The organism is Hominibacterium faecale (assembly GCF_020734085.1).
In the GTDB taxonomy this organism is placed as follows: domain Bacteria; phylum Bacillota; class Clostridia; order Peptostreptococcales; family Anaerovoracaceae; genus Hominibacterium; species Hominibacterium faecale.
Map to the genome: position 1 here is coordinate 1 of NZ_JAJAGH010000013.1, position 57,671 is coordinate 57,671.

Sequence of the window (57,671 nt, forward strand, 5' to 3'; positions counted from 1 at the left end):
CACGAAACCGTTTATTCAATCTGTTTTGATTTCTACCTTTAAGGTTCTTTCTTTTACACAAAACTTTCCGGGGTCTCTGTTCCCTCACTGATGCAAAACCCCTTTCCCGGATTTGAATTATTATTTCCAGGAAAGGGGCTTTTATTTTCAGGCGCAGGACTATTTACACAGCTGTCTTAAAGCATGCTCTCCAATTGGCCCATTGCCTCAGTTTCGCTATTTACATACTTTTGCAGCTCTTTCTTGAGAATGTCCATATATCCCTTATATTCATCCACAAATTTTCTGTATTCCGCGGCATCGGTGACGCCCTTGTTCCACTGGGCGTACATATTCTTTGTGGTTTTCCATGAATCTTTTATTGCGAGGGTCATTTTACCGCTTCCCCAATTGCTTTTGACCTTATCATTCATCAGCAAGCTATTGGACAAAGCGCATACTTCATCGCTGAACAGATAAGCATAATTCTCATAGTAACCGTTGATTGCGGCGGCCAGCCATACATCCTCTTCCGTAATCTTACCGTCGCTCAAGGCTTCCACCACATCGCCGTACAGATCGAGATTATTCTGCAAGCCTTTATGGTGCAGCTCCACATCACCGTAATCGGCCAGCCCCATAAATTCATCCTGCACATACTTAAAGGCCGTGAGGGACTTCTTATTATGCTCAACACCCTGGGCTCTTGCGGCTTTCATAGCATCTTCGTCCTCCGCCTTGTACGCGGCTTCGTAGTCAGCGTTGATGCTCTTGGCCTTTTCAAGGTTCTTTGCGGCCGCTTCACGTAAATCCGTCAGCGCCTTTTTATAAGTTTCTACCGATTCTTTTGTCGCGTATTTTTCAGTGTCCTTTACGGCAGCTTCAAAATCATCGCACCGACTGTTGAAATCCAGCTCCAACGCAGGGCTGCCGTCGATATACATGGCCAGCGCTGAATACAGTGAAAGCTGATATTCTAACAATTCCTTGCTATGTACGCCGTCTTTTTTCGTATCTTCCACATTATTGTCGTCTTTTGGCGTATGGTAGCGGTTCTGGGTCCATTCGGTCCGGTCCTCCTGCCTTGGCATGAATACAGGTACGCCCTGGAACTGATAGGAGATGCCGTCTGTTCTCGGAATTTCCTGATCGTCATTTTTCACAACAACCCCGTCTTCATAGAAGGACTTCACGCCGGACAATAAATCCGAGGACAGCAAATTCTTTCCGATTTCCCCTGCTTCATAAGTGGTGCGCATAACGCCGTTCTTGTTAAAGCTGTCTACGCTGGGCATTTCAAAGTTGATCAGAGCCAGCGTACTTCCCTGCCACTCGGGATGAGCGGTGGTGATCATTTCCCACGATCCGATGGCCCAGTCGGTGGAAGTATCGAATCTTCCCCATTCCTCCGCGGCATGGGCGATAAATACAATGTCATTGGCTGGTTTATATGCGGAGTCGATGATGGCTTTTGCAATGCCGGCCGTAAGTCCGACGGCAGTGCAGTCATCCTCAAATCCGTTGAAATATTTGTCATAATGGCCGGCGACGATGATTCTCTGTCCCGTGTTCTCCGTACCCTTGATCGTGCCGACTACATTGTAGCTAGTGCCATTTTGACTTCCCACTTCATTGTCCACATAGAGCTTTGCGGCAATATTTTTTCCTGACTTTATGATCTCCTGAACTTTTTTCGCATCGTTCTTGGTGATCGATGTACAAGGGAGCTTCATGTCCGGAGCGCAGATATCCTGCATATTCAGGGTATCGTCATTGTACTTGGCATATCCGTCTATGGGATAGCTGATAATGGCTGCGGCCTTTTGTACGGCAGCCTCCATGTACGGTCCGTCGATCCAGACTTCATTCCATTGGTCCACGCCTACAAGAACAATTTTTCCTTCCATGTTCTCGCAATTATTTGCTTTATAATATTTTCGATAATCGGCTTCCGTACCCATGCCCATATCTACGATATCCAGGTTGGTGTAATCGCCGCCCAACTGCTTTGTACCCTGCGCCGCGTAGGATACCATATTGTCCAGCTTGAATGTTTTCTTTTGCCCGTCCTGACCCGTGTAATTGACGGTCATGTAGGCTTCATTGAACTGCCATTTGTCAACGGTAACCGCTTCTTTTTCCACATCCGAAAGCCCGATTTTTTCAAACTCTTTCGCCAGATAATCAGCGGCCCTGTGCTCCGCGTCGGATCCGGCGGTTCGGAAACCAGTGGAATCATCGGCCAGTTTCTCGTCGTAGGCCAGCTTATAGGCGACAGCCTCGGCTTTGTCCGTTGCCTCGCTTGTGAATTCGAGCATTTTGTCGACGTCCTTGGACATGGACAAGTCTCCCGACGAGGAACAGGATGTTCCAAACATCAGGACCAGCGCGATGAGAAGCGCAAGTGATATGCAGGTTAATCGTTTCTTCATTTTCTCCCTCCTTATAAAATAACAAAAAAGATCAATGCAAATAAATGCATTGATCCATAAAAAGCAATGTAATGATACTTTCTTTTTAGTCTCTCAATTTTCTTCTTTAAAATCTTAAGATATCGTCTCCTGCGCCCGCAGTCTACTCTATCCCATGGCAAGATTATAGAATATATCATCCACTTTGTCAACGGCGTCTTGACAATTGATCTGTTGTGCACTATACTCCCTTACATTCCGATCAATCCTTTATTCCGCATAATTGTGAATGGTGTACGCTTATGAAAAAAATATTCAAACGTGTGGTTATTTTAATTATCTGGGAGCCCTCTTAATCGCTCTTCCCATTGAAATCATAGGGCTGATTCGCAATCAAAACGCCTTTGAGAAAGAAGCAAAAGACAAGATCGAATACGCTACAAAAAGCGCGGGCACGGATCTTGATGTGGTGATCAACAGCATGTCCAGTCTGGTAAATATGATGCAGTCCATTGTGCAGGTGACCTTTTCCCATGAAAATTATATCGATGATTACGATACGTTTCTGCGCCTCAAACATCAGGCCGGCGATATTCTCAAACAGTCCCTTTCCAACACCGAACATCTTTCGGGACTATATGTTACCTTTTCACCCCAGCTTCACTCCAGCATGGAAGAGGTGTGGTACGCCTACAAAGACGGCAGGGTCGTCCCCATTGACGCGCGGATGTATGCTCCCAGCTGGCTTGTAGAGGGGAATCCCAGAGTGAATTATTATTTTGACGCAATCAAAAACGGTGACTATTGGGGCGCGCCTGATTATGAATCCTCCCTCGACGAATATATGCTGACCCACACCAAATCCGTATATGATTCCGACGGAAATCTGATCGGCATCGTCGGCTCCGATATGCTGATGTCCGAGGTGGATGATATTCTCAAAGCGATTAAACTGTACAGCGACAGCCAGATCATCCTTTTCGATGCCAAGCTGAATTTCTGTGCATCCAGCGACAATGTAAAAAATCCCGCAAAGTTTTATGCTCCCCTCGTTTCCCAGATCGCTTCTTTGGGCGCCGATCAAGAGCCGGTCTGGTATACTTCTTCGGATGGAAAAAAGCATATTGCCGCATATACGACTTTGAACAACGGGTGGATTTTGGCCACAACGCAGACTGTGACCACGGTCATGACTCCGGCTACGGAAACCAGGACAACCTTGATGATCACCATGTTCGTGACGGTTTCCATTATCGTCGTAATCGCCATATTACTGATCAAACGATTCTACGGCCCTGTCGTAAAATCGGCGCAGCAAAACGAAATTCTTCTGATCAATCAGTCCAGACAGGCGAAGCTGGGTGAAATGATCGGAAACATCTCCCACCAATGCAAACAGCCCCTGAATAATATCAACATCGACATTTCAAATATGAAGGACGATTACGATGCGGGCGAATTGACGTGGGAGCGTTTTAAGGAATACGAAACAAAAATGCGCGAAAACGTATCCATCATGTCGAGCACCATAACTGATTTTGCTGATTTCTTGAAACCTGACAGGAGGAAAGAACGCTTCTTCATAAAAGACAGCGTGGAGAAAGCCCTTTCGATCATGCGGGAAAAGCTGGTGATCAACGAAATAAACATCATGAATGAGGTGGATCCGGAGCTCACAATTATCAACTACAGAAATGAGTTTATACAATGCATTTTTAACATTCTCGAAAACGCGCGGGATGGAGCCATTTTATCGGAAATAAAACCGAGGATCATAAAAATAGATTCGGATCAAAGGGATACGGCCCAATGGAAAATCATTTCTCTGCGTATTTTCAACAGCGGCGGAGCGATACCAAAAGAAAGCTCTGATAAAATTTTTCTCCCGTACTATTCAACGAAAGAAAAGGACGGGGGCAGCGGAATCGGACTATATCTGGCGAAACAAATCATAGAATCCCATTTCGGCGGCGAGATCGGTTTTCGCAACGAAAAAGCGGGTGTGACCTTTATAATAACGATGAAAGAGAGGAAACAATGATCGTTGGGATTTCAATGGTCATATAAGAAACATCATGGATATTTTAAAAGAGCTGAAAGTGATATACATCGAAGACAACGACAATACGCGGTCCAGCATTGAACGATTTTTAAAAAGACGTTTCGGCAAAGTTTTTCTTGCGGAAAACGCGGAAAAAGGCATTCGCCTGTTTGATCAGTTTGATCCGGACATCGCGATTGTGGATATCCTTCTGCCCGGCATGGGCGGTCTTGAAATGATCAAGAAAATCAGAGAAACCAATTCTTCCTGCAAGTTTCTCATTACGTCCACAGTGTCAGACGCTGAGACCATACTGGAAGCTGTTGATCTTGATATTGAAAATTACATTGTAAAACCCATTGATATGGATGCTTTTGAGGAAAAGCTCAGACGAATCGGCAAATCGATCCTCGAGCAAAAGGCCAGGGCGTCTGCTGCGCAGATTTTTGATTTTGAGAACAAAAAGGAAATCGAAGAGACGATACGAAAGCTGTTCATAAAACTGTTGAAAGAGAAGTCAGGAAAGGGCCCAAGGGACGCGGTCGTCTTTCTGTCAGGCGGCATCATCGAAATTTCCGCCTACGGGATATTCGGCACAATGGAAAAGACGCTGTTAGCGGATATCAAAAACACAGGTCATGTGGAAGAAGGGCGCAGGCTGTTCTACCATGCGATCGAAAGCGACTTGTCCGATATGATCAAAGAGGCGACCGGGGCCCTTATGGAATTGCAGAGCATCAAGGTGGATGCCAGACGGGATCAGGAGATTTCAAGGTTCCGCTGAATTAGGCTCCGCTGATTTCCAAATAAGTCTGCGTCAGCCCTTGCCCATGGACACTCAAAAAAGAAAAAATAGTGTTCGCCAGTAATGAAGGCAAACTCCGGTCATAAAAACACCTCCATAAACTTAAATGAAGGTGTTTTTCCGGCTATTTCTCTAAAACAGATACTCTTCCCAAAGGCCAATTCATTTTCAGGGCTGCCAGGCGTACGGCCAGCGTCTTTTCAATGGCAGCCAGCGCACCGGAAACGGCAAAGGCAACGGTTCCAATGATCTCCATAAGAGAAATAAACTCCATTTAGCAGCCCTCTCCTTTACATCTTTTCCAAAAAAGTTTTGCATCCAAAATAGGTTTCGTAAACATCGGCCTTTGAAACCACTTCCCACGGAGCATGCATGTTCATTACGGCTACGCCGGCATCGATCACGTCCAGATTATAGCTGCTCATTATATAAGCGATGGTTTGGAACATGCCGGTATCCACCTTTCCCTGTTCAGCAGTCTGATAATTGACGCCCGCGGATTCAAAAATCCTGCGCAGCGAGGCAATATATTCCGGGTTGGCATCATTGCTGTAGATCTTTCCGCCGCTGCCGGTATACTTGCTCAGCACCATGCCATGGCCAAGGATCGCGGTGTTCTTTTTTTCATAAACTTCCGGGTAAAGCGGGTCAAAGGCCGCGCTTACGTCACAGGAGAACATTTTTGAGCGGGCCATGGCTTGCCTTGCTGCAAGGGGTGAAGTATTTCCCATGTACCAGATCAGCTCGGCCACCAGATTTTCCAAATATAAGGAGTGGGCTCCCGTGGCTCCCACATCGCCGATTTCTTCTTTATCAAACAGGACGCAGCAGACGGTGTGTCGGCTGTGCTCCAGATCGAGGACCGCGGCCAGGGATGTATAGGCGCCGACCCGGTCGTCCTGGCCGTATGCCATGACCATGCTCCGGTCCAGACCGTAGTCCTTTGCCGCGCCGGCGGGAACGATTTCAAGCTCCGCGCTGAAAAAATCCTCTTCCTCTATGTCGTAGGTTTCTTTGAGCAGTTTCAGGATGTTTGATTTGACGGCCTCTTTTTCCGTATCCTTGAGCGGCATGTGTCCGAAGGTGACATCCAGATTTTCCCCTTCCACAACCGTTTCCCCGCTTTTTTTCAACTGTTCTTCCGAAAAATGATACAAAAGATCGCTGATTCCTACGACCGGTTCTCCATCCTCTTCACCGATACGTATTTCCGCTTTGCTGCCGTCTCTGCGTACCACTACCCCGTGGATCGCCAGGGGAAGAGCGGTCCATTGATATTTTTTGATTCCTCCATAATAATGGGTATCCGCCAGTACCAAGCCTCCCTCTTCATACAGGGGATTTGGTTTCAGATCGAGCCGGGGCGAATCAATGTGCGCGCCCAGAATCCGCATCCCCTCTTCCAAAGGTTTTTCTCCTAAGACAAACAGCACAACATTTTTATGGCGATTGATTCCATAAAGCTTATCTCCCGCTTTTAACGGCCGTCCGCTTTTGAACACATCCTGCAAATTCACAAAGCCCTTTTCTTCCGCCAGGCGCACGGCCTCTTTCACACATTCCCGTTCTGTCTTGGCGGAGGAAAGAAACCGCTTGTAACCTTCGTTAAAATCCATGACCTTTCTTAAATCTTCTTCCCTATATTTCTCCCAGGCATTCCTTCGATACATTGTTCATTCTCCTCTATACTTTTTTAAAATACGCACCACTTCATCATGGGGCATGGCGTAAAACTTATTGTGATTGGCGCCTTCCATGGTCTCTGCCGCGCAAAGGGCATTCAAAATCGCTTCCTCCACCGAATCCGCCACAGCTCTGTAGATCGCGTCCATCATATGATCCCCAAGGACTTCCGCGGTGGAAACGTTGTTGGTGTAAGCGTTTTCGTTGGCTGTGGAAAAGGCGACGAAGATATCGCCCGAGCCGTTTTCATATCCGCTGCCCAGCTTGCCGATCCCAATGGGTACGCGTTTGCACATCTTGGAAAGCTGCGTCGGATTCACCGGCGCGTCTGTGGCAAGAACGACGATGATGGAGCCGGTTCCCGGTTTGGGCGCAAAGGTATTGCACACGGGATCGGCCCCCTCGATTTCCTGTCCCATGGGGATTCCATTGACCTCAAACCACATGCGGATGCCGTGGTTCGCCTGCACCAGCGCGCCCACCGTATATCCGCCAAATTCCTTTGGCAGCACTCTTGAGGCGGTCCCTGTCCCGCCTTTGAATTGATGGCATACCATGCCGGTCCCGCCGCCTACGTTCCCTTCCGCGACCGGCCCCGCCTTTGCGTTGTTTAGAGCTTCATATACGTGCTCTTCTTTCACGTGGAACCCATTGATATCATTGAGCAGACCGTCCCAGGTTTCCCCGACGACCGGATAAAAATATCCGCATTCGTCAATTTCTTCCCCCATGAAAACCAGGTGCTGGTAGTAATCGTTTTCCACCATCCACTTGGTGACCGTATCCCGGACGATGCCCACGCTGTTGGTGTTCGTGATCATGATGGGCCCATGGATAAAGCCTGAATCGTCCATCCAGTGGGTGCCGGTTAGTTCTCCATTGCCGTTCAGGTCATGCCGGCCCGCATACACAACGCTCTTTTGCTTCCCCCGGGGCAGGATCGCAGTAACGCCTGTTCTGGCAAAGTTTGAGCCTCTCCCTTTAAAATCATCCGGCTCTCCCATGATGATGGTGCTGTAGCCCACCTCGACCCCTTCTACGTCCGTTATGGCATTGTTTTTTCCCGGGTCTCCAAAAAAGTTGATTCCTAAATCGCGCGCTCTTTTTTTCATTTTCAATTCCTTTCGTCTCTATGATAATTTCTTAGCGGCCCATTGGCCCTTCTTTCCTTACTTCTACAGCAATTCCTTAAATCCATCGGTGCTGTATTCTTTTCCCGCCCTTTTCAGCTTCAATGCCTTTAGCAAAGCGTAGAACCGTTTCTTGGTCATCGGGTATTTGAGGATCGCGAGAATCCCTATGACGATTCCAATGAGCGGTACCAAATTGAATATATTGAAGATCATATGCTTTGCTTCTATGGTCTGTACAGCTAAGGCCGCGTCGTAGCCGCCTTTGGCCAGCAGCATGCCGGTCAGCCATGAAGCGCTGGCCGCGCCAAGTTTTTGGAAAAAGGAGGTCAATGCGCTCAGAGTCCCCTCTTTTCTTGTCCCATTTACAAATTCATCCACTTCGCAAAGATCGTACATCATGGCAAAATACAAGGTCCAGAAAGCGCATGTCCCAAAGGATGATATGGTGAGAAATACGATGTATATCGCGTAATTGCTGACCAAGCGGGTATACATGTCATAGCCCATGATCACTACGATGAGGGCGGTTGCCGCGCTCACGCCCAATGCGATTGCATACGCGTACTTCTTATCAACTTTTTGCGAGAGGATATTAACAACAGGGATCCACCCTAAATTGACAATCGTATAGATGATAAAGGAAAGGGACTGCTTTTCAGCGGAAAAGCCCAATACGTGGTTCATCATGTACATGCTGGAATTACTTACGACCGCCGCTATAAGGGCTACGGAAAAAACGGATAAGAGAAGCCACTTGACCGGCTTGAGTTTAAAGGCTGAGATATAGTTGGTGAAAAAATTCATTTTTGCTTTGTCTTTCACTTCCGACCAGTCGATTTTGTCTTCTTTCCCCCGGGTGAAATTCCAACATACCAGTCCGGCAAGGATGGTGATGGCCATAAACAGCACACCGATAAAATTCCATGCGAAATCGGATGAATAGCCGCTGCCTTGCAGTTTGCTCAAAAGGATCGGCGGCAGGGCCGTGGCCAGCATGGAGGCCAGATACATGAATACGCTGGACCACGCCCGCAGGGAAGTTCTCTCATTGAAGTCCTCGCTCAGCTCGGCGCCAAGGGAGAAGAACGGTATGTCATAGGTGGTAAAGGACGTCCAGAACAGCAGTGCCACAGCAAGGAAATAGAAGAACTGCGCGTTTCCGCCCAGGTCGATGTTGTTGAACAGCAAAAATACAGATATGCCGTATGGTATGGCCCCCGCCAGGATCATGGGCCTCCTTCTTCCGTATTTTGATTTGAGATTGTCCGATATATAGCCAATGATCGGGTCGGTAACGGCATCCCACAGGATCGCGATCAGCGAAATCATCCCCGCAAGCGCCGGGTTCATCCCCGCGAAATCCGTTAGGAAGTACAGGAAAAAGCAATAATAAAGGTTAAAAGATGCTGAGTCCGCCATTTGCCCGACCGCATAGCTCAATTTGGTTTTGACGCCAATTTTTGAAGTTGTTTGGTTCATCATTTGAATATCCTCCTTATAACAACTCAATTGGGCATTAACATCTTTTCGATATCGAAATACGTCTACTGTTTAAACGCTAATATATAAAGCAAGTATTATGCCAATTCAAAGATACTTACTTTTCAATATATTCACACATACAAAAAGACTATGTGTCAAAATATGATACACATAGTCTTAGAAACTCGTTAAAATAAAACCGTTTTCATGCTGTATTATATTTTGACGGTGACAAAATATAATACAATTATTCGATATGGTTCTTTTTCATCTTGTGATACAAATTGCTTCTGGTTACTCCCAGCGCCTGCGCGGCCTTGGATTTGTTCCCGCCATAAAGCTCCAGCGCCCGTTTGATCGCCTGCTTTTCCGCCTCATCTCGAACAGCCTCCAGCGACTTGATCTCGCGGCTGCCATATTCTTTTCTTTTCTCTTGGGGCAGCATTTCCATAATGTCGTCTTCTTCGATCCGATCGCCGCTGCAAAAATATGCGCTCCGGTCGATGACATTGAACAACTCGCGAATATTTCCCGGCCAGCTGTAATTGTAAAGAATTTTCATAGCGCCTTTGGTGATGCCCTTTATATCCTTATCAATGGTCTTGATCTTATGCTCAGTCAGCAGTCTGATATCCTCTTTTCTCTCCCGCAGCGGAGGTATCCGCAGTTCGATAACGTTTAAGCGATAAAACAAATCCTCACGAAAACGGCCGTCCTTTACCAGCTCCGGCAAATTCTTGTTGGTAGCCGCTATGACCTTCACATCGACCCCGATCTTTTTTCCGCCGATCCGGTCAATTTCTTTTTCCTGCAGCACCCTCAGCAGCTTGGGCTGGATGTGCATGGGCAGCTGGTCTACCTCGTCTAAGAAAATCGTACCTTTGTCAGCCAGCTCAAATTTTCCCGGCCTGCCGCCTTTTTGCGCCCCTGTAAAACTGCCTTCTTCATATCCGAAGAGTTCGGATTCAACGAGATTTTCCGGAATGGCAGCGCAGTTGATTTCGATCATCGGTCCATTCGCTCGTTTGGAAATATGGTGGATTGCATTTGCTGCCAGTTCCTTTCCGGTTCCCGTTTCTCCATTGATCAGAACCGTTGTATCCGCATCCGCGCATATGTAGATCCTCTGTTTCAGCTTTTTAATCGCCTCGCTTTCGCCCAGGATGTCCTATATCCGATATTTCACATTTCCGCCGCTGTTTACTTTATTAAAAAGCTCTTCGATATCGATTTCAAAGTCCAGATCATGATTTAGGGAGCGTTCCGCGACCATATCCAGGAAGATGCGAATGTACGCGTCATTGGGCAAAACGTCGTAATCGACCGCGCCAAGAAGTTCCCCCTTTTCAACGATGGGATAGATCACCGCCGCTCCCGTGATCCCTACCGTTTGGTAAAAGACAATCTGCGGCTTTGCATCCTTGTCTAAAGCATTGCCGATCTTTGATACGGGATTGATTTTTTGAATGTCTTTGCCGTAGTAATTATCGGCCTCACTCTTGGATACGCCCAGCTGCTGGACTCTTTCTACCATATCTTTTGAAAGAAATCTTACCTTGCCCTGTGCGTCAATCACCACCAGGCCTGAAATATGATCCAGGATCTGCCTGCATTCTGCAAGCGTCAACTTGAAATTACTCATGATACCTCCTGACACAAAGTGTAGATAGGTTTAGTATACCATACTATTCCGACAAGTACACGAAATGATCCGGCATGTTTTGTTTTGTGCAGTGTATTGACTTCAACAGTTGAAATCCGGTAAATGCTCAAATATATTTGTAATTTTTACGCAAAGTTGTGGGTTTGCGTGGCCTCATTTCGAAAAAAGGCAGCCTGGCAGCTGGTCTAGCTGCTTTGAGGCGATGCAATCGTTGAAAAAAGCGTAAATTTTGAATAAAATTTACGCTTTTTTCCGGACATAAACATCTGTCGCAATAATCGTGATCGTCGTGACCTCTGAATCCTTGAGGGGGGGCGGGGTCCAGGTTCCGGGGCCGGGGCGCGAATCCGAAAGTCGAGGGCAGGAGTAAATCATCGCAAACTTAGACCAAAACAAGCTCGATCGATCATTTTACTTTTTACCTCTTATTAATCCGGGCCCGAAGGGCCCGCTTCCTTCGGATCCAGAATAGCAGAGCAGCGCCTGCCAGTTCATTCTCTGCTCACAGACAGGCTGCTTGTAATACAGCGTTTCTCGCCCTCGAAATAGGTACATTCAGCTGTTACCGCAGACATTTGCTCTGCGGAAGTTGTAAAGATATCTCGATTCAGGACCATAAAGTTGGCCAGTTTTCCGGGCTCCAGGGAACCCATTTTATCATCCAGCCTCAGGCGGGCGGCATTATTGATGGTGTAGCCTTTAATCAGTTCCTCCAGCGTGTATTTTGCTCCCTCGGGCGGGCGGGCGCTGCCGGGATATTTTTTCGGGTCCAGGGGAAACACAGGATCAACTCTCGTCATGGCTGCCTGAATGCCGAAGAATGGGTTCGCCCGCACCGCTTCCTGATAGCTGAATACGTCGCTGGAGAATCCCAGATTCCCCCCTGCTGCTGTGAATTCCCGAAAATCATACATGGTATTCCAGCGGTCGATTCCGTGGAATTCCTGCGCCGCTTCGCCAAAGTACCCGCCGGACCAATGGGTGGACCAGTCGATGTAAAGACCCAGCTCTGCGGCCCTTTCGCGGTCATGAGGATGGGTCAGCTCACAGTGGGCGCCTGTCACGCGGATCTTCCAGCCATGGCCGCAGATTTTGCGGGCTTCTTCCAAAGCGTCCACCACATTGCGGAACGCCCCGTCGCAGATGATATGCAGATGGAGATCGATGGCCTCTTCATTGAGCCGCACCATGGCCTTGACCAGGTCCGCTTTATATAAATTGGCATGGCCGCAGTTCTTTCCTTCCGGGTCGTTCTTGAAAGGCTCCAGCGCCAGGCAATCGCCCAATTCATTGGTGCCGTCCACAAACATTTTTACCGTGTTGATATGGACCCGCTCAGTACCGTATTTCGCCTGCCACTGCCGCACGTTTTCAATTGCTTCTTCCAGATCATGGATGGTTCCCGCATGGGAAGCCCCCTCGTAATACATGCCTAACTTCCCTGCTTGATCCAGCTCCGAAAACAGCTTCATCGCCTCGCCGCCTTCTGTGAATCCATCCAGCATGCACATGACGCCGTTTGCCTTGAAGAAATCCAGCAGCGGCTTGATCATTTCTTCGTCCGGAGTATCCGGCGGATACCATCCGATGGCGTCGTAGATTCCCAGATCGCCCTCCGGCCCTCCTTCCAGGCACCAGCCGGTGTATTCTCCATTTTCATCTTTCACGAACTGCGCCTCGCCGACAGGTGATTTGCTGTGGGGGATGCCGTTTTCGTCTTTCAGCATTTCCAGGGCCATGGAGTTGAACCAGCATGCATGGTCTGTAAAATCCTGTATTCTTGCCGGCCGGTCGGAAACGATTCGGTCCAGCTCCTCTTTTCTCGGCCCTTTCGGCCCGAAGGTTTCCGCAAAATAATTTTCGCAGAAAAGGAACGGCCTTTCCTCTTTCGGATACTGTTTCGCGTATTTTTGAATATTTGCCAGCAGCTCATCCTTGTCGTGGGTCAGCGGCATCCGCACCCGATAAAAGGTCTTGGCCACTGTGGTAGGATGGGTATGTCCGTCCAGGAAACCCGGCAAAATGGTCTTACCTTCCAAATCGATCATTTCCGTGTCTGCATCTGCCACCGCCCTCGCCTCTTCATTGCTGCCCGCGAAAGCAATCTTCCTTCCGGAAATCGCCAGAGCCTCGGCCCAAGGCGTCTCTTGGTCGGAGGTGTAAATCTTTCCGTTAAATAGTACTTTATCAATTTTCATAATTGGAGTCACCTCACTCTTTCTTTATTCAAGTTCCATTTCCGGCGGAAGTTTTCTGAATCCTTTTGTCTGGATCGCCAAAACAAGGACTCCGATCGCCAGCCATATGAGACCTACTGTTTTTGCCGTATTGGACATGTTAATCCATAAGACGGCACATATAATGGTAGCAACGATTGGCATTATGCCATGCATGAAAATCGACTTTCCTCTCCGTTCCTTCTTTCTGATAAGGAAGTACACTGGTACGGAAACGTTAACGAGAAGAAATCCAGTTACCGCGCCAAAGCTGATCAGTTCCGCTCCGGCCATAATGTTGTCTGCAAATACGATTCCCAGCAAACCAATGATGGCAACGATGATGAGGTTATAAACCGGAACGCCATATTTATTGAGCCTGCCGAATAATTTCTTTGGCAGAATATTATCCCGGCCCATGTTGTACATAATTCGTGTGACTGCCGCCTGACCTGATAAGGCGCACGCGATGCTGCCGATGTTATCGATGATCAGGAAGGCGATATCCATATGGGGGATGAGCGTAATCTTTGCCAGCAGTTGAAAGATCCCGGCGTCCGGATCGGACATCTGCTGCCAGCCTACCGGCCACATAACCTGTGCAATGTATGCGATAAGGGTAAAAATAATTCCAGCCCCCAGACAAACGAGAACAATGGCCTTGGGAATATCTTTTTTGGGATTTTTCGCTTCTTCGGATAATGTGGAAACTGCGTCAAATCCCAGGAAAGATACACAGAGAATCGCAGCCGGGTATAAGACCAGTCTGAACTGGAAAACCTCCGGGTTGTAAAACGCGGTGCCATCGATGAGTCCGTTGGAAGTACCGTCGATACCGCCTTTTGCAATGGTTATGATACCCACAACCACAAACAGCGCCATCATTAGCAGAGCTGCTCCTACAATAATATTGTCCGCCTTTGCCGTATTGCTGATGCCAAACACGTTGACAAGAAAGCAGAGTGTGACCAGCACGATAATCCAAACCGCCACGGGCACGGCAGGGATATACGTATTCATATAAACCCCGACTAGCAGAAAGCACACCATCGGCAGCAGCAGATAATCAAGCAGCATCACCCATCCAGCTACAAATCCCATATGAGGGTTCAGGGATTGCTGTACATATACATACGCTGACCCGGATTTTTGGAATACTTTGGACATGCTTGCATAGCTGAATGCCGTGAAAAACATTGCGATTGCAGTACACAGCATTACTGTGGTATACATCCCATTTGAAGCCACTGACATGGGTCCATAATAATTGAATACAACGGTGGGCGCCAAATAGGCCAAGCCGAAACAGATCAAAGAGCCTAATCCTAATACCTTTTTAAATTCACCATTTGTTTGTGCTTTCTCAGCCATAACGTACCTCCTGTAAAAGTTTCATATAAAAATTATACGGAATCCGTTTTGATAAATTCAGTATAATGATTATTTTCTGACATTTATATGGACTTTTTGTTGAACTTAACATATAATTATCAACAAATATGTCTATATTCGGAGGGTTCTATGCATACCGCAAATACTGTTCCAGATTTCATAAAAGATACACCTGTCGCGATTTCCATTTATTCAATCACTCAGGAAGCTTGTCACTACCACGAAGGATTTTTGGAGATCATCTACTGTTTTAAGGGAAATGCGGTTATCCATATCGCATATGAAGATATTCCCCTGACCGACGGCGATATTATTTCCTGCGATCCTCATGACATCCACTCTTTACAGTCCTCGGAAAATAATTTATTCGTTTCCTTCTATTTTGACCTGCGCCATCCGATTTTCAACAATCCTGATCTGCCCTATATGTTCTTTGTATGCGAACGGTATGTTCTTAGAAAGGAGAAGCAGGATGAGATGCAGAATTTGAAGCATCTTCTGCTGACAATGCTTTATTTTTACTGTTTTCCCCACGAAAAAGTCTCCCAGAGGGAGACCTTTTGCAATTTGGCTCTGAAAATCATGGATATTATGCTGGAGCATTTTCATTTTTTCAATTATGTGGCAAACACGTTGGACTATTCCCAGGAGGCAAAGCAAAGATATGAGAAAGTGATGGTTCTTACAAACCAGCGTTATTCAGAAAAGCTTACGATTACAAAGATCGGGGCCCAGCTCCATCTGAATTCCAATTATCTGTCCCACTTTTTTAAAAAGACCTCGTTCGTCGGTTACTCCTCTTATCTGAACTTCGTGCGAATCTATCATTCAGAAGTGCTTTTGCTCGACTCCATCCGCAACATTTCTGACATCTCCTACACGGTCGGTTATTCGGATCCGAAGTTTTATTACCGCAGCTTCAAAAAATGGTATGGCTGTACCCCGCTGCAGCATCGGACATTTTTTAAAAAAATAGAGGAGCGGTCACAAGAAAATCAATTTTATGACCCCAAGGAAATATCGGCACAGCTGGAGCATTATATTTCCTACTACTTTGCGACGCTGCATATCCCCGAATTTTGGAACGTTCCGTTCGTTCTCTTCAGAAATGTGCCGCTGGTTTGACTTCTCCGACCAATGCGCTGCTGTTATAAAATGTACACGTCCCCTCTGTACATCGATAAAATGAAGTGATAAGTGGAGAATCGAAGAATTCTTCCATATTATGAAGTCTCAATTGGATGCCAGACCAGTCTCTCTGCAGAAAAAGTTAAAAAAGCATAGAATCTCTTTAAGTCAAAGCTTCCTTATCATGCACTTAAATCAATCCACCTGTTTCTGTTTTTTTAAAGAAAAAACCCCTTAAAACTTTCATAATTATCAGTTTCAAGGGGCTCGCTATCGAGAAGAGGAATAATATCCCCCTATTCCTGTTAAACGATTGGAGGAGTACCTTCCGCGTTTCCTGCGATCGCGTCGATCTGGATCAACGCGTCCTTTGGCAACGCGGATACTCCGACGACTCTCCGTGCAGGAACACCGTCTGGGAAGAATGTTTTATAAACTTCATCTACTGCCTCAATATCCGCGATATTTTTCAGGAAGATATTTACTTTCACGATATCCTCCATAACATGGTCAACGCTTTCAATGATCTCCTTAATATTTTTTAAGCACTGGGAGGCCTGCTCTTTCACACCGCCCGCTACTAGTTCACCGGTTTTTGCGTCGATCGGCAACTGCGCTGAAATATTATTGTAATGAGAGAAGGCTACCGTCTGCGTAGACAGAGGATCGACTGACACCTTGTCCGTATTGTTAGCTTCAACGATCAGGCCATGTCTGTCTTCAATTGCCTGTGGAGGCGTCCCATCTCCGTGTGACACCACTGCTTCAATCTGTACGAAGGCATCCATCGGTAAGGCTGCAGCTGCAATGACTGTCCGCGCAGGAACATAGGCTGCGGCCCTAGCGATCGCTGAATCTGGAAAAAAGGTTTTATAAACTTGGTTTACAGCTTCAAGATCTGAGAGATCCTTAAGGAAGATATTCACTTTCACAATATCATCAAAAGGAACCTCGATACTTTCCAAAATCGCCTTTATATTCTTTAAGCACTGACAAGCCTGTCCTTTTACATCACTTGCTGTCACCCTTCCCGTTTTTGGGTCGATCGGTAATTGCGCTGATAGGTTATTGTAATGGGAAAAAGCTACTGTCTGCGAAGAGAGAGGACAAATTGGCGCATTTGCCGTGGTATTGGTAAGCTTGATCAGGTCGCCTGCCTGCGGTGCGTTTGGAATGGTACCCTCGCCATTTGAAACAAGTGCTTCAACCTGTACCAAAGCATCCATAGGCAAGTCAGAAACTGCAGCCATTGTTAATGAAGGAAGGTAACTCGTAAAGTAAGTTTTATAAACTTCGGTCACTGCGTCAATATCCTTGATTTCCTTAATAAATATGGTAATTCTAACAATATCGCTCATTACATGGTCAATGCTTTCTACAATAGCCTTGATGTTTTTAAAACATTGCCGGGCCTGCTCTTTTATACCACCTGCTACCAAATTCCCAGATTTGGGATCGATCGGTAATTGCGCTGATAGGTTGTTATAATGAGAAAAGGCTACAGTTTGCGAATACAGGGGACTTTTGGGCGCGTTTTCTGTATTTCTTGCTAACACAACATTATTGCCGCTCATAATTGTATACTCCTTTTGAATAAATGAATTAAAATATAAATGATTACTTTTAGAATGCCTCATTTACTCAAAAATTATTAATGATCCAAAGGTCGGATTCTTTCGGCGCATTTATTATTTCTTTGAACATAAAAAACTGGACTAATCTCTAATAAAACTGGTCTCTATGTACTCCTCCTCTGATGGCATTTTTATATTCGATCCATGCATTGTCTTAATGAGCCACGCCATATTCCTGCCTAGTATCCGCATCGTCTGCATCCCCTCAGCATCCTGCATGACTTCATCCGGCGTTATTCCATGAACTCCATTCCAGCAGTTTTGAGAAGTTACGATTGGCATATTGTTATATGCGAAGAATTTATTGAGTCTGTCAAAAGCAGCAGTTGAACCGGATCGACGACAGCTTACAACCGCGGCTGCCGGTTTTCCTTTTAAAACATCGCTGTTTGCAAAAAACATTCGTTCTAACAAAGAACATATTGCTCCTGTAGGGCCGGCAAAATAAACCGGCGATCCAACAATAATGCCGACGGATTGTTCTGCGAGTGCCAGCATATTATTACAAATATCATCATGGACGCACCTTCCTGTCTCCTCACATCCAAAACACGCGGAGCAGCTGTAAACCGGCTCACGACCTATGTGGACAATGTTCGCATCGACGCCCATCTCCTCCAAACCTTTTTTACATTGAAGCAAAGCGGTATATGTACAACCCTTTTCATTCGGGCTGCCGTTAATCATCATTACTTTCATATTCTCTCTCTCATTCCTGACGTTTATCTGCTTAAAAATTACCGATCATGGGAAGCGGCATCAGCCGAATTTCATTTCAATCGATGCTCCGCCATCAACGACAATTGCTTGTCCCGTAATGTAGGATGCTTTTTCTGACGCAAGGAACACAGCGAGTCCTGCGACTTCATCCGGGTGGCCATTTCGGTTCATAGGCGTTTTCAGTCCTGCTTCATATGCATCTTCTTCCTGGGACGCCGACGAGATATAGCCGGGCAATATGTTATTGATCGTAATATTGTCTTTTGCCGCTTCTATGGCGATGGAACGGCTCATGCCGACAATTCCCGCTTTGCTGGCCGCATACGCGGAATCACCTTCCGCACCTAACACAGGCCCAATTACAGAGGAAATGTTAATAATCCTCCCCGCCTTCTGTTTTTTCATATTTGGAAGTATTGTTTTCGTCATATTAAAGGTCGTCATGAAATTCCGGTTGAATTTAAGAAACCATTCCTCTTTTTTCGCGTCGACAAAGTCAGGGTATTCTTCCGGACAGCCTTCGATATGCCACCCTGCATTATTTATCAAAACGTCAATCTTCCTATACTTGTCGTATAGTTCCTCCAGCATATTTTGTACCTTTTCTGCATTACATAGGTCACAGGTATATGCAGCGCTCTTCATTCCCAGGCGATTTAAATCATCTGCCCGATCGTATACTTTTTCAACAATATCTGTCAAAATTACGATAGCTCCCAATGCACCAAATTCTTTTGCAATTGCAAATCCGATCCCTCTTTCAGATGCAGCGCCCGAAATAAGGCAAACTTTATTTTTAAAATCCATCATCGTTCATCTCCCCTTTCTACGCATATTGCTCTGCGGCATCTATGCATCTCAAAAATTCAACATTTTCATGCTTCTTTAGAAATTGGATCAAACGCTCATACATCCTGATTCTGGCCGGGCGGCCTATAATCTGCGGATGGCAGGTCAAAGTAAACACATTATCAACGCTTTCCTGATATAAGAATTCAAATTCTTCCGTCCATATTTCATATACTGCGCTGGGAGGCAGCATGGGAGCGCCCCAATCTTGTGAACTCAAAAGCCAAAACGGAGCATCATCGAGCGTCCAGTTGATCGGAATTTCTACAAGATCCGATTTTTCACCGAACACTTCCAATTTTCCCATTGAATCAGCTCCCATCATTGTACTGTCATAGGTAAACCCCATTTTTTTTACAATATCAAATGTATTTCGACTGTATTCCCATGATGGAGCACGAAAGCCCTTTGGAGCTGATCCGGTTATTTCCTTTAACACGCAATTTGTCTCTTCATATTCTTTCCGTTCCTCCTCGTAGTCATCAAAGAGATCAGGACATGTATGTGAATATCCATGGTTGCCGATTTCATGCCCTTTCCTATGTATCTTTTCAACCATCTCCGGATGGAGCTCTGCAACTTCTCCGGGGATAAAAAATGAGCCTTTGATATCGTATTCTTCCAATAAATTGAGGATCCTTGGAACTGCGACATTTGCGCCGTAGCTGCCTTGTGACAACATGGACGGCCGAATTGTATTTTTGCCGTCCACATTAGCATCCCGCGCTGTCCATAAGGTTTCCGCGTCCACGTCAAAGGTCAGCATAATTTTAAATTTTTTTGCCATAAAACTCACACCCTTCATGAAATTATTTCTTGCAGGAATATACTTCTCTGCCATCGAAAAACGTTTTTAATACTTTTGTATTCTCAATATCCAGATGATCTATGGCAAAGATATCCCTATCTATTACGATAACATCCGCTTTTTTTCCACATTCTATGCTGCCTATCTCATCTTCCATATGCATCGCGTATGCCGCATCGATCGTATAGCCCTTTACCAGCTCCAGTACGCCGGCTCTTTCTTCAGGATTCAGCCGCCACTTGGGGTCGTTCTCGTCTGTAATCTTTTCAGCGCCAAAATAATCAGCGTCATAGAGATTTCTCGTAACTCCCGCCTGAATAGCGAAAAACGGATTCGGGTACGGGGAAGACGGATAATCCGCGGAGCAGGTGATGATAACACCGTGGTCGATGAAACTTTTGAGAGGATATTCTGTTTCCGCCCGTTCCTTGCCCAGAAAGACTTCTTCACCGTCGAAATATACGGATGGCTCCTTAAAATGCCAATAGGGATTTACACAGGCGATGATATTCAGCTCTGCCATTTTTGAAAAGTCGTCCGCGTGTACAAGCTGCAAATGCGTGATACAATTGCGATGATCTCCTTTGACTTTCTCCTGAGCTATCTCCAACGCTTCAACAGCCTTTGAGACCGCTTCATCGCCGATAGCGTGGATATGGATATTAAAGCCCCTGCTTAAAACTTCTATAAAGGTAGCTTTCAAACGTCCTTCATCCCAGAAGAGTTCGCCGCAGTAATTCTCACCTTTGCCGGCTTCAAGGCTATAAGGCTCGCTTAAAAATGCGTTCAGGCCTTCTACCGTTCCATCTAAAAAGAATTTTGCCGTTGTTACTTTTATTTTTCCGCCTTCCTGATGATACTTTTTTTTCAGCTCCGCTAGATCGTTTATTTGTATGTATTCATCTTCCAGAACTTTTATTTCTCGCGCGCTCGCCACTCGCAAATTCAGCTGATCCTGTTCATCAAAATATGCAATCGTTTCTAAAATAGGCGTAGGATCCGATGACGCGGATTGCCGCATAGCCAGGATACTCGTATATCCATAGGATGTAAACAAATCCTGAAACCATTGGTAAGCTTCCCTTTTTTCTTCCGGAGAAAACTGCTGCTCCGGAAAAAGCTTTTTCGCTTCGTCCTTTAAGATTCCCCAGAGCTCCCCTGTTTTTTCATCCTTTTCAATGATTCCGCCATCAATCTCCTCAATCGTTTCCGTAATGCCGGCAAGCTCTAACGCTTTGCTGTTCAGCCAGCATATATGGCCGCCTTCATCAATAATCCCGATCGGTTTATCGCTGCATATTCGATCCAGCCGTTCCTTTTTGGGGCCTTTCGTGCTCTCTGTCCCAGGAAAAACAGAAGTCTTAAATCCTTTGCCATAATACCTGTTTTTTTCCGGATGTTCTTTTATAAATCTTTCAATCACCGTTTCCGTCTCTTCTGCGGTTTTCGCATCGTATAAATCGATATTATGCAGAACATTATACGCGTTACCCGGGACGTGGACATGCGTCTCGATCAGTCCCGGCAGGACAGTGTTTCCCTTCACATCCACAACCTTTGTATGGCTGGAGATGTAGCTTTTGACCTCACTATCGGAACCCGTGAATATAATTTTGTTCGCTTTGATAGCAATGGATTCTACAACTGTGTTATCTTTGTCCATCGTATAGATTTTTCCATTAGTAAGAACTGTGTCTGCAATCATAGATGAGCTCCTTTCCGTTAAAACCCTGCCGTCAATCCAAAGTCCATAGCCAGACAAACACCCGTAATAGCCGCTGCCTTTGGCGAGCCCAGAAATACAATTGCTTTTGCCACTTCTTCCGGTTGGATGTATCTTCCCTGTACGCCGCCCTGGGAAAACGCTTCCCAATTGTAACGGTCATATTCTTCTCTGCTCTTAAAGCCTGAGGACTCGAAATCCTTTTGCAGCATTCGCGTATCAACCATATCCGGGCAGATCGCATTGACTCTCACACCATGCTCCGCAAATTCTACGGCTAAAGATTTTGTCAGAAGGTTGATTCCGCCTTTGGACGCGCAGTACGCGGCCGCTCCCCTGAACCCGACGAGGCCCGCATCCGAGCTTACATTTACGATCGCGCCTTTGGTTTTTATCAGGTGCGGCATGACCTGTCTGCACATCAAAAATGTTCCTTTCAGGTTGATATCGATCACTTGGTCCCATTCTTCGACGCTGCATGTTAAAGTTGGTTTTTCTATATAGACTCCGGCGCTGTTGACAAGGAGATCGATGCTCTTTTCTCTCTCAGCCACATGATTTATGATCCGTTGACAATCAAGCTCTTTTGATACGTCCCCTTGCAGAGCAAAGACGTTGTCGCTTATTTTACTAAGTTCTTCTCTTGCGTCTTTCAGTTTGTCAGCCGTACGTCCGATCAAGTACACTTTTGCGCCTTTTTCGAGATATTCCACGGCCGCAGCCTTTCCAATTCCTCCCGCACCGCCGCTAATGATAGCGACGCATCCATTATAACCATTCATTTTAAGCCCTCCTGCTTTGTATCAATTCTGTTTGTGGCATCATCTTTTTTCTTGTGTATCCCATAGAAAACAATTGCCAATATAAAGCTTACGGCAGCTGTACCGACCACACCGCCCATAAAAAGATTGAAAATATGCTCGTTCCCATAGGTTTCGATATAATAGGCCGGGTCTTCGTACCAGTTCAAAAAGAAGTATCCAATTGCCACCAGAACGCCTAACATGAAGTAAAAAAACGCGATTCTCTTCATATCGCCGTATGGCATTTTTGTCTTAGGATTTTCAGGATTATGTTCAGGATCTTTTTTCGTCATTCCGCCTAAAGACTTTCTTGCAATCATATATAGAATTGGCCCAATGATGAACATGGCACATCCAGCAACAAAATAATCTAACCCGTTCAAATATAAGGCTACAAATGCGGTAAGAGGTACCAGCATACAGAGTGCCCCGAACCAGAAATTGTTCAGCTTTACCTTAAATGGCCTTGGTAAGTCCGGTTCGCTTATTCTGAGTTTCAATGCGGCAAACATCATCAATGAGGTCGGAAACAAGATTGCCGTTACAGTTAGGATCGCAATCACATCAAAAGAAAACGACGCGAATAGAACGCTTAGCGCTACCATCAAAGCCCATCCCACAATTGGCACACTATTTTTGTTTGTTTTCGTCAAAATTTTAGGCGCCAGGTTATCTTCCGCAAGTACCAAAAAGGCTCTTGATGAAGTGGCCATCCAACTATTGTAAGTGGATATCTGCCCCAGGAAAGCGACTACCACAAAGAACACGGCCCATCCAGAACCTGCGAGCGCCGCTACATCGCCATAGGATACACCATCTGTACCCCAGCTTTTCCATTGACCAACACTGCAAAGCCCTGCTATCGTTGTTGGTACATACGTTAAGATGATTAAGGGGACTACAATCATCAGCGCTTTTGGAATAACTTGTGGATTTTCCAGTTCCCCAGCCACATTGGCCATAGATTCATATCCGGTATACATCCACATACCAATCGCCAGTGCTCCCCCAACAGATGCGATTACGCTTTGATCCTCGCGGGCAAACGGCTCTACCGGATTATACTGGGCGTGTGAGAATCCTATAATGATGACGCAAGCAAATGCGGCCACGATCAATATACCCAAAACCGTTCCTACCGCAGCCACATCTTTTACACCCTTATAATTGATAAATGCAAATATCGCAATAAGAATCAACTTGAAGATATATGTATAGGTGTCATTCCAATTTAATAAAGATCCCATATAGTCCCCCGCAAGGACAACATAAATTGGAACTCCTACATAGTAAGAAACCAGTCTTCCAAAGCAACTCTGAAATCCCCAAAATTCACCGAAAGCCCTCTTTACCCATACATAGCTGCCCCCTTCATAGGGAAGCGCCGACCCCAGTTCTGCGGATATCAACGCATTGGGCACAGCCCAGAAGAAAGGGATAACAATTAGCATTACCACGGTCAATCCGGGGCCGGCAAACGGAATCATATCTTCAATTCCAAATGCGCCCGCACAAGCCATGGCATAAATCATAAATACTACGCCGATCACACCGACTTTTTGTTTTGGCTTTGAATTTTCACTATCATTCATTTCCTCATCTCCTTTACAAAATTCCAATTTTTATAATATTTAAAATTTACTGATTTTATGGTAAGCTATAAAGGAACTTTACAGTCAAGGAGTATTTTATGTTAAATGATTACGAAATAAATGAGCTAAACGAGCATGGGCTCTATACGACCGGGCAGTTCGCGAAAATGTTTGACATCGAAAAATCCACACTTCATTATTATGATAAGATTGGATTGATTTCCCCCCAGATAAAAGGCGACAATAACTATCGATATTATTCTTGGCAGCAGTTTGACGATATTACACTGATTTTAACGCTGCGTGAATTGGATATGCCAATATTGGAGATCAAAAAATACGTTGAAAATCGAACGCCAGAGAAATTTGCCAAGCTATTGAACAAAACAGCGGCGCAGCTCGAAGAAAGGCTTGCACAGATTTTACGGCTCCAGAAATTTATAAACGGCAGACGGAGCATTACAGAGGAAGCGTTGAACGCTGAATTAAATAAAATTAAAATTCAACATCTTCCTGAAGAATTTTTCTATGTCACTGCCTTCGATGGAAACCCTTACGTTATTGAAGAAGTTTATCATTACGAAGGCTATCATAACAAAACCCTAAAGCTGCTTGATATCTATTCGCCTTATTCTGTAGGTGAAATTACCCATATTGATTCCATATATGAAAATAAAATTATTCATCATAAATATTTTCAGACAAAGCTTACAAACAAAAACGACTATTCCGATCCCTGGATACATCCAGAAGGGGATTATCTTACCATTTATCATAAAGATGGATATTGGAAGACTCCCAAATACCATAAGCAGCTTTTAGCGTTTGCAAAAGATAGCGGACTGGAAACAGATAACTATTTTTATGATGAATATCTTTTAGATGAAATGACCACCAACACGATGGACTCATATTTCATCCGCATCTCACTGTTGACGAGATAAATTATTTCCCCCGCCCTCTGTCCATTAATAAAATGTAGTGATATAATAAAATGTGACAGCTACGATTGCTCCCAGAGAGACGCCACGGCGGTCAATTCCTATTTTGGCGAATATATGGCCTAGTACAGCTATGTGCCACACACAACCAGTACGCGAATTTGAGATTGGGAGGAAATCCAATGCTTGAACACTGCAAACGTGTTTTCATATATTTCTTCATATTTTTTCTATTTGGATCTGTGATCACCGTTTCGGCTGCGTCAAACGACAAAGCGGCGGCATATTATACGGACATCCCCGGGGTAACCGAGGAAGAGATCGCCCAAATAGAATCGCTGAAACAGCAGCACCCGGAGGGCCTGGTTTACGGAATGATTTATTCGGAAGAGGCGTTTGTTTCCTTAGATGGCCAGATCGGAGGCTACGCCAATCTTGTATGCCAGCGGCTCAGCAGCTTGCTGGGTTTGAAGATCACGCCCCAGATCCTGGAGTGGGATAAACTGAAAGCCTCCCTGAACGATGGCTCTGTAGATTTGAGCGGCGAATTTACTGCTACGCCAGACAGGCGCAAAACCTATTTTATGACCAGCTCTATTGCGGAACGTTCCTTTGCTGTTTTTCGCAATGCCAACCGAGAACCTCTGGATCTTCTGAGCAGCAAGGAGACGCTGCGCTACGGTTTTCTGAAAGATGCCACAACCTATGAGCGGGTACGGGAAACTTCCGCAGTACCCTTTGAGGCGGTCTTTGTCCGGGACTACAAAGAGGCGGCGGAAGGACTGCGTGACGGCACCCTCGACGGCTTTGTTCACGAGGCCACCACCGATTCGCTACTGGAATATTACTCGGATATCGCCTATCAGGAGTATTACCCGGTAGCTTTTACTTCTGTTTCGCTGGCTACTGCCAATCCGGATCTGAGCTCGCTGATTAATGTGGTGGAGAAATATTTAAAACATGGCGGCAAGCAGGAGCTGTCGGATTTATATGAACAGGGAAAAAAAGAGTATTTGCGCCAACAGCTGTACAAATCGCTCACCGCGGAAGAAAAGGCGTATCTGAAGGATCATATCGATAACAAGCAGCCAATCCCTGTGGCCGCAGAGTTCGACAACTATCCCATCAGCTTTTACAACGAGCAGGAGCACAAGTGGCAGGGTATTGCCCATGATATTCTCGATGAAGTGCAAAGTCTGACCGATCTTTCTTTTGAAGTAACCACAGGAACAGAGGAACCCTGGAATTCGATCCTTGAAAAATTAGACAACGGCGACGTAGTGCTCATTACCAACCTGATTAAGTCCAAGGACCGCAGCGGACGTTATTTGTGGCCGGACGCGCCATATTCCACGGACAGCTATGCTCTTTTGTCCCGCATGGACCAAGACGATATGACCATCAGTCAGGTCACCCTGTCAAAGGTGGGACTTCTTGAGGGCACGGCCTACGAGGAAACCTTCAACCGGATATTCCCAGACCACAAAAATATTAAACTGTATTCGGACGCAAAGCTGTGCTTTGAAGCTCTGGGAGCCGGAGATGTGGATCTGATTATGATGCCCCGCCATTTGCTTTTATTTATTACCAACTATATGGAACGACCTGGCTTTAAGGTAAACGTTCCTTTGAATATTCCCTGCGAGGCTTACTTTGGTCTCAACAAGGATCAAAAGGTGCTCAGTTCCATCATAAGCAAGGCGCAGAAGCTGGTGGACTGCGAAGAAATTACGGATCACTGGGAAAGACGGGTTTTCGACTACAGCAAGAAGCTGGCTGAGCAGAGGGTCCCCTATCTGGCGGGAATATCAGCCCTGCTCTTGGTCATTCTTGCTCTGGTTGTGGTACTCTATCGGAAGCGAGAGCGTTCTTCTCACCGGATGGTGATGACCGATCCGCTCACATCCTTGTATAACCGGCGCTTTTTCGAAAAACAGCTGGAACATGAGTGGGCTGAGTCCATAAAATACAGGATTCCCATCAGCCTTTTGACCGTTGATTTGGACCGGTTTAAGGAATACAACGATACTTACGGCCATCCCCAGGGGGATTTGCTGCTTCAGTCCATATCTGCCTTATTCAGAGAATCCCTTTCGCGTCCGGGGGATGTGGCCGCGCGTACCGGCGGGGATGAATTCGTGATCCTGCTGCCCAATACGGATCTGTTCGGCGCTTCGTTTATGGCGGAAAAAATCCGCAGGAAGGTGGAAGAACTTTCCGTGGAAACTTGCGGCGGCGAGCCGACAAAGGCGACGGTCAGCATTGGAGCGGCTTGTATGACGCCGCGGTCCGGTGACAAAATTTCAAGCTTGATCGCAGCATCGGACAAGGCGCTTTACCGGGCAAAAGAAGGCGGCAGCAACTGTGTTTGCACGGCGTCGAGCTAGTGGGCTATTGCGAAGCTTTTAAGAAATAGTATTGTATAATGGTAGAATAATAATTTAATTAAGGCATGATGGGGTATGGTTAGAGAAAGTACACAATTTTTTAGTAGGACACGATGAAGAAATGTTTACAATGTGGAACTGAGGCAGACACGAACTTTTGCCCAAATTGCGGCTCTGAAATGAAAGAAGTTCCGCATCTATTTCCCGAACGATCCAAAACTACTAGTGATATTGAACCTACAATACCTTCCACGCCAAGACCAGGTCAGGGCATGAAAGCAAAGAAGCCGATTTATAAACGGGTATGGTTCATTATCCTTGTAATTATTGTTGTTTTAGGTATAGTTGGATGCTTTGCAAGCGGAGATGAGAATACTGAAACGGCTTCCACACCTACAGAGGCGACACCTTCTACGACAATGGCTACCACTGAAGCCCCGGCAACGACGGCAGCAACTGAAAGTACTACGCTGGGTGAAAAAAATGCCCTGCAAAAAGCTAAAGACTACTTAATGCTTGACGCTGGCTTTTCCAAAAAAGGTCTAAAAGAACAATTAGAATTTGAAGGCTTTACAGACAAACAAGCTGCACATGGTGCGAAATCTGTCGGCTATTAATGAAAAGATTATTTTAAGTTGTACTCTATGGATGCATAATAGCTAATTGCTGCGAGCGGGTGGGAAATTGGGACAGTTATTATCCGAACATCAGATAAACTGACAGCATCACAACCTGTACCTTAGCAAAGTTAACGGCCTTGCGGAGCTTTGCGCCCTTGATGAGCTTGGCAGCTTTTATCTGGTCTCCGGTCTCCTGTGCATGCCGGAGCAAATATATGAGAATCTCGGTCTGGTCTCTTTTGCACTTCCTGAGTCCGAGCTCAGCAATCTCGACGGCTTTATCAGGTCTTCGCAGATGTCCCAAATCAACGTTATCTCAAGCTGATCATCAATATAATCATAGAAGTTTACTTTCTTTATGTTTCGCTGAATATCATGCCATGCCTCTTCCAACTTGGTTTTCTTTGGTTCTTTGCGTTCCAAATCTGTAGGCTTCCGGAGCTCTTTAAGAAGCTCTTCCTTCTCGGGCAGCGTTAACATATCAAACAATTTCATGATTTTATACATCATAAGATGACTGTAATGCGTCCAACTCAATTAGTCACGCAGTGCGTGGCGATTTGGAAAAGTTAAATTTAAACGCTGTCAGCTTCTTCCAAGGCTCTGTATTCTGCTTTCAATTCTTGGCGCAGTTCTTCTTCTGTCGGCAGGTATAATTTGTATTTTGAAGCAAATATCTGAAGATTATCTTCCGGTAATGTGTATTTGACAACTGCATCGCTTTTATCTGCACATAACACAATTCCAATAGGTGGATTATCCCCTTCATTCATAAGTTCTCTGGTATAATAATTGACGTACATTTGCATCTGGCCTAAATCCTGATGTGTCAAATCACCAAGTTTCAAATCAATCAATACAAAGCATTTCAAAATATAATTATAAAATACCAGGTCGATGCAAAAATGTCGACCGTCAAAGGTAATACGTTTTTGACGCGAAACAAAGGAAAAGCCTCTCCCAAGTTCTAGCAAAATTTTTTGAAGGTGGTTGATAAGCGCTTGCTCTAAATCGGATTCATAAAAATCATCATTTGATGACAAACCCAAAAACTCCAGAACATATGGATCCCTTATAATATCTTCCGGCGTTTTCCCCGATTCCAAAGTCTGAATTTCTGAAGCCACATTTTCTTTGTTCTGACTTGAAAGCAGCCGTTCGTAAAAGAAAGAATTGATCTGGCGCTCTAGCTGTCTGGTTCTCCAGCCTGATCGAACCGCTTCATCTGCGTAGAACTGCCTGGCCTTTTCATTTTCAACTCGCATAAGATGTCTGTAATGGGTCCAGCTCAAATCGCTACTCAGTGCGTAGCGATTTGGAAAAGTTAAATAAAATTGCCTCATATTTTTCAAATTGGCAACTGTAAAACCTTTCCCAAAGTCTTGCGTCATTTGTTTTGAAAGCGCCTTTAACAACCCACTGCCATACTCTGATTTTTGACTGCCGCCTTGTTTCTCTACTATGGCTTTTCCGATTTGCCAATAGGCTTCAACCATTGCAAAATTAGCTGTTGAATAAACCTTATGCCGTGCTGAGTTCAGAACTTCTTTAATTTAATTGTAAAATTGCAAGTCAAGTAATTCGCTTTTCATAATTCCTGTTCCTCTATCTCTAAATTCAGTTTTTTCACTTGGCTTTCCATAGTATGATTCCTTCCTGATTTATGTTTCTATAAAACGGTAACACCTGCTGCCATTCTTGAAATTGCTCATAATCTATGTCTAGTACAGAAAAAACTCTGTTGTATTTTAAATTCATATCTACAATAAAATCTGATAATATGTCTTTTGTCTTCCGGTCTATTTTCTCGATCATTAATAAAGCAACATCCACATCTGATTCCTCAGTATCAGTTCCCCTGTCCACAGAACCATATAAGATAATTTTAACAATTTTTTCGCCTAAAATTTCTTGGATTCCCTCTGCTAATTCAACTATAGCTGCTCGATCCATCTTACAGCACCACCTTATTTATGTTGTGATCGAACCGATCTGATAATTATGCTATATTTTATCATTGTCTTACTAATATAACAACGGGCTGTTAATTAACTATATAGACATTTTGTATCTTAGAGTATTATATCCAATTGATGTTAGGTATTATTTTCATTCAGACCCGCTTTTACTCTTTATAATCATTTCTTTGAAGTATAAGGCATACCGCCTAGATGTTCAGAAGGCGACATCCCTTATACTATAAAAAAGTTTCCTCTGGAAACGTTATTCGCGCTTCGCGCTCACTTTCACAAGGTAAACTTTTTTGAAATACAGGAAATGTTACGCAATCGATATTTCCTGTATTATAAAGAAAAAGAACGCTACTTTCGTAACGTTCTTGCTGGCGGAGGACACGGGACTTACGCTGCTTGCTCCGCAACCTGCCGTCCTGCGCCTTCACTCCCGTTTCGGCTTGGACCCGTCGCTACTCGGCTGTCCGCCGGACAGCCTCGCTTCACGCTCCGGCCCTTTCGGGTTCGAGTCCCGACTGTATCTCAATTCCACCAAAGAAAAACACGCCCGAATTCGGACGTGTTTTTTTGGCGGAGGACACGGGACTCGAACCCGCGGGGCTGTTACACCTTACTCGCTTTCCAGGCGAGCTCCTTAGCCACTCGGTCAATCCTCCATAGCTGCCCCAGCGTGTCCCAAATCGGACCGCTTGGCGCACTTAATAATTTACCATATAACGCAGGTCTTTGCAAGTAAAAACGATAGTTTTACTCAAATTCTTTTTTCATAGTCTCCGCCCGCTTTTCCGTCAGCGCCTGAAAATCCTGAAGCACATGCTCATATTGAGAATTCATGTACTGGGATGTAATGAGAAAGTCAGCCGTTGCACTATTGGTAGCCACCGGAATATCGTAAACCACCGCAATGCGCAGCAGCGCCTTTATATCCGGATCATGAGGCTGTGCTTCCAACGGATCCCAGAAAAAAATCATCATATCGATCTCACCGTCGGCGATCCTGGAACCAACCTGCAGATCGCCTCCCAGGGGACCGCTTTTATACGCCTTTACCGGCAGGCCCGTGGCCTCTGCGATCAACCGGGACGTGGTACCCGTTCCGCATAAAAAATGCTTCTTCAACTCATCTTTGTTTTTCACACACCAAAGCACCAGCTCATCCTTGAGATGATCATGGGCTATCAGCGCGATTCGTTTTTGTTTTTCCATTATTACATTCATATTTTATCCTCCTTTCCTTCATTATATCAAAGTATGCCCAATCTTCTACCCCAATGGACAAAGTTTAACCTAGATTTAACGTAGCTGTCAGATCATTCGCTTATATGGATACTGCTTTGCCGAAAAATTGAATGCAGCAAAGTGGGGAACAGGTTTATGGAAAAAATCAGAAAAACCCCAATTTTCATGCGCTGGCATTCTGCCGCCAAAAAAATCCTGCACCAAATCGACCATACCAATTTAACCTGCAAGCCGCATCGAGCAAGCTATACCACCGCTGGCATAAAAACCCGGCAGAATGCCCACCAATCATTCAGCAAACAACTCGTTAAACAACATACTAGTCATCAACACCAACCATGACAGAAGTTGCCTTGATGATTACAAATGCAACTCATCAACAGAGCGAACGAAAAAGTAAATAATTTCCATTTATATTCGAGTCTGACCTTTTTCCAGCCGAAGTCCATATAGCATTCACCTTTTATCACAAAAAACGGCTATCCCAGGCAGAGTTAGCGCAACCTTAAGCAGTTGTTCTTATATTCATATAGCAAGATAATTTCGGCGCCTCAAAAATTTAGTACAAATATCGTATTTTTATATGGACATACCCCCGGATTTTGCCCATTTCGAATAGAAATCGGCAAAAAATTGAAAATTGCACTAACTTAGGTAAAAGCCAGTGCAATCCCAGATGACGGTCAGCTGCATGAAGCCAATGGCTTTTTTTCATGCAGGCAGCCTTCTCCATCATATTTAGTATTTATTTCAGGCAGTCATATACTGCGTCCGGCATTTCTTCGATGTCCAGAACTCCCGTATGTCGGATTTCTTTGTTCTCCAGATCCTTCAGCCCGGCAGGCACGCGTACCTTTGTCTTTTCATATAAATTCTTGACCGATTCAAATCCGCTTTCACCCTTTTCCAGGCCGATGGATTCTGTAACGCTGTCGGCAAACTTATAAGCGCTGGCCGTGGACGCGATCAGAGTCGGCGTCTTGTCACCGGTATAAGCAACATAATCCTCATAAACCCGGTATGCGACCGCGGTGTGGGTATCCATCAAGTAGCCGTACTTGTTATACATATGGCCGATGGTTTCATTGGTTCTTTTCACATCCGCATAGCCGCCGTAAAAACGATCCAGCGCATAATTGATCTTGGGGCTTACGGTATATTTCTTGTTCTTTTCCAAGCTTTCCATCAGGTCCTTGATCTCTTCGCCGTCCTGTCCGCTCAGGTGATAGAGCAGCCGTTCCAGATTGCTGGAAATCAGGATGTCCATGGACGGAGAATTGGTGAGGAAGAATTCTCGGTTGGTGTTGTAGGTTCCAGTGTTGATGAAATCTGTGAGCACCTTGTTTTCGTTGGAAGCGCAGATGAACTTTTTAACCGGAATGCCCATCTGTCCCGCATAGTAAGCAGCCAGAATATTACCAAAGTTACCCGTGGGAACGACGATGTTCACCTTATCGCCGTTTTCAATCACGCCTCTTTCGACCAGCTTGATGTAACCGTAAACGTAATACGCCACCTGGGGCACCAATCTGCCGATGTTGATTGAGTTGGCCGACGACAGTTTGCAATCGATTTCCGCCAGCTTTTCGGCAAAACTGCTGTCATTGAAGATTTTTTTCACGCCGGTCTGCGCATCGTCAAAGTTGCCGTTGATGGCAAATACGTGGGTGTTTTCCCCCGCCTGCGTCACCATCTGGCGCTCCTGAACCTGGCTGACGCCCTTATTGGGATAAAAGACGATGATCTCTGTGCCCGGAACGTCCGCAAATCCTTCCAGGGCCGCCTTGCCCGTATCACCGGAGGTTGCGGTCAAAATGCAGATCTTTTTATCTTCCTTTTCCTTTTTCATTGCGGTTGTCAGAAGGTACGGCAGGATGGACAGGGCCATATCTTTAAACGCCGCCGTTTTCCCATGATACAGTTCCAGAAAATAAGCGTCGCCGCCTTTTACAATGGGCACGATCTCCTCTTCTTCAAATTTTGAATCATAAGCTCCCCTAACGCAGGCTTCCATCTCTTCATCCGTGTAATCTTCAAAGAATGCCCGGATAATGCGGAAGGCGATCTCCTGATAGGACTTTCCGATCATGTCCTCAATGGCAAATGGTAGAGCCGGGATTTCATTGGGAACATAGAGCCCCTTGTCCTCTGCGATGCCCTGAATAATGGCCTGAGCCGACGTCTTTATATATTTACTTCCTCTGGTACTCTGGTAATGTATCATATCTTCACTCCTTTACACGCTCAATATTCCTAGATTCTAACAAAAAATGCCGGAAAGTTCAATGAAAAATTAATCTACGAGGATATCCCGGTATTCTTCATGTTTTTCAAACCATTTCACCGCGTAAGAGCAGGTAATCCTGGCTTTCTTTCCATCAGATGCAATTTGCTTTGCCGCCGCTTCCACCAACTGTCCGGCCGCTCCCTGTCCCCGCAGCGAGTCATCGACAAAGGTATGATCGATGTCTACAAGGCCGTTTCCCGCATCGGGAAAGGTGATTTCCGCCACTAGTTTTCCGCTGTTATCCACTGCAAAAATTCGATTTTTTTCTTTTTGTAATTCCATATTCGTTTCCCCCTACTGTTCGCACTCCAGTGCTTTTAAAATCACATCAACGATTTCATCCACATCAGCGAGCGCCCCTTTTCCCAAGTCCCCGCAAGCCAGCAGGCTGGCTTTGGGATCGATAAAATGATAGCCAAACTGTTTCAGCTTTTCAATGTTTGCCTGCACGATGGGATTTTCATACATATTCGTATTCATGGCAGGTGCCAGATAGATGGGCGCCCTGCCCGCCGCGGCCATAGTCACTGTGGACAGAAAATCATCTGCGATGCCGCCGGCTATTTTCCCGATGATATTGGCTGACGCGGGAGCGATCAATACCAGGTCGGCTTTTTTTGCCAGCGAAATATGTTTCACTTCGCTGGGCGTAATTTCCTCAAACATGTCCATATAGACTTTGTTTTTGCTCAATGTCTGAAAGGTCAGCGGCGTGATAAACCGGCTGCCGCTTTCCGTCAAAATCACATCCACGTTATGCCCCTGCTTTGTCAAGCGGCTGGTGATTTCCGCAGCCTTATAGGCGGCGATGCTGCCCGTTACCCCTAATAATACGTTCATCTCGTTTCCTCCCAAACCCGTTTTGCGATCATATCTGCGATCTGCTCATTATTTTCCATGGAGTCGCAGGTACCGTCCCTGTGGATCAAGTAGCCCTTATGCATATTGGGGCCGATCTCCGCCAGATCATTGGCCAGGACAAAGCTGCAATCATTTTTTTGCAGGAGCCCATAGCCCACCTGTATCAGCTCTTCATGGGGCACATGGCTGAGCAGTTTGAAGCCCACCAGCGTTGTCTGCGGGCTGAGCTTTTTAATCATACGGATCACCTTGGGCGACCGCTGCATGATGATGGTCAAATCGTCGATATTGGAGCTGATCTTATTTCCTTCCAATTTGGTGGTATCGCCGGACTTGATCTTTTCCAGAGTGGTCACTTCCCGCACCATATAATCGCTTACTGCCATGGCATGAATAACCCCGTCGATCCGTTCTTCCGTCAGCAGCCGTTTCAGCTCTGCTTCCAGATCACGAACGCCCTCGATGGGGATTGCCGTCACATTGGCGCCCTCAAGGGGCTGTGCTCTCAGTCCGTGGAGATAGTAAAGCTGGTCGATCTCCTGTGAATAGTTATCCAGAAAACGCTCACCGATGGCATGGCCCAGTCTGCCTGTGGAAGTATTGGTGATGGATCTGACATCGTCAATTCGTTCGCTGGTTCCTCCTGCTGTAATGATGATCTTCATCGATTGCTTTTTCTCCTTCTGCTTATTTCTGCTCAATGATTTCCAGCGTTACGCCGTTTGGATCTTTGATGAAAAAGAATCTTGTATTGGGATTGGGCTGAATCGGTCCGCCTGTGATGACAACGCCCTGGCGCTCCATTTCCGCCATCGCCTCATCCAGCGAATCCACGGAAAGTCCCAGGCTCAGATCCTCGCTGAAGCTTCCCGGGGCAGCTGTTTTGTCACAGATCAGCTCGATCTCCGCCGGACCGTCCTCCATGAATGCGATCTCTGTGTTGGGACCGGCGGCAAATCTGCGCGCTGTATTCATTCCGATCACATCCTCATAAAAACGAATGGATTCTTCCAAATCTTTCACGTGTATGGTTGCAAATGTAAATTTCATCTTTATCCTCCTTATTCTTTGATCTTCCGATCTACTAAAACTTTTCCATCCGGGCTGAGAACCGTAATCGACTTCTTCGCTTCATCGAAAAAGTCCTGCTTTTTGCCGGCCTGGCCCAGCATATAGCGGTAAGTGAGTCCTTTATCATCTTTTGTTACCACATAAACATCCAAGACAGCGTCATCCGGGTTCTTGACGCTGTCTTTCCAGTCAAATCCGGGAAAATCTTCCCCAAGCTCCGTAACCTTTACCTGTTTTTCATAAATCTGTTTGCCGCCGGCCATTACAACTACTTGTGCATTAGAAGGCGCTTCGACTATGAATTCGCCGTATTCAAATGTGACTTGAAGGTCAAATCGGGTTTCACCTTTGCCAGCTGACGGATCTGATCCCGCTGCGCTCCAGCCAAAGTCGGTGGATATGTACGGGTTTTCGCCATCCACAGACTCGGTCCGCGTGGCCTTTTCGTCAATCAAATACACTTCCGGATCCACGCTTTTGAAAAGGGAAACTGGAAATGTTCCCACAAATGTATTTTCTTTCTGTTTTAAAGCATAGGTTTTTCCGTCTATTTTCACCTTTGCCTTTGTGCCCTCCCGGAATTCGACAGGAGTAACCGATAGTTGGCATTCCACCGTGCCTGCCTCGACAGAGATGGTATCTTTTCCTTTAAATTTCACGCTGGTGTCGCAGAAAATCGACGGCGGCTCGGGAGTCTCAACAATGCTTGCATCGTCATAACTCTGGGTCTGATGGACGACCACAGAGCCCTCTCCGATTAAGTCCCGCACCTCTTTCACCTGAACTGCGATAACAACAATGCCCAAGATCATAGCCACAGCCGCAGCCGCACTTACAGCGATTATGATCGTTCTGGTTTTCTTATCCATAGCTTTCCCTCCATAACAATTGAAACAACACATCAAACACATTGTTATTTTACTACAGATTTACTTGAAATGCCATACTATTCTAACCATTGAGTGCGGCGTTGCCGGGAGCGGTGTCAAAAATTGTCGAATGAGATAATTGGTTCAACAATGTATTAATTTTCCCTTTGCCGCAACGCCATTTCGCAGCCAAAAAAAGCAGGATGCCCTTGGGCATCCTGTACCATTCAACAAAAACCCGGCAGTTTGTCCGCGGATCATCTGGCCAACAACATACTAATCATCAACACCAACCATAACAGAAGTCGCTTTAATGATTGCATAAGCTTCTTTTCCCACTTCTAAACCCAGTTCTTCAATGGAGGCCATGGAAATCGTGGAACTGATTTTATTGCCTCCGCCAATATCAAGGATTACAATACCGTTTACCGCACCCTTCTTAATTTCAACAACTGTGCCTTTTAACTGATTTCTAGCGCTTAATTTCATAATTCTTCATCCTTTCCTCGGTCTGTCCCGTATTTTTTGCTCTGCAGCAACCGACTGTCAGAAAAAACTTTTTTCAGGACGAATTCTGACCGTTTTTCAGTTTTTTTAATGTATAGCTCACCACTTTCATACCCGGATTATCAAATTTCAAAACATAATACCCTTTTCCATAAATTCCAAAGTCAAAATTTAGGAAAGTATCTGGACCGAAAGGTTTTGAGGTGGAGTCTGACAGTCTGGCCCGGGACCCAGTCTCTGCACCCCAGCCCAAAGTCAACGCATCGCCCCGTTTGGCCCGCAGGCTCATTTGCCTACCGTAACTTCCCCCTCTTCATTGACGCCGATCACCTTTTCCCCGGCAGCCCGAAGGCCGGCAATATAGTCGATATCTTCGGCTTCAATTTTTTCACCCGGGCAGATCAAAGGAATGCCCGGCGGATAGGGGATGATGGAGGATGCACAGATACACCCCGCGGCATCTGAAAGGAGAACCCGCCGCTTATCCTTAGGAATATCGTAAATCCGCTTTTTTCCGGGGCTGCGGCCGCCGCCCGCCGTATGAACTGCCGCTTGCTCCTGTCTTTTCCCATTTTCACAAAGTTTGCTGATTTCCTTCAGTCCATGGAGCAGCACATCAAAATCCCGCCGCTGATTGCCGATTCCGGTCATCAGCATGAGGATATTGCCAGTCGTAAGCTCAGCGAACACGCCCCGCTCCATCAAAAGCTCTTCCAGGCGGCCTGCGGAAATCCCAAGAAGGGTCGTATCCAGATTGATCTTGCTGCGGTCGAAGTTTTCAAGATTGTCCATGACCCGCACATTCGGTATTCGTTTGACCCCTTCATAAAAAGCATTCAAATTTTCCCGCCACTGCGCCATCAGCTCTGATCCCTTCTTCTCCAAAAGATCGGCGTTGATATCCAGGGATGCCATCAGCAGGTAGGACGGACTGGTGCTTTGAACGGCCTGGAGTTTATCTTCCAGCACATAGCGGTCCACCCGATGGGAGTTCAAATTGAGGACAGCGCTCTGGGTGAAGGATGCCAGGGTTTTGTGGATGCTGTTGATGACGATGTCGGCGCCCAGATCCTCAGCGCAGGCCGGCCCTTCGCCCGCCTGGCTCAGCAATTTAAGATGGGCTCCGTGAGCCTGATCCACGATCAGAACCTTCCCGTGCTTATGGACCAGGTCGGCGATGGCCTTAATATCGCTGCAAACGCCGTAGTAATTGGGGCTTGGCAGTATGACAGCTCCGGCCTGGGGATTTTCCAACAGCGCCCGTTCCACTTCCTGGGGCGTCACTTGTCCCAGTATCCCGTACTCTTCAATCAGCTGAGGATACAAGTAAACCGGCGAAACCTTTCCCAGCGCCAGGGCGTTGAATACGGATTTATGGCAGTTTCGCGCCATGATCAGTTTTCCGCCCTCAGGTACGCTGGCCAGGATGGCCGCGATAATTCCGCAGCTGGTGCCATTGATCAGCAGATAGGAATGATCTGTTTGATACAGCCGGGCGTAACGCTCCTGGGTTCCTTTTAAAATTCCTTCGGTTTGAAACAAATTATCTGCTCCCGGAATTTCTGTAACATCGCAGTCCATAAATTGATCGAGAAATTCCCCATAGCCAAAACGGCGGTAAAGCTGCGCGCCTTTATGCCCAGGCATATGAAAGGACACTGGCTTCTTTGCCGCGTGCTCCATGAGGAATTGTACCGTTGTCTTTTCTCTGTCCACAAAATTTCTCCTTTCCAAGTCTCTCCATTATACTGCTTTTGTGTTAAAATAGAAAGCAAAAGGAGGAAGTTTCCATGTCCCATTGCGACGCTATAGTCAATTTAAAACAGGGAGCACCGCCCGTTTCCATCGTGCTCCCAAACCAAGCCGCCTATCTGATGAACCGCCTGACCGCCTGCGGCCATAAAGCCTTTGCAGTCGGAGGGTGCGTCCGCGACAGCCTCATGGGCCGGACGCCCCAGGACTGGGATATCTGCACCAGCGCCCTGCCGGATGAAATGAAGCAATGTTTTTCCGACCTTCACCTTGTGGAGACAGGCATGAAACACGGCACCCTCACAGTGATTGTGGACCATCAGCCGTTCGAACTGACGACCTTCCGCATTGACGGCGAATACCAGGACGGCCGCCATCCAAAGCAAGTGCGCTTTACCTCTGACCTCAAGCAGGATCTGAGCCGCCGGGATTTTACCATCAACGCCATGGCATATCACCCGGATGCGGGTCTGATCGACCCTTTCAGCGGCGCAGCCGATCTGCAGGAGGGGATCATTCGATGTGTGGGCACGGCAAAGAAACGGTTTGAAGAGGATGCTCTGCGCATCATGCGGGGAATTCGTTTTGCGGCACAGCTGGGCTTTGCCATTGAAGAGGAAACAGCCGCCGCCCTTATTGACTGTAAATCCCTTTTGGACAGGATTTCAGCGGAACGAATCCGCATAGAACTGGACAAACTGCTCTGCGGCGCCGGGGCCATGAGCGTACTTTCCCAATATCGGGAGATTATCGGACAGATTATTCCCGAAGCCAGGCCCATGTTTGATCTTGACCAGAAAAACAGCTATCACATCTATACGGTGTGGGACCATACCCTTCATGTAATCGATCAGATTAAAAACACGCCCCTATTAAAACTGTGCGCATTTTTCCACGATATCGGCAAGCCGGAGATGATGACCGTTACCGAGGAAGGCTGGGGCCATTTTTACCGTCACGAGCTGGCAAGCGAACGGATCGCAGATGAGGTGCTGTCCCGGCTTAAATACGACAATCACACCAGAGAAACAGTCACTTCCATCGTCAGAAACCACAGTATCGTATTCCACCCAACGGCCAAACAGGCCAGAAAGCTGCTCCATAAGCTGGGCGAAGAAAAGCTGAGGCTTCTGATCGAACTGGAATACGCAGATGTGAAAAGCCAGAATCCCATCTATACCCAGGATCGAGTATCCGCAATCCGGGCGTTCAGCGAAAAGATGGAGGACGTGCTGGCAGCAGAAAACTGTTTTTCACTCAGGGATCTTACGGTCAGCGGCCGCGACCTGATAGCCCTGGGGATGCCTCAGGGCCCGGAAATCGGAAGGACATTGGACAGACTGCTGGATCTGGTGATGGAAGAAGAGCTGCCCAATGAGAGAGCCGTGCTTCTCCATTCGGCTGCGGAAATGTTAAATCTACAGGCAAATGTGATTGGAGGCAAAAAATCATGAAGCTTAAAGATTTGAAAAAACCGGATCCCGGCTTTCTCAGAGTCGCTTTTATAGGAAAGGAAGTCATCGCCGACGACGGCTGCCCGTATCTGCTCATGGCCTTGGCCGAACGGGAAGCAGAAGAAGATATTTGTTCTGATTTCTGGATTCTTGGTGAAAGCGCCGCAGATTCGCTTGATGCCTGCGTCACAAACCGGGACGTTCTCCGTTATGAAGAATTTTCCGACCCTCAAGTGGTAGAATCGGTGCAGGCCAAGGCCGGGCCTTCCGATCTCCATCCTGCCGATCCGGGCCAGCTCCTCAAAGAAATGACCCAATACCGCTGTCAGGCCATGCGGCTGGATGAATGTGAGGACGGCATCCTTATCCTCCAATATTTTCTGCGCAATGGCTGCATACCCTCAAACTGGTCTGATAAGCCCCTAGATCAAGTGCGCCTTTTCCTTTGCAAGGCCGATCCATCGGATCGCTACTATGAACTTTGCAGACAAAAAGATACGACCTTTTCGATGCACATCGTCAAGGCTTATAATGCCCAGTTGGCCGAGCATGCCTTTTATTGTCCATACGGTACCTTTGATACTCCCAAAGTGCTGGAGCTTACGGACCATGAAGGTGAGCATATCTCAGTGCGGATCAACGGACTTTATCGTTACGATCCCTGGGCCAAAGTGGATGAGTTTTTTGCTATGCAGGAGAAACATTTTTCGGAAGAAGAAACAGTACAGTACGCTTGGGAGCAGATCATCAATTTGATCCGCTGCTGTCCCAAAGGAAAACAGCTTTTAGTTCTGGACTGGCAAATGAATTCCTGCGTACCCCGCTTCTTTGCCAAGAATCTTTTGGATGCGCCTTACTGCTATGAATTCCAAATCTTATCCGGTCTGTTCATTCCCAGCAGCGGCCGCCGCATGCGTTCCGTCATTGATGTGGTCGACGACCGTTATCACAGCGGATTGGAGATCGAACTATTTTCTTATGAAAAATAGCCGTTTACTCGTTTTCAGGATCCCCGGCGGGCGCTTTGTTTTTTCTGCTCGGAAACTCGGAAATGATGATGGCTGCAAACATGAAAATACAACCGATCAGCATCCGGCCCCGAAAAACTTCATTTGCCAGGGTAACGGCAAAAACGGTACCGAAGACGGTTTCCGTGGACAGCAGAATGGCGGTATGGTTGGCAGGCGCAAATCGTTGGCACAAGTTCTGCAGCAAAAACGCGAACGCAGTATTAAAGGTGACCAGATAAATCAGTCCCAGCAACGGGACCAGATGCATCTCAGGCAAGCCTGCCGGCGTATCGAAGATCAGTGCAGTAACAAGTGAAAAGACGGCGGCTATCCCAATCTCCAAAAAGGTAAACAGCGTTGCATCCATATCCTTCATAAAGATACCGATAAATACCACCTGCAGCGAAAAGGTCACGGCAAAAAGAAAGGTCAGAAAGTCACCCAGCCCGATGGTAAGATCGTCTTTCAGCGTCAGCAGCGCAATACCAACCAAAGCGAGAAAAGCCGCGGCAAGGATTTTCTTTGACGGCTTGGTTTTCAGGATAATCCACGACAACAGCGGAACCATCACTGTGTACAGAGAAATAATGAAGCTCTGTTTCCCGGGTGTCGTATATTGCAGTCCGATCGTCTGAAGGGTGTTGCCCAAATACATGAGAAAGCCAATGAGCAGTGAGCAGAGAACCATTTTCTTAGTAATCAGCTTGAATTTTCTCATGCAGAACAACGCCATGACCAGCGCTGCTCCCACATATCGATAGGCCATGATGTTCATCGGGCTCATGTCCTCCAGGGCGAATTTTCCTGCCACAAAACCGCCGCCCCAAAAAAGAGCAACAAATAAAAGACCGATATCCGCCATGATCATATTTCGTTTTGCTTTCACTTCGCCTTTGATATCCACTCCATGTCCTCCTGCACAAAATCGTATACTTGGTATTCTAAATCATTTTCACAGGAAAATCAAACTAATGACGAAAATCCCCCGCTGTGGATTGCCTTATCAAAAGCACGTATATCTATTCTTAGAAAGTGATCATTTACCGTGCATTTTGCAGATAAAGATACTTATTTAGTGAGCTTCGCAGAAAATAAGAAAAGTTTCACTCTAAAACATTTAAATTGAAGCCGGACTTCCGAGCGATTTCAGATTTTAGAAAAGACAACCCCAAGGCCATCAAAGGTGTATTCCGTCAGTTCGTCCACTTTTGCGAATATGAAGGAACCAAACAGACCAATGATATTGGACAGCTTACGCCCAGGGTACAAAAGGCCAAAGAAATCTTCAAGGCAAATCGCCTTGAAACGTCTACAATAAAGGCTATGAAAGCCGTAGCGGCATCCTAAATGCTACAGTCCTTTTTTATCTTTTAGTCCGTGTGGTCTGTTTTGCACCTCAAAAAGGTCTGACAATGCCGAAAACCACTGAAATTTCAGTGGTTTTCGGCATTGTCTTTGGTATCGCCTAGGGGAGTCGAACCCCTGATTCAGCCGTGAGAGGGCTGCGTCTTGACCACTTGACCAAGGCGACATATCAAGCTGTCGAGTTATATTATAACTTTCTTCCGCCCGCTTGTCCATATCTTTTTTACATTTCTCCGGAGGTGATTGCTAGTTGATTACATTCTGCTCATATTCGACTGCTTGGAGCTGGCAGTTGTCATACCTTATAACATACTTACAGCCGGCAGTCTTTGATTTTGTTTTTTGATAGTTACTACGCAGCATGTCGAATTCCGGCCACCGGGACTCAGTGTCAAAAAGGGGACTCTCCGTGAAAAAAACGAAAATTTTTCGTGAAATTTACACATTTTCCAACGGTTGAGTCCCCACATATTCCATTTTAAGCAAGCGCATGGCCATTCCAGCCGGATCATAGCCCGCAGACCCACAACTTTGCGGAAAAAATGCGATTTTCCACAAAAATTTTCCGGACGGAACCAAGTATCAGACCCGTGACCAAGCCAAGCCCGAAAGTTGGACAGCAAAAACTCCTACACAGTATAAGAAAGCAGCTCGATCTCCACCTCATCCTCAAAATCAGCCGGCACCACATCCACAACGCAACGTTCATGGTTCCCATCAGACAAAAGGCCAATTCCTGAAAATGGTTCATCCACATCTGCCGGCGCGTCCAGATAGTCTTTCGTATAAAACTCCAGCTGCAAATTTTCATCGGTACTGTATTCCACGACCAGCAGCCGTTCGTCTCGGTCGCAGTATTCCTCCAGCTCGGAGAAGTCCATGTCCAGGCAAGAAACGTCCGTCCAAATATTGTGCAGGTAAACCCCATGGATCCGCACCGTAACATCTTCGCCGTTCTTTCCTTTTATTGCAAAGGTTTTGGGCATATCGTAATGTCCGCAGCTGCACCGAATGACCTTCCCCACCAGAACCTCTTCAATCGGTTCTGCCATCTCAGCCGTGATCCCAAGAATATCCGCGTCCCAGCTGACACCAAACATTGCCGGTTCAACATCATAAGCGGCCAGCGCCAGCATGTCCACGTCCTTGTCCATCCATTCCTGAGGCACGCATCCCTTTTCTGCAAAATGCTTGATGAGCATAATTTCCTCGTATGGCTGTTCCTCCAGGTAGCTTACATTAATCTCGTCGGTCTCATAGCGAGTTCCATTAATATGAAAAGCTTCTATATCCGTCACTGAAACATCGCCGTCCGTTTCCATAGATTCGATCAAGAGCTGACGGTTGGTTTCCGCTTCCTCCTCTTCCCATTCTTCATCCTCATCCCAATCGTCATAATCAGCCATATAATCCTCATGAAGAATGAGCAGTCTGGAAACCGTTATCAGTTCACCGTCCTCCACCTCATCTAATTCTCTCAAACCTAAAAGCAGCGCCTTTTTTTCCTGTACCTCTATTTCTCTGCCAATCAGAATTTCCTTTTTGACTTCCGTCTGATCGTTCAGTAAATCTCTCAGTCTCATCACAAGTCCTCCTTTTGTTCTTATTATTACTAGTATATCCCACATACCATAAGAAAGAAAGTCCAAATCTGCGGACAAATTTCCGCTTGAATTCTCCGCTGTGAAAAATACCGGCTCTGACAAGCAAAATAGCAACTCAATTATATTTTTAAACAATCCAATTATTGAGCTTCCCGCCCGCCTAACATACAATGAGTAGTTAGATAGAAGAATAAATTCGATCCAAAACAAGGAGGAAAACCATGCTGACCCCAAGACTCCAGAGAATGAAAAAGAAATATTTTGACACCATTCCGGCCATCACAGCCGAACGGCTGGTTTTAGCCACAGAAGCCCATAAAAAATTTGCAGGTGACGCCGTCCCCATCTTTCGCGCCAAGATCGTCAAATATGTCATGGAACATATGACGACTCTGGTGATGGAAGACGAACTGATCGTCGGAACACCGACCAACGAATACAAAGGCGCCAACCTGTTTCCTGAATACACATCCAGCAAATGGCTGATCGCCGATATCGATGAATTTCCGGTAAGAAAAACCGATCCTTACCGGATCAGCCCCCAGGACAGGGAAACCATTTTGGAAACGCTGAAATATTGGGATGGAAAAGCCCTTGAGGACCTGGCGCCTCAAATCCTTCCCGAATACATAGAAAACGCAAGACAGAAAGATCTCATTTCCGTGGGATGCCGCAACGGCGTCTCCGGAGAAACCATGCCCAACCACAAAAAGTTTTTGGAAGTGGGATTAAAGGGCTATATGGAAGAATGCCGCAGAAACATCGAAGAAACGAAAGGCGGAACCAAAGAAAAGCAGGAAAAAATCGATTTCTGGCAGGCCTGCATCATCCTCTGCGAAGGTTTAATCACCTATGCCCGTCGGCTGGCCGATGAGGCGGAGCGCCAGGCCGCCGGCTGCGAAGATTCCCAGCGGAAGCAAGAGCTGATGCAGATCGCGGCCAATTGCAGGGTTGTCCCTGAAAATCCGCCCCAGAGCTTCCATCAGGCCCTGCAGATGGTGTGGTTCATTCAGGTGGCCTTCCACATTGAGGCGCCTACCACCGCGTGCGGATTCGGAAGATTTGACCAATATATGTACCCATTCTTCAAGACCGATTGCGAGGCTGGAACCATTACCGGAGAAAAAGCCTTAGAGCTTTTGGAATGTTTTTATCTTAAATGCTGTGAGGTTTATGAAGTAAGGGACAGATGGTACGCCAAATCCTTCGCAGGTTATCCCATGTGGGAAATCCTCATGGTGGGCGGACAGACCAGAGAAGGGCTGGACGCTACCAATGACCTGTCCTATCTGTGCCTGGACGCAGCGGCGGATCTGCAGACCACCCAGCCGGTACTGGCCGTGCGGGTCTTTGAAGGAACGCCCAAAGAGCTGATTCGGAAAGGCGCAAAGATGATCCAGCAGGGCATGGCAAACCCGGGATTCTTCAACGATGATGCGGCAATCCCCATGACCCTGGGCAAAGGCTGCACCATCGAAGAAGCCAGAGATTGGGCCATCGTCGGCTGCATTCAGCCCGGCCCCGGCGGCGGAACTACGGACGGTTCGCCGGACGCAGGCTACGTCAATGCGCCGAAAGTGCTGGAGCTGGTCCTGCACAATGGACGCGATCCAAAAACCGGAGAACTGCTGGGACTTGAAACAGGCGATCCCAGGAAGTTTCAATCCATAGAAGAACTGACGGAGGCCGTCAAAAAACAGCTGGAATATTTTTATCAGATGATTAAAGACGGCTATGACTTGATGGTTCCTTATCATATGCTGCGGCTGCCGGTGATCTTTGCTTCCATGGCAATGGAAGGCTGCGTGGAATCGGGAAAACCGGTCCAGGAGGGCGGAACCAAGTACAATACGGCCGGTATGTTCATCACGGGAGCGGCAAATCTGGCCGATTCTCTGGTAGCCATCGAGGAGGTCATCTACAAGGACAAGATGGTCACCATGGACATGCTGATCGCGGCCCTGGACAAGAACTTTGAAGGAGAAGAGCGTCTGAGACAGCTGCTCATCAACAAGCCGCCCAAATTCGGCAACGACAATGAACATGTGGACAGCGTAGCCAGAGATTTACTCCGCTTCTGCGCTGATACAGTTCAGAGCTGGGAAGATTCCAGGCACGGCAGATATTCCTTCTGCAACCTGTCCCAAACCGTGAATATTTCCCACGGAGAGGTCTGCGGAGCCACACCTGACGGCAGGCTGGCCGGCGAGCCTTACTGCGACAATTCCTCCCCCACCATGGGACGGGATTTGAGCGGACCTACCGCAACGGTCAAATCGGTGGCTGCCATCGACCAAAAGAACTTCCATGACGGAGCCCTCTTCAACCTCCGCTTTGATCCAAAGGGCATTGAAGGGGAAAAAGGACTGGATATCATCGAAGGCGTTATCAAGACTTATTTCGACCACGGCGGCGAGCACATTCAGATCAATGTGGTTGACAACGAAACCCTTCGCAAGGCCCAAAGCAAACCGGAAGATTACCGGGGCCTGATGGTCCGGGTAGCCGGATACATGGCCTATTTTACAGAGCTGGATAAGGCGGCACAGGACACGATCATCGACCGGACCGCCCATCTGAAATAAATAAAGCAGCAGGAGATCAACATGGAACACGAACCTTTGCGGGCCCTCGTCGGCGGAATACAAAAATTTTCCACGGAGGACGGCCCCGGCATTCGCACCACGGTTTTTCTGAAGGGCTGTCCGCTCCGGTGCAAGTGGTGCCACAACCCGGAATTGATCGATTATGCACAGCACATCATTCGGATGCCCAATAACTGCATTCAGTGCGGGTACTGCATAGAAGCATGCCCCCGGGATGCCGTTTATCAGAGAGAGGATCAGGAGATCGATATCCGCTGGGAGCTGTGCGACACTTGCCTTCGATGCGCCGATATCTGTTATGCCCAGGCATTAAAACCCGTGGCACAGTCGATGACGGTAGAGGACGTCCTTTATCAAGTGGCGCAGGACAAGCAGTTCTACTCCCATACGGAAGGCGGCCTTACCATCAGCGGCGGTGAGATGCTCTCCCATCCAAAGTTTACGGAAGCCTTGATTGATGCCGCTGCAAAAGAAGGAATTTCCGTCTGTCTGGACACCTCCGGGTTCGGGGACGGCGATCTGCTTAAAGCGCTGGCGGAAAAGGAAAACGTCTCCCATATCCTATATGATATGAAGGCCATCGATAACGAAACCCATCTGGCTTATACAAGCCGGGAGAACACCCGCATTCTTGAAAACCTGACTATGCTGGCGGAAAGCGGCGGGCTGGTTAAAAAACTCATTATGCGCATGCCGCTGATCAAGGGGGTCAATGACTCCGATCAGCAGATCGATCAAACGGCGGACCTTTACCGCCGCCTGGGGATTGAAAAAGTGACCCTTCTGCCGTATCATAATCTGGGAGCATTGAAAGAAGAACATATCGGCGGTTCGCAGACACTCTTCGAAGCGCCGGATGATGAGCGCGTGGATGCCATTAAAGCCTATCTGGAAAACAATACAGGCGCTGAAATAGAAATATTGGGGAGATTATAGAACAAACAGGGATTTCCACAGAAGAAGAAAAAGGAGACTCTCATGAAAGAACAAAAACAAGAACGAGAAACATTGGAGAGAGGACTGAAGAGCCGCCATTTGAGCATGATTGCCATCGGCGGTACCATCGGTACCGGACTCTTCCTGGCTATGGGCGGGACCATAGCCGACGCCGGACCCGGCGGAGCGCTGACCGCATATATCGTCATGGGCATCGTCGTCTATTTTATGATGACGGCGCTGGGTGAAATGGCGACAAAGCTGCCAATCCCGGGAGCCTTTACTGCCTACGCAGACCGCTTTATCGATCCGGCGTGGGGCTTTATGAACGGCTGGTGCTACTGGTTCGGCTGTTCCATGACTGTGGCCGCGGAGCTGGTGGCCGGAGCCATCATTATAAAATACTGGTTCCCCGGTTCCAATTCCACCCTGTGGGCGATCCTGTTCATGGCCATTCTGCTGGCCTTCAACCTTTTCTCAGTAAAAGGCTTTGGCGAAGCGGAATACTGGTTTGCCGGCATTAAAGTGCTGGTAACCATCATCTTTTTGGTAATCGGCGTGCTCATGATCCTGGGTATCATGAAAGGCAACGACGCCGGATTTTCCAACTGGGTGCTGGACGGCGGAGATTCTGGAAAAGCGCCCTTCCCCAACGGACTCAGCGGCGTCATCCTGGTGTTTTTGGTCGCTGCCTTCTCCTTCTCCAATACGGAAGTGGTCGGCCTCACTGCAGCCGAATCGGAGAATCCGAGGAAAGACGTTCCCAAGGCGATCAAAAGCGTATTTTGGCGGATCCTGCTCTTTTATTTGGGGACCATCGTCATCATCGCTACCATCGTACCTTTTACAGAACCGACCCTGCTGGACGCTGCGGAGGACAACATCGCTGCATCGCCCTTTACCATTGTCTTCAAAAATGCAGGATTTGCGGCTGCTGCTTCTGTTATGAACGCGGTTATTCTCACTTCCGTGCTCTCCTGCGGTAACTCGACCATGTACAGCGCTTCCCGGACTTTGCAGGTTATGGCGAAAAAAGGGACTGCTCCAAGATTTTTCGGCAAGCTCAGCAAGAGCGGAGTTCCGGTCCGTGCTGTAATTGCTACAGCTGTTGTGGGAGCCACCGCTTTCGTAGCATCCCTGGTGGGCGACGGCATCGCTTATACGGCTGCCTATTATCTGTGCGGAATCGCCGGAGTCATCAACTGGCTGACCATCTCCCTGGCCCACTATCGGTTCAGAAAAGGATGGCTCAAACAGGGGCACACCCTCAGCGAGCTGGAATACAAAGCGCCGCTGTACCCATTCGGTACCATCTTCGCAATCGCGGTTTGTATTCTAGTAACCATTACCTGCAACTATTGGTTGTTCTCAGACTTCAACTGGTTTGACTTCATCACTTGCTACGGCATGATCCCCCTTGGCTTCCTCCTCTTCTTCGGATACAAGAAGAGACATGGGACCAAATGGGTCAAGTACGAAGATATGGATTTCGAACCGCCTGAAGGCGTGGATAAAAGCGATATTTCGGCCATTGCTTAGAAAGCGCATATGGGGGCTGCCCCATTCGTGAAAGCGAATGCGACAGCCCCTTTTGAGTGTGCTCGGCATCGCACATCTTTTCAAAATTTCAGGAGGCATAGTTTTCCGAAAAAAATTAACAATTTTCCAATAATACGCATTTTAAAATTTATGATGCGTGCTGCTCTTCCTTTTCCTTCGCCGCTTTCCTGGCGGTCATAGCTTCCATGAAAATCAGGCTGGCGATGATGACTGCTCCGCCCGACCATCCGAACCAGCCCAAGTGATCCCCCAGAAAAATCGCCGAGAAGATGGCCCCCGATGCGGGCTCCAAGGCGCACATGATCCCTACCCTGGTAGAAGGCACATATTTCTGCCCCACCGCCTGCAACAGATACGCAATCGCCGTGCAGCACACGCCGATAAAGATCAGAACGCCCCAGTCAAACCCGGCCGGGCGCACCTGCCAGGCACCGGTAAAGAATACGGCCGCCGTTCCATAGATGGCGATCAGGATCATCATCAGCACCGAAAGCAGAGTCGGATCGTTGCGCTCATCCTTTGTCATTCTGTCCAGAAAAACGATCTGCAGCGATCCGGACAGCGAACAGCCGATGCAAATAATATCCCCCAGCGCAAAATTCAGGCCCATATCCGATGAATAGCTGAGGAGGAAAATTCCGGTCAAGCACATGAGCACGCTGATGACCGTGATCTTTGATAGTTTTTGTTTGTACAGCAGCCAGTTGAGAAAGGGTATAATGACAAAGCCCAGGCAGCTGAAAAAAGATGCCTTTGACGATGTAGTGTAGCGGATTCCCACCGTCGCGAACACGTACATGATAAAAATCAGAAAGGACAAAATAAACGCATTTTTGACCACGGTTCGGTTAATGAGGCGAAACCGCCGATAAAAAACCGCCGAAAGAAACCCGGCTGCCAGTATGAATCGGACGGCGATGATCAGGAAGGCCGGCAGCTCTTCCACGGCTTTTAGCGCCGGAAAACCCGCGCCCCACAAAAGGGTGCAGATGATAATGCCCAAAGCCGCTAAGCGTTCTTTCTTATGTATCTGCATAATCTTGTTCTCCTTTATATTCTTTGAATAACCGCGAACTCCGCTCCCACGTCCCGCAGTGAAAAATTGACCATCAGGCTGTCCTCCGCGGTTTCCGTAAAGACATCCACTTTCGGCTGGCAGTAGGATGCAAACCCCAGATCCACCGCCGGAGAAAAAGCCTCCGGAAAACCCAGTTTGTTCATCAAATCGAAAATGCTGTTCTGAGTGGTCAGCTCATACTTGGTCACGGCAAAACGCCCGCGAAGGTGGCTCAGCGTCACGTTGAGGTCAATCTCATTGTTGAATTTATAGACGATATCTTCCGCTTCATGAAGGGTCGCCGGCCGGCTGCACAAAAGGCTTGTGGAGGTATCGTAATTGTAGGCCGCTATCATGAACGCCTGGTTTTCTCCATCCAGTCTGGCGACTGCATAGTGTTTTCCCCACGTCAGCAAAGCGCCCTTCATCTTTGCCAGTGCCGCATATCCATAATAGGATGGTTTTGCGATTCCGCAGGAAGTCAGTATTCCCGCACCGCCCTTAATCCGCAGCTCGTGTTCGGTTCCCTGGTCCCGCAGCCGCACATACAGAGGGTCGCTTCCAAGGATCCCTTTATAAAGCAGCTGGGGCACGCAGGCGGTCGTATCCAGTCCGTAAGCATTGGCCGCTTCCAGGCCCGATGGCATGTGCATGGTTATGGAAAACCCTCTGGCGAGCAGCTGTTTCTCCAGCAGATTCCTCGCCTCACTTATGCTTTGGTCTGTTTCCAGCAGGATCAGAGGCCGGCCCAGATCGTTCAGCAGTGCGAACAAGCGGCTTCCCAGCACCCGGTAGTCCTCCGGGCTGACGATGATCTGCAGCGACGGCCGCAGAGTTTTGATCTCCTGCTTTTCCGCATCGACAATTATATCCAGCTTGAGGTTGTTGATCCTTTCTTGCCCGGTAATCTGGGAATCAATATAGGACAGCGCCCTCCTTACTAAGGAAATACTGCTGCTGTCGTTGATGGGCTCCATCCGTTCGGGATACATGGCCGATTTGATCCGATTTCCGTATAGCTCCCGATGCTGCGCGGGCGTTCTGCCGAACCACTTTAAAAAGAATTTTTCATAATAGGCGGTGGTAGAAAATCCGATGTCCCGCGCCACTGTGTGGATCTTTTTGCGCATATCCAATAGTGGAATTTCTGATAATTCTACCCGGGCAAAGCACAGAAAATCGCGAAAGCTCATTCCGATGTTTTCTTTTATCAGGTGGGATAAGTAAAACGTACTCAAGTGCTCCATATCCGCCAGCTCTTCCAGGGTGATCCGTCTGGCGTGCTCCGCATAGATGTATTGGATGATTCTGCTGATCCTTGATGCTTGGACCGGGTCCTCATTGCTGCCATTGACAATCGTTTTGCCGTTGAAGGTAAAAAGGTTAAAGCTTCGGTCAAGGCAGTCGATCAGCTCTATGGCAAGGTCGATGCACTCCTGCTTGTAATTGAGGCTTTTTTTCAGGTAGTTGAGCAGGATCATCAAAAGTATTTTTCTCATATAGTCCAGGCGGGGATGGGGACGCTGGGGATCAAACGTCCGGTAGCAGCTTTCGGGCAGCCTGGGAAAATGCTGGGAGAAAAAGGCATTGCTCAGTTGTATGATGGCCGTGATATTATCCCGTTTCGTTTTATACATGCTGTGAACTTCGTGGCCGTTGCTGGCAAAAACGCTGCCTTCTGGCATTTTATATATGCAGCTGCCGTTTTTGAGCTGTATCTCGCCTTTCAGGACGTAGACCAGCTCCACGTCCTGATGGAAGTGGAGAGGATATTCGGTGATGTTGGCGATTTTAATATTGATGGGAAAATCATTTGTATAAGCGATTTTTTCTGCAAGCATATCTTGTTTCTCCTGACGCTGTACGCAACCCTGACCAGATGCACCTATTATACTACATTTTCCTTGGCGGCACACGGGTTTGACGCTTTTTTCTCAGCAAGCCAATCTATATTTATAGCAATCGAATAGTTGCTACATCCGGTCCCCCATCTTACAATAAGAACAGAATCTTTACATCGGAGGAATTGTAATGAAAACAACACCAGTTTTAACAAATACCATCGCTCTTCCTGACGGCTCATTCATGCCCAAGCTGGGTCAGGGCACCTGGCAGATGGGTGAGGATGACGCCAAATTCCATCGAGAGGTATGCGGTCTGCAATTCGGGGCCCGGATCGGCATGAATTTGATCGATACCGCGGAAATGTACGCAGATGGCAAGGCGGAAAACATCGTCGGAAATGCCATCCGCGATTTGCGCCGCGACCAGCTGTATCTGGTGAGCAAGGTCTATCCCCAGAATGCCTGCCGCGCCCATATTTACTCCAGCCTGCAGCGCTCCCTCAAGCTGATGGAAACCGATTATCTGGATCTTTATCTCCTTCACTGGCGGGAAGATGCGGACTTGGCAGAGGTGGCATATTGCATGGAGGATTTGCGCCGGCAGGGAAAGATCAGGCGTTGGGGCGTTTCCAATTTTGATATAAGCGATATGGAGGATCTTTGGAAAGTTCCCGATGGCAGCAACTGCTGTGTTAATCAGGTTCTTTACAATCTGGGAACGCGGGGTATCGAATACGATCTCCTTCCGTGGCAGCGGGAAAGAGGCATCCCTATTATGGCCTACAGCCCGGTGGGACAGGCCGGCGCGCTGACAACCCAAGACGGCGTTTCCAAAGCCATGCTCATGGATGATAAAAATGTGCTGGAGGTTTCTGGCAGGCTGGGAATATCAGTGGTTCAGCTGCTGCTGGCCTTTGTCCTCCGCCATGACGATGTGGCCGCCATTCCCAAGGCAGTCGCTTCTTCTCATATTGAGGAAAACGCCGCTGCTTCTCAGATCATCTTGTCCGACGCCGATCTGGAACAGCTGGAAGCCTCCTTCCCCGCCCCCACCAGGAAAATCCCCATGGAAAAATATTGATGCGCCCACGCAAAATTGACGGATCCCTTTTTATCGTATAAAATGTAGCAAGATAAAAAAGGGAGGTGGACACCATGCTTAAACTTTTTAAAACCGACGGCGGCGTACTGTCCCGGCTGAACGACTTCGAAGACGGAATTTGGGTGGATCTGGCAGACCCCACCATGGATGAAATCAAGTTGATCGCCGAAAAATACCAGATTGACACCAACGATATCATCGCCATTCTGGACGATGAAGAGACCTCCCGAGTCGAGCAGGAATCCGGCTATACCTTTATCGTGATCGACATTCCCAGCGAGGAAACCCGCCACGGCCGAAGCGCTTACACGACCATTCCCCTTGGAATTTTTCTTACAGAAACAGCCATTGTCACTGTCTGCTCCGAAGCAAGCGATATTTTTTCCATTTTCAACCGAAAAAGTATGCGTTCCTTCAGCACCAAAAAACAGATGCGCTTTGTCTATCAGGTCTTGTATTCGGTTGCCGTTGAATACCAGCGGCTGCTGCGTTACATCGATAAAACCAGAAAAGAGATCGAAACTCGTGCTATTAACAACATCGCAGAGGATACTGATCTGATCGACCTTCATGAATTAGAGTCAAACCTGGTATACTTTACCGCATCCCTCAAATCCAATATGCTGGTGATCGACCGCCTGGTGCGGTACGAGCGGATTAAAAAATACTCGGAAGATAAAGAACTGCTGGACGATGTGGTGATCGAGATCAAGCAGGCGGCGGAAATGACCGATATCTACATTAATATCATTCACGGCTCCAGAGAATTGATCGCCTCCGTGCTCAACGATAAATTGAACCGGGTCATGAAGCTTTTGACTTCCGTTACTCTGATCATGGGTATCCCGACCATCGTTTCCGGTCTCTACGGAATGAACGTGGATGAAAAGTGGATGCCCCTTTCCCACATGCAGTACGGCTTCGGCCTCATTTGCGCAGGCATTGCAGTCATCTGCGTCCTGGTTATTTTAATTATGAAAAAGAGCAAATTGCTGTAAAAGCCATAGAGAAAAACAGGAAAATTCCACGAAATATTGTTTAATAAACTCACCAAAACAGGCAGGGCATCGGCTTTGCCTGTTTTCATAATCATCACAACTTTAATTGCCTTTTTAAGGTAAAACTGCTATACTGGAGGGTACTCAATTAACTAGTACAGGTACCAAGAAAAAGTTGGTTTTACCCTGCGGAAAAAGTCTGACATATCGCATATAGGAAGAACGTCGTGCTGGATGGATTAAACAGCGGGCGGAGCAGAACGTTCCTCTATTTATCATAAATTCTGCGGGTTAAGCTTTACAGATAGAAAGGATCAATCGATGATAAGAAAAAAAAGGCAGAAGAAGGATGCCAACTGGAGGCTTTCTTTCAATCCCATTCTGCGATATAGTGCAGTTTTCTGCTTGTTGATTGTAATCGTCATTCTGCTGGGCGGAGCCGTTCTGGCTTTCAGCCAGATGAAGTCGACAACCCGCGCCTCCTTGTCCAGCACGCATTCACAAGTTTCTCTGCGCGTAAATGAGGCCATTACACTCCTGGAAGCGCTGGCGGATTTACCGGAATTTTACGACCCTTCAATCGCGCCTATCGACAAAGTCAAAAAACTGGATAAAATGGCCCCTACCTTTGGCTATATGATGATTTGCTACGTGGATTCGGACATTATTGTTTACTCAGACGGCTCCGAACCGGCCAGCCTGGCCAGCCGGGATTACATGCAGCGCCTTTTTTCCACCGGAAAGCCGCAGGTAACGGACAGTTTCCTGGCAGGTGCTGACGGCGCAACTTTGAATTATACGGTGGCAGTTCCCCTTGTGGGTCAGGAAACAAACATTACAGGGTGCCTTTTCTGTGCGATTTACTTTGACGATGTGGTAGGCATTTTAGAAGAAGCCGCAAGCATCAATCGTTCCAACGCCACCCTGCTCGGTTCCAAAGGGCAGATTATGTCCTCCACTGCGGGCCTGCCTTACGGTGATCCGATTATGAGCCAGCTGGAAGGGACAACACTGCTTGGCACCACAGCAAATGAACTGGAAGAACAACTGCTGGCTGCTCAGCCGGGAGGTTATTGGAATTTTGAAAAAGGCATGCTCTTCTATTCCTCTTACCAGCGCGTGGAAAACACCAATTGGGATATACTCTGCTCCGTAAGCTTTTGGAGCGTTTTCTCGGGTCTGCTCCCCTCCCTGTTGTTCGTTGCGGCTTTGACTGTATTTCTCTGCGGCGGCCTGATGGTGATCCTTCGCCGTTATATCGCAAAAGAGATGGCGATTGTGGACACTCTGGTCCATTCAGTAGAGGATCTGGAAAGGAAGATTTATCAGGATAAAAATCCGGAAGACCGGGATTTCAACGAGATTATTCGCCTGACCAGCACCGGGCTGTCGGATAGTCTGACTGGCGTAGTCACGCGCTCCGTATTTCTGAATCAGGCCTCCTCGCTGCTGCGAGATGCAGATCCAAATCTGGTGAGCGCTTTATGCTTTGTGGATATGGATAATCTAAAGTACATCAACGATACCCATGGTCATGGAGGCGGGGATGTAGCTCTCAAAAGTGTGGGTTACATCCTGCGGGAGTATGAAAAGCGATATGACGGAGCGGTCGGGCGGTATGGCGGCGACGAGTTTGTACTGCTCCTGATCAACCTGGAAAGCGAAGATGAACTGTGCAGTGTATTGGATGAATTGGTGCTGCGGCTTCAAGGAGAAGTCAAATCCGCCGGACAGCGCATTCCAGTTCAGTGCAGCGTAGGTGTCGCTTTGTGTCGGCCGGACTCCGATCTGGATCAGGTGATCGCCGATGCGGATGAAGCCCTGTACTTCGTAAAACAAAATGGAAAAGGCTATTATAAAATTCACAAGAACGGAGAAGCTCTATGAACAAGCAAATCCTGCAGCGTTTGTTAATCTGCGGTTTCGCCCTGCTGCTTCTGATCGCGGCGGGAATCTGTGCAAAACAAATTGAGCAGGCATTCAGCAGCGCTCATCAAACAAAAGCAAAACAAAGCCTTCAGCTTTACAGTCAGAATGTTATGTTTCAGCTCCAAAACAAGCTCAATGAAGCCGAGCCTCTGGCCAGGCTGGCCCTTGCGGCTAAAAATCCGGATGCCGACTGGTTTGAGCAAGCCGCAGCTCCTGTTATGAAAAAGGAAGGTGTGCGGTATGCCTGCCTGGTGGAAGGCGATACCGTAGTCAGCGCACTGCCCAAAGCAGAGTACGGTAGCCGGGTCGGAAAGGATTTAAAGGATTTTTCCTATGTTTATACAATGGCAAAAGTGATCAAAGACACGGTTGTAGAAGGCCCGATAGCAATCCGTTCCAACGGCTCGGAAGAGGAAGTTTTTCTTTTCCTGCAGCCAATCGTAAAAAACAATGCTTACCTGGGCGAAGTCGCAGTTGCCCTCGACAGCAGCTTTGTTTTAAAAAATCTGGGGCTCGATGGTCTCTCCCAGCAGGGATATGACTATGAAGTATGGCATGTTGACCCTGAAAACGGAGACAAAGAGATCGTTGCCGTATCCGGAGATAGCCTTGATTTTTCCCATGCCGCAAAAGTCAATATCAATCTTCCGCCCCAGTGGACTCTGAGTATTCAGCCGCAAGACGGATGGCTCCCCGCTTCCTTTGTAGTCGGTATTTACATCATTTGCTTTTTTGCCGCCATATTGGTCATGGCCCTGGGATTGCTCCTATATAAACTATTTCTTCAAAGAAGACGTATCCGCCAGCTGGACATTATCGACAGACAAACGGGACTATACAACCAAGAGAACTTTGCTTCCGCACTGGATCTGTGGCTTGCTGACGGACCGGTAACGCTGTTTTACTTTGTTTTTGACGGCTATTGCCAAATTTCACAGATGATCGGGCCTGAACAGGAATCCGCTTTTCTCAAAAGCATTCCCGGACGTCTGACCGAGTTCATTAAAAGCCCTTTTATTGCCGGACGCCTGGGTGCCGAAAATTTTGCGGTAGGTATCCGTGAAAAGATGAATGAAAAGCAGCGGGAAGAATTTGCAAACGGCCTTTCCCTGGAACTGCTTCTTAACATCCGTCTGAACAACTGCAAGAATTTTCTTCCTGCCCGCTGCCAGTACGTCTATTGCCAGCAGGGCAGCCGCGCGGAAGATATGATCGCCTCCGTTATCGACAGCTATTATAACTCCCGAGCAGAGGAATCTCCGGTACGCATGCTTACTGAAAAATGCCGGCGGCTGATTGAGGGAGATACGGATGTCACCTTTGAAGAATATACGGATCTGGAAATGATGGAATTATCCAAGACCTTCAATCAATACCGCAAGCAAGTTGAACAGATGGCCTACTTCGATCCGGTCTTCCATGTGGGAAACCGGATCAAGTATCTGAAGGACTCCAAGGTGCTGATTACCTACGACAATAAACGAAAGTTCAGTCTCTTTTGCGTGGATATTTGTTCCTTCAGCCAATACAACGATCTCTTCAGCGCTGATATTGGCGATAAAATTCTTCACGAAACCCTGCGTCGTTTGTCGCGGTTTTTCGGTACATATCTTTATCGCATTAACGGCGATGTATTT

General features: G+C 47.2%; 48 protein-coding genes and 2 tRNA genes (1 of these 50 running past the window's edge). 16 read left to right on the forward strand and 34 right to left on the reverse strand.

Translation table 11 applies throughout. From position 1 onward, the window contains the following. Positions 1-176 precede the first annotated feature (176 nt). Entirely contained in the window at positions 177-2,411 is a 2,235-nt protein-coding gene (locus tag LG211_RS16670; RefSeq protein WP_269478035.1) for a M28 family peptidase, read from the reverse strand. Between the two features lie 268 nt (positions 2,412-2,679). Here LG211_RS16670 and LG211_RS16675 point away from each other — a divergent pair, with 268 nt between their 5' ends. Together LG211_RS16675 and LG211_RS16680 are read left to right on the forward strand one after the other, a co-directional pair. Then, entirely contained in the window at positions 2,680-4,431 is a 1,752-nt protein-coding gene (locus LG211_RS16675) for a sensor histidine kinase (RefSeq protein ID WP_269478036.1), read from the forward strand. Positions 4,432-4,465: 34 nt separating this feature from the next. Continuing rightward, the gene (locus tag LG211_RS16680; RefSeq protein ID WP_269478037.1) at positions 4,466-5,215 is read left to right on the forward strand and encodes a Na-translocating system protein MpsC family protein; all 750 of its coding nucleotides are present in this window, start codon (positions 4,466-4,468) and stop codon (positions 5,213-5,215) included. Between the two features lie 145 nt (positions 5,216-5,360). Here LG211_RS16680 and LG211_RS16685 read toward each other — a convergent pair whose 3' ends face one another. The 8 genes from LG211_RS16685 to LG211_RS16720 all read right to left on the reverse strand — a co-directional run bounded on the left by LG211_RS16685 (position 5,361) and on the right by LG211_RS16720 (position 14,784). Then, positions 5,361-5,510, reverse strand: coding sequence for a TRIC cation channel family protein (locus tag LG211_RS16685; protein WP_253020905.1), 150 nt, complete (start codon positions 5,508-5,510; stop codon positions 5,361-5,363). A 16-nt stretch (positions 5,511-5,526) separates the two neighbouring features. After that, the gene (locus LG211_RS16690) at positions 5,527-6,906 is read right to left on the reverse strand and encodes an aminopeptidase (protein ID WP_269478038.1); all 1,380 of its coding nucleotides are present in this window, start codon (positions 6,904-6,906) and stop codon (positions 5,527-5,529) included. 3 nt (positions 6,907-6,909) lie between these two features. Further along, positions 6,910-8,031, reverse strand: a complete 1,122-nt coding sequence (locus LG211_RS16695; protein WP_269478039.1) for a DmpA family aminopeptidase — start codon at positions 8,029-8,031, stop codon at positions 6,910-6,912. 63 nt (positions 8,032-8,094) lie between these two features. After that, positions 8,095-9,534 carry an MFS transporter gene (locus LG211_RS16700; RefSeq protein WP_253020902.1) on the reverse strand — a complete coding sequence of 480 codons (1,440 nt, stop codon included), beginning with the start codon at positions 9,532-9,534 and terminating at the stop codon, positions 8,095-8,097. A gap of 247 nt (positions 9,535-9,781) precedes the next feature. After that, positions 9,782-10,699, reverse strand: coding sequence for a sigma-54 interaction domain-containing protein (locus LG211_RS16705; RefSeq protein WP_336246085.1), 918 nt, complete (start codon positions 10,697-10,699; stop codon positions 9,782-9,784). 3 nt (positions 10,700-10,702) lie between these two features. Further along, a complete protein-coding gene (locus LG211_RS16710; RefSeq protein ID WP_269478040.1) occupies positions 10,703-11,176 on the reverse strand; it encodes a transcriptional regulator in 474 nt (157 codons plus the stop codon). Positions 11,177-11,688: 512 nt separating this feature from the next. Next, entirely contained in the window at positions 11,689-13,395 is a 1,707-nt protein-coding gene (locus tag LG211_RS16715) for an amidohydrolase (protein ID WP_269478041.1), read from the reverse strand. Between the two features lie 24 nt (positions 13,396-13,419). After that, a complete protein-coding gene (locus tag LG211_RS16720) occupies positions 13,420-14,784 on the reverse strand; it encodes an APC family permease (RefSeq protein ID WP_148397421.1) in 1,365 nt (454 codons plus the stop codon). Between the two features lie 150 nt (positions 14,785-14,934). Between LG211_RS16720 and LG211_RS16725 the strand changes: the two genes are divergently transcribed. Further along, on the forward strand, positions 14,935-15,930 hold the full coding sequence (locus LG211_RS16725; protein WP_227755471.1) for a helix-turn-helix transcriptional regulator: 996 nt from the start codon (positions 14,935-14,937) through the stop codon (positions 15,928-15,930). A 308-nt stretch (positions 15,931-16,238) separates the two neighbouring features. On the opposite strand, the gene LG211_RS16730 is transcribed toward LG211_RS16725, so the two are convergent. The 7 genes from LG211_RS16730 to LG211_RS16760 all read right to left on the reverse strand — a co-directional run bounded on the left by LG211_RS16730 (position 16,239) and on the right by LG211_RS16760 (position 24,062). Beyond that, positions 16,239-17,507: a RidA family protein gene (locus LG211_RS16730; RefSeq protein WP_253020899.1), complete on the reverse strand. Its 1,269-nt coding sequence runs from the start codon at positions 17,505-17,507 to the stop codon at positions 16,239-16,241. A gap of 141 nt (positions 17,508-17,648) precedes the next feature. Continuing rightward, on the reverse strand, positions 17,649-18,266 hold the full coding sequence (locus LG211_RS16735) for a flavodoxin family protein (protein ID WP_253020898.1): 618 nt from the start codon (positions 18,264-18,266) through the stop codon (positions 17,649-17,651). A gap of 60 nt (positions 18,267-18,326) precedes the next feature. Next, entirely contained in the window at positions 18,327-19,097 is a 771-nt protein-coding gene (locus tag LG211_RS16740) for an SDR family NAD(P)-dependent oxidoreductase (RefSeq protein WP_148397424.1), read from the reverse strand. Between the two features lie 16 nt (positions 19,098-19,113). Further along, positions 19,114-19,923 carry a polysaccharide deacetylase family protein gene (locus LG211_RS16745; protein ID WP_227755474.1) on the reverse strand — a complete coding sequence of 270 codons (810 nt, stop codon included), beginning with the start codon at positions 19,921-19,923 and terminating at the stop codon, positions 19,114-19,116. A 22-nt stretch (positions 19,924-19,945) separates the two neighbouring features. After that, complete coding sequence (locus tag LG211_RS16750; RefSeq protein WP_269478042.1) at positions 19,946-21,649, reverse strand: amidohydrolase; 1,704 nt, start codon at positions 21,647-21,649, stop codon at positions 19,946-19,948. Positions 21,650-21,666: 17 nt separating this feature from the next. Beyond that, positions 21,667-22,449, reverse strand: coding sequence for an SDR family NAD(P)-dependent oxidoreductase (locus LG211_RS16755; protein WP_227755476.1), 783 nt, complete (start codon positions 22,447-22,449; stop codon positions 21,667-21,669). After that, complete coding sequence (locus LG211_RS16760) at positions 22,446-24,062, reverse strand: APC family permease (protein WP_227755477.1); 1,617 nt, start codon at positions 24,060-24,062, stop codon at positions 22,446-22,448. The genes LG211_RS16755 and LG211_RS16760 overlap by 4 nt, the downstream gene beginning before the upstream one ends. 98 nt (positions 24,063-24,160) lie before the next feature. Here LG211_RS16760 and LG211_RS16765 point away from each other — a divergent pair, with 98 nt between their 5' ends. From LG211_RS16765 to LG211_RS16775, 3 genes are all read left to right on the forward strand, one after another. After that, positions 24,161-25,006 carry a MerR family transcriptional regulator gene (locus tag LG211_RS16765; protein WP_269478043.1) on the forward strand — a complete coding sequence of 282 codons (846 nt, stop codon included), beginning with the start codon at positions 24,161-24,163 and terminating at the stop codon, positions 25,004-25,006. 179 nt (positions 25,007-25,185) lie between these two features. Beyond that, entirely contained in the window at positions 25,186-27,390 is a 2,205-nt protein-coding gene (locus tag LG211_RS16770) for a transporter substrate-binding domain-containing diguanylate cyclase (RefSeq protein WP_148397431.1), read from the forward strand. 113 nt (positions 27,391-27,503) lie between these two features. Next, positions 27,504-28,007, forward strand: coding sequence for an Ltp family lipoprotein (locus LG211_RS16775; RefSeq protein WP_253020894.1), 504 nt, complete (start codon positions 27,504-27,506; stop codon positions 28,005-28,007). Between the two features lie 177 nt (positions 28,008-28,184). Here the strand turns inward: LG211_RS16775 and LG211_RS16780 are convergent, their stop codons facing one another. The 5 genes from LG211_RS16780 to LG211_RS16800 all read right to left on the reverse strand — a co-directional run bounded on the left by LG211_RS16780 (position 28,185) and on the right by LG211_RS16800 (position 31,201). Next, a complete protein-coding gene (locus LG211_RS16780; protein ID WP_269478044.1) occupies positions 28,185-28,505 on the reverse strand; it encodes a hypothetical protein in 321 nt (106 codons plus the stop codon). 80 nt (positions 28,506-28,585) lie between these two features. Next, the gene (locus LG211_RS16785) at positions 28,586-29,563 is read right to left on the reverse strand and encodes a PDDEXK nuclease domain-containing protein (protein WP_269478104.1); all 978 of its coding nucleotides are present in this window, start codon (positions 29,561-29,563) and stop codon (positions 28,586-28,588) included. Positions 29,564-29,636: 73 nt separating this feature from the next. Next, complete coding sequence (locus LG211_RS16790) at positions 29,637-29,963, reverse strand: nucleotidyltransferase family protein (RefSeq protein WP_148397433.1); 327 nt, start codon at positions 29,961-29,963, stop codon at positions 29,637-29,639. A gap of 588 nt (positions 29,964-30,551) precedes the next feature. Continuing rightward, positions 30,552-30,639 (reverse strand) — tRNA-Ser (locus LG211_RS16795). A 91-nt stretch (positions 30,640-30,730) separates the two neighbouring features. After that, on the reverse strand, positions 30,731-31,201 hold the full coding sequence (locus LG211_RS16800; protein ID WP_148397434.1) for a methylglyoxal synthase: 471 nt from the start codon (positions 31,199-31,201) through the stop codon (positions 30,731-30,733). A 156-nt stretch (positions 31,202-31,357) separates the two neighbouring features. On the opposite strand from LG211_RS16800, the gene LG211_RS16805 reads away from it, so the two are divergent. Next, complete coding sequence (locus LG211_RS16805) at positions 31,358-31,564, forward strand: hypothetical protein (RefSeq protein ID WP_227755482.1); 207 nt, start codon at positions 31,358-31,360, stop codon at positions 31,562-31,564. 403 nt (positions 31,565-31,967) lie between these two features. Here LG211_RS16805 and thrC read toward each other — a convergent pair whose 3' ends face one another. The 8 genes from thrC to LG211_RS16845 all read right to left on the reverse strand — a co-directional run bounded on the left by thrC (position 31,968) and on the right by LG211_RS16845 (position 38,533). After that, complete coding sequence (thrC, locus tag LG211_RS16810; protein WP_148397435.1) at positions 31,968-33,446, reverse strand: threonine synthase; 1,479 nt, start codon at positions 33,444-33,446, stop codon at positions 31,968-31,970. A 69-nt stretch (positions 33,447-33,515) separates the two neighbouring features. Beyond that, a complete protein-coding gene (locus LG211_RS16815) occupies positions 33,516-33,791 on the reverse strand; it encodes a GNAT family N-acetyltransferase (RefSeq protein WP_148397436.1) in 276 nt (91 codons plus the stop codon). Between the two features lie 12 nt (positions 33,792-33,803). Further along, a complete protein-coding gene (coaBC, locus tag LG211_RS16820) occupies positions 33,804-34,349 on the reverse strand; it encodes a bifunctional phosphopantothenoylcysteine decarboxylase/phosphopantothenate--cysteine ligase CoaBC (protein WP_148397437.1) in 546 nt (181 codons plus the stop codon). Continuing rightward, positions 34,346-35,035 carry a phosphopantothenoylcysteine decarboxylase domain-containing protein gene (locus LG211_RS16825; protein ID WP_148397438.1) on the reverse strand — a complete coding sequence of 230 codons (690 nt, stop codon included), beginning with the start codon at positions 35,033-35,035 and terminating at the stop codon, positions 34,346-34,348. Before LG211_RS16825 ends, coaBC begins: the two co-directional genes overlap by 4 nt. Positions 35,036-35,057: 22 nt before the next feature. Next, the gene (locus tag LG211_RS16830; RefSeq protein ID WP_148397439.1) at positions 35,058-35,420 is read right to left on the reverse strand and encodes a VOC family protein; all 363 of its coding nucleotides are present in this window, start codon (positions 35,418-35,420) and stop codon (positions 35,058-35,060) included. A gap of 11 nt (positions 35,421-35,431) precedes the next feature. Continuing rightward, positions 35,432-36,310 carry a hypothetical protein gene (locus LG211_RS16835; protein WP_148397440.1) on the reverse strand — a complete coding sequence of 293 codons (879 nt, stop codon included), beginning with the start codon at positions 36,308-36,310 and terminating at the stop codon, positions 35,432-35,434. A gap of 276 nt (positions 36,311-36,586) precedes the next feature. After that, a complete protein-coding gene (locus LG211_RS16840; RefSeq protein ID WP_148397441.1) occupies positions 36,587-36,799 on the reverse strand; it encodes a TOBE domain-containing protein in 213 nt (70 codons plus the stop codon). Positions 36,800-37,102: 303 nt separating this feature from the next. Then, positions 37,103-38,533: an aminotransferase class V-fold PLP-dependent enzyme gene (locus LG211_RS16845; RefSeq protein ID WP_148397442.1), complete on the reverse strand. Its 1,431-nt coding sequence runs from the start codon at positions 38,531-38,533 to the stop codon at positions 37,103-37,105. Positions 38,534-38,607: 74 nt separating this feature from the next. On the opposite strand from LG211_RS16845, the gene LG211_RS16850 reads away from it, so the two are divergent. Both LG211_RS16850 and LG211_RS16855 read left to right on the forward strand, forming a co-directional pair. Continuing rightward, positions 38,608-40,023 (forward strand): CCA tRNA nucleotidyltransferase, encoded by a 1,416-nt coding sequence (locus LG211_RS16850; protein WP_148397443.1) that lies wholly within the window; start codon positions 38,608-38,610, stop codon positions 40,021-40,023. Continuing rightward, positions 40,020-41,012, forward strand: a complete 993-nt coding sequence (locus tag LG211_RS16855) for a hypothetical protein (RefSeq protein ID WP_148397444.1) — start codon at positions 40,020-40,022, stop codon at positions 41,010-41,012. Before LG211_RS16850 ends, LG211_RS16855 begins: the two co-directional genes overlap by 4 nt. 4 nt (positions 41,013-41,016) lie before the next feature. Here the strand turns inward: LG211_RS16855 and LG211_RS16860 are convergent, their stop codons facing one another. The 3 genes from LG211_RS16860 to LG211_RS16870 all read right to left on the reverse strand — a co-directional run bounded on the left by LG211_RS16860 (position 41,017) and on the right by LG211_RS16870 (position 43,981). Continuing rightward, entirely contained in the window at positions 41,017-41,937 is a 921-nt protein-coding gene (locus LG211_RS16860) for a DMT family transporter (protein WP_148397445.1), read from the reverse strand. Positions 41,938-42,489: 552 nt separating this feature from the next. Beyond that, positions 42,490-42,564 (reverse strand) — tRNA-Glu (locus tag LG211_RS16865). 463 nt (positions 42,565-43,027) lie between these two features. After that, positions 43,028-43,981, reverse strand: a complete 954-nt coding sequence (locus LG211_RS16870; RefSeq protein ID WP_148397446.1) for a hypothetical protein — start codon at positions 43,979-43,981, stop codon at positions 43,028-43,030. Between the two features lie 242 nt (positions 43,982-44,223). On the opposite strand from LG211_RS16870, the gene LG211_RS16875 reads away from it, so the two are divergent. From LG211_RS16875 to LG211_RS16885, 3 genes are read left to right on the forward strand one after another with little or no spacing between them, the layout of a single operon-like run. After that, positions 44,224-46,587 (forward strand): glycyl radical protein, encoded by a 2,364-nt coding sequence (locus tag LG211_RS16875; protein WP_269478045.1) that lies wholly within the window; start codon positions 44,224-44,226, stop codon positions 46,585-46,587. Positions 46,588-46,608: 21 nt separating this feature from the next. Beyond that, on the forward strand, positions 46,609-47,544 hold the full coding sequence (locus LG211_RS16880; protein WP_227755490.1) for a glycyl-radical enzyme activating protein: 936 nt from the start codon (positions 46,609-46,611) through the stop codon (positions 47,542-47,544). A gap of 42 nt (positions 47,545-47,586) precedes the next feature. Further along, positions 47,587-49,083, forward strand: a complete 1,497-nt coding sequence (locus LG211_RS16885) for an amino acid permease (protein ID WP_148397449.1) — start codon at positions 47,587-47,589, stop codon at positions 49,081-49,083. A gap of 148 nt (positions 49,084-49,231) precedes the next feature. Here the strand turns inward: LG211_RS16885 and LG211_RS16890 are convergent, their stop codons facing one another. Beyond that, on the reverse strand, positions 49,232-50,140 hold the full coding sequence (locus LG211_RS16890; protein WP_148397450.1) for a DMT family transporter: 909 nt from the start codon (positions 50,138-50,140) through the stop codon (positions 49,232-49,234). 14 nt (positions 50,141-50,154) lie between these two features. Beyond that, a complete protein-coding gene (locus LG211_RS16895; RefSeq protein ID WP_269478046.1) occupies positions 50,155-52,002 on the reverse strand; it encodes a helix-turn-helix domain-containing protein in 1,848 nt (615 codons plus the stop codon). Positions 52,003-52,192: 190 nt separating this feature from the next. Here LG211_RS16895 and LG211_RS16900 point away from each other — a divergent pair, with 190 nt between their 5' ends. The 4 genes from LG211_RS16900 to LG211_RS16915 form a co-directional block, all read left to right on the forward strand. Then, on the forward strand, positions 52,193-53,086 hold the full coding sequence (locus LG211_RS16900; protein WP_269478047.1) for an aldo/keto reductase: 894 nt from the start codon (positions 52,193-52,195) through the stop codon (positions 53,084-53,086). Between the two features lie 74 nt (positions 53,087-53,160). Further along, positions 53,161-54,105 (forward strand): magnesium transporter CorA family protein, encoded by a 945-nt coding sequence (locus tag LG211_RS16905; RefSeq protein WP_148397453.1) that lies wholly within the window; start codon positions 53,161-53,163, stop codon positions 54,103-54,105. A 321-nt stretch (positions 54,106-54,426) separates the two neighbouring features. Then, a complete protein-coding gene (locus tag LG211_RS16910) occupies positions 54,427-55,992 on the forward strand; it encodes a sensor domain-containing diguanylate cyclase (protein WP_148397454.1) in 1,566 nt (521 codons plus the stop codon). Further along, a protein-coding gene (locus LG211_RS16915) for an EAL domain-containing protein (RefSeq protein ID WP_227755491.1) crosses the window boundary here: on the forward strand, positions 55,989-57,671 show its 5' portion. Its footprint extends 1,047 nt past the window's final position; the window shows 1,683 of its 2,730 coding nt (coding positions 1-1,683); its start codon is at positions 55,989-55,991; the stop codon falls past the right edge of the window. Before LG211_RS16910 ends, LG211_RS16915 begins: the two co-directional genes overlap by 4 nt.

Bases quoted from the DNA above. Each gene is read 5' to 3' on its own strand.
- LG211_RS16870 (WP_148397446.1), bottom strand. From the start codon at position 43,981: ATGAGACTGAGAGATTTACTGAACGATCAGACGGAAGTCAAAAAGGAA.
- LG211_RS16850 (WP_148397443.1), top strand. From the start codon at position 38,608: ATGTCCCATTGCGACGCTATAGTCAATTTAAAACAGGGAGCACCGCCC.
- LG211_RS16710 (WP_269478040.1), bottom strand. From the start codon at position 11,176: ATGAGTAATTTCAAGTTGACGCTTGCAGAATGCAGGCAGATCCTGGAT.
- LG211_RS16815 (WP_148397436.1), bottom strand. From the start codon at position 33,791: ATGGAATTACAAAAAGAAAAAAATCGAATTTTTGCAGTGGATAACAGC.
- LG211_RS16670 (WP_269478035.1), bottom strand. From the start codon at position 2,411: ATGAAGAAACGATTAACCTGCATATCACTTGCGCTTCTCATCGCGCTG.
- LG211_RS16855 (WP_148397444.1), top strand. From the start codon at position 40,020: ATGAAGCTTAAAGATTTGAAAAAACCGGATCCCGGCTTTCTCAGAGTC.
- LG211_RS16765 (WP_269478043.1), top strand. From the start codon at position 24,161: ATGTTAAATGATTACGAAATAAATGAGCTAAACGAGCATGGGCTCTAT.
- LG211_RS16895 (WP_269478046.1), bottom strand. From the start codon at position 52,002: ATGCTTGCAGAAAAAATCGCTTATACAAATGATTTTCCCATCAATATT.
- LG211_RS16745 (WP_227755474.1), bottom strand. From the start codon at position 19,923: ATGGCAAAAAAATTTAAAATTATGCTGACCTTTGACGTGGACGCGGAA.
- LG211_RS16780 (WP_269478044.1), bottom strand. From the start codon at position 28,505: ATGAAATTGTTTGATATGTTAACGCTGCCCGAGAAGGAAGAGCTTCTT.
- LG211_RS16755 (WP_227755476.1), bottom strand. From the start codon at position 22,449: ATGAATGGTTATAATGGATGCGTCGCTATCATTAGCGGCGGTGCGGGA.
- LG211_RS16700 (WP_253020902.1), bottom strand. From the start codon at position 9,534: ATGATGAACCAAACAACTTCAAAAATTGGCGTCAAAACCAAATTGAGC.
- LG211_RS16790 (WP_148397433.1), bottom strand. From the start codon at position 29,963: ATGGATCGAGCAGCTATAGTTGAATTAGCAGAGGGAATCCAAGAAATT.
- LG211_RS16740 (WP_148397424.1), bottom strand. From the start codon at position 19,097: ATGATGGATTTTAAAAATAAAGTTTGCCTTATTTCGGGCGCTGCATCT.
- LG211_RS16805 (WP_227755482.1), top strand. From the start codon at position 31,358: ATGGAAAAAATCAGAAAAACCCCAATTTTCATGCGCTGGCATTCTGCC.
- LG211_RS16840 (WP_148397441.1), bottom strand. From the start codon at position 36,799: ATGAAATTAAGCGCTAGAAATCAGTTAAAAGGCACAGTTGTTGAAATT.
- LG211_RS16890 (WP_148397450.1), bottom strand. From the start codon at position 50,140: ATGCAGATACATAAGAAAGAACGCTTAGCGGCTTTGGGCATTATCATC.
- thrC (WP_148397435.1), bottom strand. From the start codon at position 33,446: ATGATACATTACCAGAGTACCAGAGGAAGTAAATATATAAAGACGTCG.
- LG211_RS16770 (WP_148397431.1), top strand. From the start codon at position 25,186: ATGCTTGAACACTGCAAACGTGTTTTCATATATTTCTTCATATTTTTT.
- LG211_RS16720 (WP_148397421.1), bottom strand. From the start codon at position 14,784: ATGGCTGAGAAAGCACAAACAAATGGTGAATTTAAAAAGGTATTAGGA.
- LG211_RS16715 (WP_269478041.1), bottom strand. From the start codon at position 13,395: ATGAAAATTGATAAAGTACTATTTAACGGAAAGATTTACACCTCCGAC.
- LG211_RS16750 (WP_269478042.1), bottom strand. From the start codon at position 21,649: ATGATTGCAGACACAGTTCTTACTAATGGAAAAATCTATACGATGGAC.
- LG211_RS16875 (WP_269478045.1), top strand. From the start codon at position 44,224: ATGCTGACCCCAAGACTCCAGAGAATGAAAAAGAAATATTTTGACACC.
- LG211_RS16690 (WP_269478038.1), bottom strand. From the start codon at position 6,906: ATGTATCGAAGGAATGCCTGGGAGAAATATAGGGAAGAAGATTTAAGA.
- LG211_RS16730 (WP_253020899.1), bottom strand. From the start codon at position 17,507: ATGAGCGGCAATAATGTTGTGTTAGCAAGAAATACAGAAAACGCGCCC.
- LG211_RS16685 (WP_253020905.1), bottom strand. From the start codon at position 5,510: ATGGAGTTTATTTCTCTTATGGAGATCATTGGAACCGTTGCCTTTGCC.
- LG211_RS16675 (WP_269478036.1), top strand. From the start codon at position 2,680: ATGGTGTACGCTTATGAAAAAAATATTCAAACGTGTGGTTATTTTAAT.
- LG211_RS16885 (WP_148397449.1), top strand. From the start codon at position 47,587: ATGAAAGAACAAAAACAAGAACGAGAAACATTGGAGAGAGGACTGAAG.
- LG211_RS16775 (WP_253020894.1), top strand. From the start codon at position 27,504: ATGAAGAAATGTTTACAATGTGGAACTGAGGCAGACACGAACTTTTGC.
- LG211_RS16830 (WP_148397439.1), bottom strand. From the start codon at position 35,420: ATGAAATTTACATTTGCAACCATACACGTGAAAGATTTGGAAGAATCC.
- LG211_RS16760 (WP_227755477.1), bottom strand. From the start codon at position 24,062: ATGAATGATAGTGAAAATTCAAAGCCAAAACAAAAAGTCGGTGTGATC.
- LG211_RS16680 (WP_269478037.1), top strand. From the start codon at position 4,466: ATGGATATTTTAAAAGAGCTGAAAGTGATATACATCGAAGACAACGAC.
- LG211_RS16695 (WP_269478039.1), bottom strand. From the start codon at position 8,031: ATGAAAAAAAGAGCGCGCGATTTAGGAATCAACTTTTTTGGAGACCCG.
- LG211_RS16825 (WP_148397438.1), bottom strand. From the start codon at position 35,035: ATGAAGATCATCATTACAGCAGGAGGAACCAGCGAACGAATTGACGAT.
- coaBC (WP_148397437.1), bottom strand. From the start codon at position 34,349: ATGAACGTATTATTAGGGGTAACGGGCAGCATCGCCGCCTATAAGGCT.
- LG211_RS16800 (WP_148397434.1), bottom strand. From the start codon at position 31,201: ATGAATGTAATAATGGAAAAACAAAAACGAATCGCGCTGATAGCCCAT.
- LG211_RS16900 (WP_269478047.1), top strand. From the start codon at position 52,193: ATGAAAACAACACCAGTTTTAACAAATACCATCGCTCTTCCTGACGGC.
- LG211_RS16905 (WP_148397453.1), top strand. From the start codon at position 53,161: ATGCTTAAACTTTTTAAAACCGACGGCGGCGTACTGTCCCGGCTGAAC.
- LG211_RS16835 (WP_148397440.1), bottom strand. From the start codon at position 36,310: ATGGATAAGAAAACCAGAACGATCATAATCGCTGTAAGTGCGGCTGCG.
- LG211_RS16880 (WP_227755490.1), top strand. From the start codon at position 46,609: ATGGAACACGAACCTTTGCGGGCCCTCGTCGGCGGAATACAAAAATTT.
- LG211_RS16910 (WP_148397454.1), top strand. From the start codon at position 54,427: ATGATAAGAAAAAAAAGGCAGAAGAAGGATGCCAACTGGAGGCTTTCT.
- LG211_RS16725 (WP_227755471.1), top strand. From the start codon at position 14,935: ATGCATACCGCAAATACTGTTCCAGATTTCATAAAAGATACACCTGTC.
- LG211_RS16735 (WP_253020898.1), bottom strand. From the start codon at position 18,266: ATGAAAGTAATGATGATTAACGGCAGCCCGAATGAAAAGGGTTGTACA.